General features: G+C 66.1%; 49 protein-coding genes (2 of these 49 running past the window's edge). 23 read left to right on the top strand and 26 right to left on the bottom strand.

Annotated features, from left to right (window positions below; all coding sequences use genetic code 11):
* From ACEN9H_RS00505 to ACEN9H_RS00485, 5 genes are all read left to right on the top strand, one after another.
* A protein-coding gene (locus tag ACEN9H_RS00505) for a methyl-accepting chemotaxis protein (RefSeq protein WP_413673412.1) crosses the window boundary here: on the top strand, window positions 1-716 show its end. 1201 nt of this gene lie to the left of the window's left edge; the window shows 716 of its 1917 coding nt (coding positions 1202-1917); its start codon lies off the left edge, out of view; its stop codon occupies window positions 714-716.
* A 359-nt stretch (window positions 717-1075) separates the two neighbouring features.
* Complete coding sequence (locus tag ACEN9H_RS00500) at window positions 1076-3010, top strand: CocE/NonD family hydrolase (protein ID WP_413673411.1); 1935 nt, start codon at window positions 1076-1078, stop codon at window positions 3008-3010.
* A 100-nt stretch (window positions 3011-3110) separates the two neighbouring features.
* Window positions 3111-3683 carry a PEP-CTERM sorting domain-containing protein gene (locus ACEN9H_RS00495; RefSeq protein ID WP_413673410.1) on the top strand — a complete coding sequence of 191 codons (573 nt, stop codon included), beginning with the start codon at window positions 3111-3113 and terminating at the stop codon, window positions 3681-3683.
* Window positions 3684-3711: 28 nt separating this feature from the next.
* Window positions 3712-4527, top strand: coding sequence for a DUF72 domain-containing protein (locus tag ACEN9H_RS00490; RefSeq protein WP_413673409.1), 816 nt, complete (start codon window positions 3712-3714; stop codon window positions 4525-4527).
* A 226-nt stretch (window positions 4528-4753) separates the two neighbouring features.
* Window positions 4754-5722 carry an IS110 family transposase gene (locus ACEN9H_RS00485; RefSeq protein WP_413673197.1) on the top strand — a complete coding sequence of 323 codons (969 nt, stop codon included), beginning with the start codon at window positions 4754-4756 and terminating at the stop codon, window positions 5720-5722.
* An 89-nt stretch (window positions 5723-5811) separates the two neighbouring features.
* On the opposite strand, the gene ACEN9H_RS00480 is transcribed toward ACEN9H_RS00485, so the two are convergent.
* The 3 genes from ACEN9H_RS00480 to ACEN9H_RS00470 are packed head-to-tail and all read right to left on the bottom strand — an operon-like array spanning window position 5812 to window position 8247.
* Complete coding sequence (locus tag ACEN9H_RS00480) at window positions 5812-6072, bottom strand: DUF6587 family protein (protein WP_056123887.1); 261 nt, start codon at window positions 6070-6072, stop codon at window positions 5812-5814.
* A gap of 2 nt (window positions 6073-6074) precedes the next feature.
* Complete coding sequence (gene feoB / locus ACEN9H_RS00475; RefSeq protein WP_413673408.1) at window positions 6075-7967, bottom strand: ferrous iron transporter B; 1893 nt, start codon at window positions 7965-7967, stop codon at window positions 6075-6077.
* Window positions 7968-7977: 10 nt separating this feature from the next.
* Entirely contained in the window at window positions 7978-8247 is a 270-nt protein-coding gene (locus ACEN9H_RS00470) for a FeoA family protein (RefSeq protein WP_052170598.1), read from the bottom strand.
* A gap of 243 nt (window positions 8248-8490) precedes the next feature.
* Between ACEN9H_RS00470 and ACEN9H_RS00465 the strand changes: the two genes are divergently transcribed.
* The 3 genes from ACEN9H_RS00465 to bfr all read left to right on the top strand — a co-directional run bounded on the left by ACEN9H_RS00465 (window position 8491) and on the right by bfr (window position 10070).
* Window positions 8491-8709, top strand: a complete 219-nt coding sequence (locus tag ACEN9H_RS00465; RefSeq protein ID WP_036234554.1) for a bacterioferritin-associated ferredoxin — start codon at window positions 8491-8493, stop codon at window positions 8707-8709.
* 128 nt (window positions 8710-8837) lie between these two features.
* Window positions 8838-9518, top strand: a complete 681-nt coding sequence (locus ACEN9H_RS00460) for a PepSY-associated TM helix domain-containing protein (RefSeq protein ID WP_413673407.1) — start codon at window positions 8838-8840, stop codon at window positions 9516-9518.
* An 81-nt stretch (window positions 9519-9599) separates the two neighbouring features.
* A complete protein-coding gene (gene bfr / locus ACEN9H_RS00455) occupies window positions 9600-10070 on the top strand; it encodes a bacterioferritin (RefSeq protein WP_056123876.1) in 471 nt (156 codons plus the stop codon).
* Here the strand turns inward: bfr and ACEN9H_RS00450 are convergent, their stop codons facing one another.
* The 7 genes from ACEN9H_RS00450 to ACEN9H_RS00420 form a co-directional block, all read right to left on the bottom strand.
* Window positions 10071-11015 carry a PfkB family carbohydrate kinase gene (locus tag ACEN9H_RS00450; RefSeq protein WP_413673406.1) on the bottom strand — a complete coding sequence of 315 codons (945 nt, stop codon included), beginning with the start codon at window positions 11013-11015 and terminating at the stop codon, window positions 10071-10073.
* Window positions 10966-12342 carry an MFS transporter gene (locus tag ACEN9H_RS00445; protein WP_056123869.1) on the bottom strand — a complete coding sequence of 459 codons (1377 nt, stop codon included), beginning with the start codon at window positions 12340-12342 and terminating at the stop codon, window positions 10966-10968. Before ACEN9H_RS00445 ends, ACEN9H_RS00450 begins: the two co-directional genes overlap by 50 nt.
* On the bottom strand, window positions 12339-13283 hold the full coding sequence (locus ACEN9H_RS00440) for a PfkB family carbohydrate kinase (protein WP_413673405.1): 945 nt from the start codon (window positions 13281-13283) through the stop codon (window positions 12339-12341). The genes ACEN9H_RS00445 and ACEN9H_RS00440 overlap by 4 nt, the downstream gene beginning before the upstream one ends.
* Window positions 13280-15034, bottom strand: a complete 1755-nt coding sequence (locus tag ACEN9H_RS00435) for an alpha-amylase family glycosyl hydrolase (protein ID WP_413673404.1) — start codon at window positions 15032-15034, stop codon at window positions 13280-13282. The genes ACEN9H_RS00440 and ACEN9H_RS00435 overlap by 4 nt, the downstream gene beginning before the upstream one ends.
* A 15-nt stretch (window positions 15035-15049) precedes the next feature.
* Window positions 15050-17329, bottom strand: a complete 2280-nt coding sequence (locus tag ACEN9H_RS00430; protein WP_413673403.1) for a TonB-dependent receptor — start codon at window positions 17327-17329, stop codon at window positions 15050-15052.
* Window positions 17330-17552: 223 nt separating this feature from the next.
* Window positions 17553-18539 carry a LacI family DNA-binding transcriptional regulator gene (locus ACEN9H_RS00425; RefSeq protein ID WP_413673402.1) on the bottom strand — a complete coding sequence of 329 codons (987 nt, stop codon included), beginning with the start codon at window positions 18537-18539 and terminating at the stop codon, window positions 17553-17555.
* 37 nt (window positions 18540-18576) lie between these two features.
* Window positions 18577-19191 carry a glutathione S-transferase family protein gene (locus ACEN9H_RS00420; RefSeq protein WP_413673401.1) on the bottom strand — a complete coding sequence of 205 codons (615 nt, stop codon included), beginning with the start codon at window positions 19189-19191 and terminating at the stop codon, window positions 18577-18579.
* Between the two features lie 165 nt (window positions 19192-19356).
* Between ACEN9H_RS00420 and purB the strand changes: the two genes are divergently transcribed.
* Window positions 19357-20736 (top strand): adenylosuccinate lyase, encoded by a 1380-nt coding sequence (gene purB, locus ACEN9H_RS00415; protein WP_156403889.1) that lies wholly within the window; start codon window positions 19357-19359, stop codon window positions 20734-20736.
* 123 nt (window positions 20737-20859) lie between these two features.
* Here the strand turns inward: purB and ACEN9H_RS00410 are convergent, their stop codons facing one another.
* On the bottom strand, window positions 20860-22791 hold the full coding sequence (locus ACEN9H_RS00410) for a TonB-dependent receptor plug domain-containing protein (protein ID WP_413673400.1): 1932 nt from the start codon (window positions 22789-22791) through the stop codon (window positions 20860-20862).
* 238 nt (window positions 22792-23029) lie between these two features.
* Here ACEN9H_RS00410 and ACEN9H_RS00405 point away from each other — a divergent pair, with 238 nt between their 5' ends.
* The 3 genes from ACEN9H_RS00405 to ACEN9H_RS00395 are packed head-to-tail and all read left to right on the top strand — an operon-like array spanning window position 23030 to window position 24732.
* Window positions 23030-23566: a cytochrome b gene (locus ACEN9H_RS00405; protein WP_160410669.1), complete on the top strand. Its 537-nt coding sequence runs from the start codon at window positions 23030-23032 to the stop codon at window positions 23564-23566.
* A gap of 11 nt (window positions 23567-23577) precedes the next feature.
* A complete protein-coding gene (locus tag ACEN9H_RS00400) occupies window positions 23578-24132 on the top strand; it encodes a YceI family protein (protein ID WP_160410670.1) in 555 nt (184 codons plus the stop codon).
* A gap of 30 nt (window positions 24133-24162) precedes the next feature.
* A complete protein-coding gene (locus ACEN9H_RS00395; RefSeq protein WP_056123841.1) occupies window positions 24163-24732 on the top strand; it encodes a YceI family protein in 570 nt (189 codons plus the stop codon).
* A gap of 70 nt (window positions 24733-24802) precedes the next feature.
* On the opposite strand, the gene ACEN9H_RS00390 is transcribed toward ACEN9H_RS00395, so the two are convergent.
* Window positions 24803-26308 (bottom strand): hypothetical protein, encoded by a 1506-nt coding sequence (locus ACEN9H_RS00390; RefSeq protein ID WP_413673399.1) that lies wholly within the window; start codon window positions 26306-26308, stop codon window positions 24803-24805.
* Between the two features lie 273 nt (window positions 26309-26581).
* On the opposite strand from ACEN9H_RS00390, the gene ACEN9H_RS00385 reads away from it, so the two are divergent.
* From ACEN9H_RS00385 to ACEN9H_RS00375, 3 genes are all read left to right on the top strand, one after another.
* Window positions 26582-26851 carry a GlsB/YeaQ/YmgE family stress response membrane protein gene (locus tag ACEN9H_RS00385; RefSeq protein ID WP_056123834.1) on the top strand — a complete coding sequence of 90 codons (270 nt, stop codon included), beginning with the start codon at window positions 26582-26584 and terminating at the stop codon, window positions 26849-26851.
* Window positions 26852-26922: 71 nt separating this feature from the next.
* On the top strand, window positions 26923-28200 hold the full coding sequence (gene cls, locus ACEN9H_RS00380) for a cardiolipin synthase (protein ID WP_413673398.1): 1278 nt from the start codon (window positions 26923-26925) through the stop codon (window positions 28198-28200).
* 10 nt (window positions 28201-28210) lie between these two features.
* On the top strand, window positions 28211-30370 hold the full coding sequence (locus ACEN9H_RS00375) for a S46 family peptidase (protein WP_413673397.1): 2160 nt from the start codon (window positions 28211-28213) through the stop codon (window positions 30368-30370).
* On the opposite strand, the gene ACEN9H_RS00370 is transcribed toward ACEN9H_RS00375, so the two are convergent.
* Window positions 30371-31600, bottom strand: coding sequence for a pyridoxal-phosphate-dependent aminotransferase family protein (locus ACEN9H_RS00370; protein WP_413673396.1), 1230 nt, complete (start codon window positions 31598-31600; stop codon window positions 30371-30373).
* 158 nt (window positions 31601-31758) lie between these two features.
* Here ACEN9H_RS00370 and ACEN9H_RS00365 point away from each other — a divergent pair, with 158 nt between their 5' ends.
* A complete protein-coding gene (locus ACEN9H_RS00365; protein ID WP_413673395.1) occupies window positions 31759-32859 on the top strand; it encodes an alpha/beta fold hydrolase in 1101 nt (366 codons plus the stop codon).
* Here ACEN9H_RS00365 and ACEN9H_RS00360 read toward each other — a convergent pair whose 3' ends face one another.
* Entirely contained in the window at window positions 32860-33303 is a 444-nt protein-coding gene (locus ACEN9H_RS00360; RefSeq protein WP_413673394.1) for a GNAT family N-acetyltransferase, read from the bottom strand.
* Complete coding sequence (locus ACEN9H_RS00355; RefSeq protein WP_413673393.1) at window positions 33303-34790, bottom strand: APC family permease; 1488 nt, start codon at window positions 34788-34790, stop codon at window positions 33303-33305. Before ACEN9H_RS00355 ends, ACEN9H_RS00360 begins: the two co-directional genes overlap by 1 nt.
* Window positions 34791-34976: 186 nt before the next feature.
* On the opposite strand from ACEN9H_RS00355, the gene ACEN9H_RS00350 reads away from it, so the two are divergent.
* Together ACEN9H_RS00350 and ACEN9H_RS00345 are read left to right on the top strand one after the other, a co-directional pair.
* Window positions 34977-35474, top strand: coding sequence for an RrF2 family transcriptional regulator (locus ACEN9H_RS00350; RefSeq protein WP_413337067.1), 498 nt, complete (start codon window positions 34977-34979; stop codon window positions 35472-35474).
* 85 nt (window positions 35475-35559) lie between these two features.
* On the top strand, window positions 35560-36753 hold the full coding sequence (locus tag ACEN9H_RS00345; RefSeq protein ID WP_413337068.1) for a globin domain-containing protein: 1194 nt from the start codon (window positions 35560-35562) through the stop codon (window positions 36751-36753).
* 29 nt (window positions 36754-36782) lie between these two features.
* Here ACEN9H_RS00345 and ACEN9H_RS00340 read toward each other — a convergent pair whose 3' ends face one another.
* The 11 genes from ACEN9H_RS00340 to ACEN9H_RS00290 all read right to left on the bottom strand — a co-directional run bounded on the left by ACEN9H_RS00340 (window position 36783) and on the right by ACEN9H_RS00290 (window position 53245).
* Window positions 36783-37649 (bottom strand): head GIN domain-containing protein, encoded by an 867-nt coding sequence (locus tag ACEN9H_RS00340; protein ID WP_413673392.1) that lies wholly within the window; start codon window positions 37647-37649, stop codon window positions 36783-36785.
* A gap of 119 nt (window positions 37650-37768) precedes the next feature.
* Window positions 37769-38884: an NADH:flavin oxidoreductase/NADH oxidase gene (locus ACEN9H_RS00335; RefSeq protein ID WP_413673391.1), complete on the bottom strand. Its 1116-nt coding sequence runs from the start codon at window positions 38882-38884 to the stop codon at window positions 37769-37771.
* 62 nt (window positions 38885-38946) lie between these two features.
* Window positions 38947-39933, bottom strand: a complete 987-nt coding sequence (locus ACEN9H_RS00330) for a succinylglutamate desuccinylase (protein WP_413673390.1) — start codon at window positions 39931-39933, stop codon at window positions 38947-38949.
* Between the two features lie 3 nt (window positions 39934-39936).
* Window positions 39937-44694 carry an NAD-glutamate dehydrogenase domain-containing protein gene (locus ACEN9H_RS00325; RefSeq protein WP_413673389.1) on the bottom strand — a complete coding sequence of 1586 codons (4758 nt, stop codon included), beginning with the start codon at window positions 44692-44694 and terminating at the stop codon, window positions 39937-39939.
* 191 nt (window positions 44695-44885) lie between these two features.
* The gene (gene astB / locus ACEN9H_RS00320; RefSeq protein WP_413673388.1) at window positions 44886-46229 is read right to left on the bottom strand and encodes an N-succinylarginine dihydrolase; all 1344 of its coding nucleotides are present in this window, start codon (window positions 46227-46229) and stop codon (window positions 44886-44888) included.
* 5 nt (window positions 46230-46234) lie between these two features.
* Window positions 46235-47704 carry a succinylglutamate-semialdehyde dehydrogenase gene (gene astD / locus ACEN9H_RS00315; RefSeq protein WP_413673387.1) on the bottom strand — a complete coding sequence of 490 codons (1470 nt, stop codon included), beginning with the start codon at window positions 47702-47704 and terminating at the stop codon, window positions 46235-46237.
* Window positions 47697-48728, bottom strand: a complete 1032-nt coding sequence (gene astA, locus ACEN9H_RS00310) for an arginine N-succinyltransferase (protein WP_413673386.1) — start codon at window positions 48726-48728, stop codon at window positions 47697-47699. The genes astD and astA overlap by 8 nt, the downstream gene beginning before the upstream one ends.
* A 25-nt stretch (window positions 48729-48753) precedes the next feature.
* Window positions 48754-49794, bottom strand: a complete 1041-nt coding sequence (locus tag ACEN9H_RS00305; RefSeq protein WP_413673385.1) for an arginine N-succinyltransferase — start codon at window positions 49792-49794, stop codon at window positions 48754-48756.
* Window positions 49795-49876: 82 nt separating this feature from the next.
* Complete coding sequence (locus ACEN9H_RS00300) at window positions 49877-51118, bottom strand: acetylornithine/succinyldiaminopimelate transaminase (RefSeq protein ID WP_413673384.1); 1242 nt, start codon at window positions 51116-51118, stop codon at window positions 49877-49879.
* Window positions 51119-51370: 252 nt separating this feature from the next.
* Window positions 51371-52309: a GlxA family transcriptional regulator gene (locus ACEN9H_RS00295; protein ID WP_371767379.1), complete on the bottom strand. Its 939-nt coding sequence runs from the start codon at window positions 52307-52309 to the stop codon at window positions 51371-51373.
* Window positions 52310-52327: 18 nt separating this feature from the next.
* Window positions 52328-53245: a DMT family transporter gene (locus ACEN9H_RS00290; RefSeq protein WP_413673383.1), complete on the bottom strand. Its 918-nt coding sequence runs from the start codon at window positions 53243-53245 to the stop codon at window positions 52328-52330.
* 98 nt (window positions 53246-53343) lie between these two features.
* Here ACEN9H_RS00290 and ACEN9H_RS00285 point away from each other — a divergent pair, with 98 nt between their 5' ends.
* The 5 genes from ACEN9H_RS00285 to ACEN9H_RS00265 all read left to right on the top strand — a co-directional run.
* Window positions 53344-53814, top strand: a complete 471-nt coding sequence (locus ACEN9H_RS00285) for a MarR family winged helix-turn-helix transcriptional regulator (RefSeq protein ID WP_413673382.1) — start codon at window positions 53344-53346, stop codon at window positions 53812-53814.
* A gap of 1 nt (window position 53815) precedes the next feature.
* Window positions 53816-54097, top strand: coding sequence for a hypothetical protein (locus ACEN9H_RS00280; RefSeq protein ID WP_056123771.1), 282 nt, complete (start codon window positions 53816-53818; stop codon window positions 54095-54097).
* Window positions 54098-54126: 29 nt separating this feature from the next.
* Window positions 54127-54963, top strand: coding sequence for an HDOD domain-containing protein (locus tag ACEN9H_RS00275; RefSeq protein ID WP_056123767.1), 837 nt, complete (start codon window positions 54127-54129; stop codon window positions 54961-54963).
* A gap of 195 nt (window positions 54964-55158) precedes the next feature.
* Complete coding sequence (locus tag ACEN9H_RS00270; RefSeq protein ID WP_413673381.1) at window positions 55159-55677, top strand: porin family protein; 519 nt, start codon at window positions 55159-55161, stop codon at window positions 55675-55677.
* Window positions 55678-56110: 433 nt separating this feature from the next.
* Window positions 56111-56850, top strand: the 5' portion of a protein-coding gene (locus ACEN9H_RS00265; protein ID WP_413673380.1) for a MerR family transcriptional regulator. The gene runs 181 nt beyond the window's last position; only the first 740 of its 921 coding nucleotides appear in the window; it begins with the start codon at window positions 56111-56113; its stop codon lies beyond the right edge, outside the window.

Genomic DNA, 56850 nt, shown 5'->3' with positions numbered 1-56850 from the left:
AGGCGTCCAGCATCGAAGAAACCGCGGCCGCGATGGAAGAACTGACGACCACCGTGCGTCACAACGCGGATAACGCGATGGAAGCGAACCGCCTCGTGTCCGAGACGGCGCAGTCGGCCGAGAAAGGTGGCGCCGTCGTGGCGGAAGTCGTGCGCACGATGGGCGCCATCACGGAAAGCTCGCGCAAGATTGCCGAGATCATCGGCGTCATCGACGGCATCGCCTTCCAGACCAATATCCTCGCGCTGAACGCGGCCGTGGAAGCCGCGCGCGCGGGCGAACAGGGCCGCGGCTTCGCCGTCGTCGCGGGCGAGGTGCGCACCTTGGCGCAGCGCTCGGCGGCGGCATCGAAAGAGATCCGCCAGCTGATCCTGGACTCGGTCGCCAAGGTCGACGCGGGCAGCACGCTGGCCGACGGCGCCGGCCACGCGATGGAAGCGATCGTCGCCTCGGTGCGCCGCGCGGAAGTCCTGATGCGCGACATCGCGGCGTCCAGCCAGGAACAGAGCCTGGGCATCGCGCAGGTCAACCAGGCGATCGCGCAGATGGACGACGCGACGCAGCAGAACGCGGCCCTCGTCGAAGAAGCCGCCGCCGCAGCAGCCGCGCTGCAGGAACAGGCGCGCGAACTGGATGCCGTCGTCAGCACCTTCAAGCTGGCCGCAAGCACGCCGGCCGTCGCGACACCGGCAGGCCGCAAGCTCCTCGCCGCCTGATCCCCCCGGCCGGTTCCCACCGGCCATTTCTTCAATTCGGGGTCAGAGCACATTTCGGCGCAAATTCGGGGTCAGAGCACATTTTGGGTCAATGTCCAGATGGATATTGACCCTACAGGATGCTCACATTACCCCGTGACAGGTCACCGCATGCAGATCCGAACAGGTGACGGCTAGCGCAAAAGCTTGCTCTGAAGACCGTGCCTTAAAATGTGCTCTGACCCCGAATTCTGAGCAAAACGTGCTCTGACCCCGAATTCTGGTGGCGCGTTTGCAGACTTTTCCACGGTTCGGTACCATGCTCGGTTGCAATCTTTATCCAGGATTGCTCACTCAACCGTCCCGTGGAGACCAATCCGATGCCGCGTTACCGCCTGCCGTCCCTGTCCGTCCTTTCCCTCGTGCTTGCCACCGCCTTCGCCAGCGCCGCGCACGCCCAGACGTCACCGATGGCGCCGGATATCCCGGCCGGAAAATTCGAGACGACGGTCCCGAACGCCGACTACGTCAAGCAGGACGTCATGATCCCGATGCGCGACGGCGTCAAGCTGCATACCGTGATCGTGATCCCGAAGAGCATCATGGAAGGCAAGGCGCCGATCATGCTGACGCGCACGCCGTACAACGCCTCGGGCCGCGCGGGCCGCATGAAGAGCCCGCACATCACGTCGATTCTCGGCGACGGTGACGACGCCTTCATCGAGAACGGCTACATCCGCGTATTCCAGGACGTGCGCGGCAAGTACGGCTCGGAAGGCGACTACGTGATGACGCGCCCCGTGCGCGGCCCGCTGAACAACACGCAAGTCGACCACACGACCGATGCGTACGACACGATCGACTGGCTGATCAAGAATATCCCGCAATCGAACGGCAAGGTCGGCATGGTCGGCTCGTCCTACGAAGGTTTTACCGTGCTGATGGCCCTCGTCGACCCGCACCCGGCGCTGAAGGCCGCCGTGCCGATGAGCCCCATGGTCGACGGCTGGCGCGGCGACGACTGGTTCCACAACGGCGCGTTCCGTAACCCGAACCTCGCCTACATCGCCAGCCAGAACGCGGCGCGCGGCGAAGGCGAGAAGATCGTCACCGGCATCAACGACGACTACGACGCCTGGCTGCGCGCGGGCTCCACGTCCGACTTCGCGCACCTCTACGGCGTCGACCAGCTGAACTTCACGAAGAAACTGTTCGAGCATCCGGCCTACGACAACTACTGGCAGGAGCAGGCGCTGGACAAGATCCTCGCCAGGCGTCCGCTGGCCGTGCCGACGATGACCGTCGTCGGCCGCTGGGACCAGGAAGACATCTACGGCGCCTATGCGACCTACGCCGCCGTCGAGCCGCAGGACAAGACCAATAAACTGAATTCGCTGGTGGTGGGCCCGTGGCGCCACAGTGGCGTCAACTACGAAGGCTCGACCTTGGGCGCGCTGAAATTCACGGGCGACACCGCGCGCGAATTCCGCCGTGAAGTCATGCTCCCGTTCTTCAACCAGTACCTGAAGGATGGCGCGCCCGCGTTCGACACGCCGCCCGTGTGGTCGTACCAGACCGGCGTCAATCGCTGGCGCCGTCTCGACCAGTGGCCGCTCGTGCCGGCCGCCACGCCGCTGTATCTGAAGCCGGGCTTCGGCCTCGCGTTCGAGAAGGCGCAGGGCAAGGCCGACAAGGCGGCCGCGTTCGACGAATACGTGTCCGATCCGGCGAAGCCGGTGCCGTTCGTGCCCCGTCCCGTGCACCTGAACGACGCCAACGTGTGGAAGCCGTGGCTCGTGACGGACCAGCGCAGCTATTCGGATCGCCCCGACGTGCTGACCTACACGACCGCCCCGCTCACCGCCCCGCTGCAGCTGGCCGGCCAGCCGATGGTCGACCTGTACGCGTCGACGTCGGGCACGGACAGCGACTGGGTCGTCAAGCTGATCGACGTGTACCCGGACGAAGTCGCGGCGCAGCCGGAAATGGGCGGCTACCAGCTGCCGATCGCGATGGACATCTTCCGCGGCCGCTACTACCAGGGCCTGGACAAGCCGGCCGCGATCCCCGCGAACAAGGCCGAGCGCTATCGCTTCGCGCTGCCGAACGTCGACCACGTGTTCCTGCCGGGCCACCGCATCATGGTGCAGATCCAGTCCAGCTGGTTCCCGCTGTACGACCGCAACCCGCAGACGTTCGTGCCGAACATCTTCTACGCCAAGCCGGGCGATTATCGCAAGGCGACGCAGCGCGTCTATCACGCGCCCGGACTGGAGAGCGCGATCGAGCTGCCGGTGGTGCAGGCAGGGAAGTAATTCATGCACTGTGGCTGAGCGGCGACACATATGTTAAATCCGTAGGACTTTCGTGGACGGAAAGGTAGGCTGTCCCTTGTCGCTCCACGAGGTCCTGCCAATGAAATTCATCGCCACCGCCGGCGCCCTGCTGCTGGCCAGCACAGTCGCCCACGCCCAGACGTCCCACTGGGCCTTCAGCTACACCGGTTTCTACGACCAGGAAGCCGCCGCCTTCCTGCCGGGCCTGCGCATCGACGGTTCGTTCACCGGCGTCGATGCCAACGGCGACGGGGTCCTCGAACGGGGCGAGCTGACGTCGCTGCTGGTCGATGCGAAGGACTACGTGGCCTGCGCCGCGGGCAGCAATACCTATTACCACTGCGACGCCGACAGCTTCCGCTTCTCCGCGGAGAGCGGCCTGTCGTTCGGCGTCAGCGCGTATTCCAGCGATCCCGAAGGTCTCTACGGCGGCGGCCATTTCGTCACGACGGGGCAGATGGTCTACGACTACCAGTTCAACCCGTACGGCGGTTCGGAACACCACCTGCTGTGGACGGACGGTACGACATTCACGATGTCGGCCGCCCTGCCCGGCACGGAATCGGTGCCGGCCGTGCCGGAAGCGCCCACATGGGCGATGCTGCTGGCGGGCGTGGGCGGCATCGGATTGTGGCGCCGCCGGCGCGCCTGATTTCCGCGGTTTGCCCTAGACTGGGGGCATGGGCGCAATCTACATCGGCATCTCGGGCTGGCGTTACGAACCATGGCGCGGGGTGTTTTATCCGCCCGGCCTCGCGCAGGCGCGCGAACTGGATTACGCATCGCGCTTCCTGCCCACCATCGAGATCAACGGTTCCTTTTATTCGCTGCAGCGCCCATCCAGCTACGCGGCGTGGTACGACGCAACGCCGCCCGGTTTCATCTTCGCCGTGAAGGGCAACCGCTTCCTCACCCACATGCTCAAGCTGCGCGGCATCGAGACGCCGCTCGCCAACGTGCTCGCCTCCGGCGTGTTCGCGCTGCGCGAGAAGCTCGGCCCCTTCCTGTGGCAGTTCCCGCCGCAGCTGCGCTTCGACGCGGACAAGGTCGAGCACTTCCTGTCCCTGCTGCCGCACGACACGGGCAAGGCGCTCGCCATCGCGCGCACGCACGACGACAAGCTGACAGGCCGCGCGCTGCTGGAAATCGACGCCGTGCGTCCGCTGCGCCACGCCGTCGAAGTGCGGCACGAGAGCTTCCGCGACCCGGCCTTCCTCGCGCTGCTGCGCAAGTACAACGTGGCGCTGGTGGTGGCCGACACGGCCGGCAAATGGCTGGAAATGGATGACGTGACGGCGGACTTCATGTACATCCGCCTGCACGGGGAGCACGAGCTGTATGCGAGCGGGTACGAGGACGCATCGCTGGAACGCTGGGCCGCGCGGATCCATACGTGGGCAGAGAATGGGGATGTGTACTGCTACTTCGACAACGACATCAAGGTCAGGGCGCCGTTCGATGCGAAGCGGTTGATGGGAATTCTTGGGACGGCATGAAGCGTCGTTCCCTATACGTCATGTAAGACGTTATGATTTCCGAGGACGCTTGGAAAACGGAGTACATGCAGGCTGTGTCGTTCCCGAGGCTTCGAGCCTGTTACGCAGATAAGCCGCATGTACTCCCCTTTATCTGAAGAGTGCGAACAGTATCTGAGGCCTTGAGCCTGTGTTTGTAAGGATGCACGAGATAAAGCCATGCGAAATCTAACATCAGAGGGAAGCGATGAACTTTGTAGGTATTGATATTGCAAAGCGCAAATTCGACGTAGCTTGGTTGTCAGAGGACGGGAAGGTCAAGACCAAGGCGCTCGAGAACACGGAGGCGGGACATGCCGACCTGCTCGGCTGGCTGAAGAAACAGGGCTTAACTGTCGAGAACTGCCATTTGGCGATGGAAGCAACAAGCCAATACTACGAGCCAGTAGCGCTGGCGTTGTTCGACGCGGGTTATACCGTGAGTGTCGTCAACCCATCACAAATCAAGGCGTTTGGACAGGCGATGATGAATCGGCAGAAGACCGATCGCGCCGACGCGACGTTGATCGCACGCTTTTGCCAGACGATGAAGCCACTGGCCTGGCAAGCGCCACCCCGGGAAATCCGGGAACTACAGCGTTTGCTGGCGCGATTGGAAGCCGTGCAGTCGATGCATGTGCAAGAGCAGAATCGGAGTTACGAAGCGCAAGGTATTGCTTTGGAATCCATCGAACGTGTGATTGCGACGCTCAACGATGAAATCAAGCGTTTGCAAAAGAAGATCCGTGACCATATCGACCACCATCCTGGCTTACGCGAGCAGGACGAGCTGCTGCAGAGCATTCCCGGTATCGGCAGCGGTGTAAGCAGCTACGCAATCGCGTGGCTTCGTGGCGAGCGTTTTGACGATGTACGCCAAGCTGTCGCGTTTGTCGGGCTATCGCCGCGGCATCACGAATCTGGCGACTCCGTACAAGCCAAAAGTCGCCTTAGCAAACTTGGGCACGGCAGGCTACGCAAGATCCTGTACTGGCCTGCCATGGCAGCGATCCGCTACAACGCTGCTGCTGCAGCGCTATCGGCACGCATGGTTGCGGCTGGCAAGAACAAGAAAGTGGCCATCATTGCCGTCATGCGCAAGCTGGTGCACTGGATGATTGGTGTACTCAAATCTGGCAAGTCCTTCGATGTGAATTTGGCGCTTGCCAAGGCTTGAGGAGCACAGTATCTGCGCAGGCGGGAATCCAAGTACTTTGCGTCGACGCGTACAAAATTGGGCCCCCGCCTTCGCGGGGCGACGGGGCTTTAGCGCTGGACGTGCACCTGGATGATCTTGCGACCCTTCGCATCCTTCTCGGGCAGCGGCTCGGTCTCGCACGTGCCGCACGTATCGCACCCGCTGCCGCAGCTCGAATCCGTGCCGAGCCACTTCACGAAACGCCCCTTCCCGGTGCCGCCCGACAGCTTGTAGACGAGCTTTTCGCGCCACGCCTTGGGCAGGTACTTGACCGCCGCGTACAGCGCGGCGAAGGCGACGATGACTGCGACGATCAGGTATTGCAGCATGATCAGCTCCCCAGCACGGACCGTGCGATGTGGAAGGTCAGGAACGAGGCCGTGTACGCAAGCGCGAACATGTAGCCGGCCATCAGCAGCGCGTAGCGCACGCTGCCCGTCTCGCGGCGCACGACGGACAGGGTCGACAGGCACTGCGGCGCGAACACATACCACGCGAGCAGCGACAACGCCGTCGGCAGACCCCACGATGCGGCGATGATCGGGGTCAGCGAGCTGGCCACGTCGTCGCCGCCGCCCGACAGCGCGTACACCGTGCCCAGCGCGCCGACGGCCACTTCGCGCGCGGCCATGCCCGGCACGAGCGCGATGCAGATCTGCCAGCCGAAGCCGATCGGTTCGAACACGACGGCCAATGCGCGGCCCAGCATGCCCGCGATGCTGTAGTAGATCGGCGGATGCGTCGCGCCTTCCGGTGCGCCCGGGAAGCTGGACAGGAACCAGACGAGCACCATCAGGGTGAGGATCACGGTGCCCACGCGGGTGATGAAGATGCGCGCGCGTTCCCACAAGCCCAGCGCCAGGTTGTTCAGGTGCGGCCAGTGGTAGGCGGGCAGTTCCAGCATCAGCGGCTGGTGGCCCTTGGCGCCCATCGTGCGCTTGAACACCCAGGCGACGGCCATCGCGCTGACGATGCCGGCCGCGTACAGCAGGAACAACACCATGCCCTGCAGGTTGATGCCGGCGGCCAGTTCGCGGTTCGGGATGAACGCGGCGATCACGAGCGCGTACACGGGCAGGCGCGCGGAACACGTCATCAACGGCGCGATCATGATCGTGACGAGGCGGTCGCGCGGATTCTGGATCGTGCGCGCGGCCATCACGCCGGGAATCGCGCAGGCGAACGACGACAGCAGCGGGATGAACGCGCGGCCCGAGAGGCCGACGCCGCCCATCATGCGGTCGAGCAGGAACGCGGCGCGCGGCAGGTAGCCGCAATCCTCCAGCACGAGGATGAAGAAGAACAGGATCAAAATCTGCGGCAGGAACACGAGCACGCTGCCGACGCCGCCCAGGATACCCTCGACGATCAGGCTGCGCAGCGGGCCATCGGCCATGGCGCCGCCGACCCACTGGCCGATGGCGTCGACGCCGTTCTTGATGAGGTCCATCGGCACGGCGGCCCAGCTGAACACGGCCTGGAAAATCAGGAACATCGTGGCCGCCAGGATGACGGGGCCGATCACCGGGTGCAGCACGACGTGGTCGATCTGCTCGCTCAGGTTGCCCTTGTCGTTGTCGAAGCCGACCGTCGCGTCGATGATGCGGCGCACCTCGCGCTGCGTTTCCTCGACCGGGACGGCGTCGATGGCGGACAGCGGGTTCGGCTTGATCTGCAGGTCGAACGGCATGGCTTCCAGCGCCGCCAGCAGGCCCTTCTCGCCGCCCGCCTGGATGGCCACGGTCTCGATGACGGGCATGCCCAGCTCTTTCGACAGGCGCGCCGTGTCGATTTCGATGCCGCGCTTCTTCGCCACGTCGACCATGTTCAGCGCCAGCACCATCGGCAGGCCCAGGCGCTTGATCTCGAGGACGAGGCGCAGGTTCAGGCGCAAATTCGTCGCGTTGACGACGCAGACGACGGCGTCCGGCGTCTGCTCGCCGGCGCGCAGGCCGGCGACGACGTCGCGCGTGATCGCTTCGTCGGGCGTGTGGGCGTTCAGGCTGTAGGCGCCCGGCAGGTCGAGCACGCGCAATGCGCGACCGCCCGGCAGCGCGAAGCTGCCTTCCTTGCGTTCGATGGTGACGCCGGCGTAGTTCGCGACCTTCTGGCGCGCGCCGGTCAGGCGGTTGAACAGGGCGGTCTTGCCACAGTTCGGATTACCCAGCAGGGCGATGAGCGGCGTTTTTGCGGCCGCCTGGACCTGCTGATCTACTGCTCCCATATTGGTTCCATTACTCCGGCTGGATCGAGACCAGCGCCGCCTCGAAGCGGCGCAGGGCGAATGTCGACTGGCCGACCTTGACCGCCAGCGGACCGCCGGGCAGGCCGCGCTTGAGCATGCGGATGCGCTCGCCCGGCACGAAGCCCAGTTCCATCAGGCGGCGCGACACGTCGATGCCGCCGTCGCGGCTGCCGACCGCGTTCGGCGCGAGATGGATCACGGTGCCGCTCTGGCCGGCCTTGAGGCTGTCGAGCGTGGTCAGGGTAGGAGCAAGAGTCATGGTGTCGCTTCCGGAATAAGGGGCGATGCTTTTACGGTTGGGTACATCATAAACCTAAATGCGAATTATTTCTATTTGCGGTTTGTCTACTTCCGATCTCTCAGCCTTCATTTAACGCAACAACGCAACAAAAACGCTTGCATTCGCGATCCAACTTGAGCAGAATACGAAGGGTAATGAGAATGATTCGCATTATAGACCAAGTAGCAACGGCCTGTGATGCATCCACCTTCGGAACCGTCCATGATCGTCTGTGTCTGCAATAACATCTCCGACCGCGAAATCCGCCAGGCGGTCGACCTCGGCCTCACGTCGATGGCCGACCTGTACAAGGAACTGGGCGTCGGCACCTGCTGCGGCAAATGCGTCAGCTATGCGCGCGAAGTGATGCACGAGCACCTGGAAAGCAAGACCGTCGTCACCGAACTGCGCCGTGCGCCGGCCGACGGGATCGTCGCCTGATCCACGCACCTTCCCGCGCAGGCCGCCGCGGCGCACGATATTGCCATGCAAAATCGGTACGTGCACCCGACCATGCACGACCCGGTCTTGGTAATATGTGACTTCCGACGCATCCGGATTTCACTCCCATGCCCGTAATCCCGTTCCGCCCACCCCAAGCGCCCTTTACGGTCCAGCCGCCCCCGCAGCCGTCGCGCCGCGCCGTCATGGTCAAATGGCTGCGCAAGACGCATGGCTGGATAGGTCTCTGGGGCGCCGTGCTCGGCCTGTTGTTCGGCAGCACTGGCATCCTCCTCAACCACCGTGCCGTGATGAAAATTCCCGCCGTCCAGGCGCAGGCGTCCACGGTCCAGGTTCCCTTGCCCAGTCCGTCACCCGGCAGTCCGCAGGCGCTGGCGACCTGGCTCAAGCGCTCGTTGCGGCTGGAGCCGGAGCCCGGACGCGTAACAGCCGAGGCGGCGCGCCCCGTCGCGTGGGGCGACAAGTCCCTGATCCAGCCCGCGCGCTGGAGCGCCAGTTTTACTTCACCGTCGGGCAATGTCCAGGCCGAGTATTGGGTCGGCAACAGCTATGTCACCGTCAAGCGCGCCGAGAACAATGTGTTCGGCACCCTCGTCAACCTGCACAAGGGCGTGGGCATGAGTGCCGCATGGATCCTGCTCGTGGACACGCTGGCCGGTTCCATCATCCTGCTGTCGCTGTCCGGCGTCGTGCTGTGGTCGCTCACCAACCGGCGGCGCACGGTGGGCATCGTGATCGGGACCGTGTCGTTGCTGGCGGCGGGCGGCCTGGCACTGGCGGCGATATGACCCGCCTCCATCGTATGCCCTGCCCGCCTGCCTCATGGTTTGCTATGATGCTATGACGACAACCGCACGAAAAGGCAATCCATGAAGGGCGATCCCAACATCATCCGGCTGCTCAACGCTCAGCTGACCAACGAGCTCACCGCAGTCAACCAGTATTTCCTGCATGCACGCATGTACAGGCACTGGGGCTTCGACAAGCTGGGCAAGAAAGAATACGACGAATCGATCGGCGAGATGAAGCATGCCGACCGCCTGATCGACCGCATCCTGATGCTGGACGGCTTGCCTAACCTGCAGGCGCTGCACAAGCTGCTGATCGGCGAATCGGTACAGGAGATGCTGGAATGCGACCTGAAGCTGGAACGGGCGGCCCAGGTCACGGTCAAGGAAGGCATCGCCGCCGCCGAGATCGCGCACGACTACGTGTCGCGCGACCTGCTGCTGGAGATTCTCGAAGACACCGAGGAACACATCGAGTGGCTGGAGACGCAGCTCGACCTCATCGTCAAGGTCGGCATCCAGAACTATCTTCAGTCGCAGATGGGCGAATGATCAAGAGGCGTCGCGCCAGCGTGCGACCCACTTGTCATAGAAGCCCATGTCGGCAGGCACCGCCCCGCTGACCGCACAGATCGCGCCGGCGAATTCGTTGGCGCGTGCCAGGATGAGCTCCAGCGGCCAGCCGCGCGCGCGGCCCAGCATGAAGATGGCGGCGAAGGCGTCGCCCGCGCCCGTCGTGTCGATCACGAACGGCGGCGCCGGGTTGTCGCGGGTGGCGACGTAGCTGCCGTCCGCGCCGAAGTACACGGAACCGCGGTGGCCCAGGGTCACGATCAGTGCTTCCAGCGAAAAGCGGTCCATCAGCGCGCGGCAGGCCGCGTGCACTTCTTCCGTCGACAGCGCCGCGTCGTCCGGGCCGATCTGGAAATACCACTGGAACAGCGCCTGCAATTCCTCCTCGTTGACCTTGACGATGTCGGCCGCCGTCAGCGCCTTCGTGACGATCGGTTCGGTCGCGTGGCCCGTGCGCAGGTTGAGGTCGAGGAAGCGCTTGGCCGCCGGCGTCGCGTCCAGCACGGCCGCCAGCGCGAGGCGCGAGCGTTCTTCGCGTTGGGCCAGCGTGCCGAAATACACGGTGTCGTACGCGCCGCCGGAAACGCTCGCGGCGGCCAGCGACGGGTCGATGAAATCGTAGGCCTGGCGCGGCAGCAAAGTGAGACGATGACTGGCGCCCTGGCGCTCGACGACGGCGCGGCCCGTTTCTTCCATCGTGTCGATCTGCAAGCCCGTTTCCGGGATCACAAAGCGCTCGAACTCGGCGCGGACGGCGGCGCCGTTGCGGTCGTCGCCGATGCGGGTGATCAAGAGGGGCGGTGCCATGAAGGCGGCCAGGTGGCGCGCCACGTTGAACGGGGCGCCGCCCACGACCGGGGCGCCCGCGCCTTCCTCAACGAGCACCTCGCCGAACACCACCGCCATCCCGTTCCACTTCACCATACGCCATCTCCGTCCGTTCGATCGTACCCGGGGCATTGTAGCGCACCAGCCGCATCGCGAAAGCGGCGCAAACGAGCAGCGCGCCGGCCAGGCGGATCACGTTTTCCGGGTTCCCGCCCAGCCAGCTATGGTAGTACAGCGGCAAGGTGAAGATCTGGATGATCATCGGGATCACGATGAACATGTTGAAGATCCCCATGTAGACCCCCGTGCGTTCCGGCGGCAGGCTGGACGCGAGGATCACGTACGGATTGCCCATGATGCTGGCCCACGCGAGGCCGATGCCGACCATCGGCACGAGCAGCAGCACCGGCGTGTGGATGTGCGGGATCGCGAGCATGCCGGCGCCGGCCAGCAGCAGGCACACGGCGTGCACGACGTGCGGCCCGTGACGCCGCGCGAACGGCACCAGCGCGAACGCGGCGAGGAATGCGATGAAGTTGTAGAACGCGCCGATCTGGCCGTTGAGGAGACCCGCGTCGCGAAAGCCCGGCGAGGCCGCGTCGCTCGTGCCGAACAGGGTACGCGCCAGCGACAGCGTGATGAATTGCCAGTAGCAGAACATCGCGTACCACTGGAAGAGCTTCACGAGGGCCAACTGCTTCATGGTCACCGGCATGTCGCGCACGGCGGCGGCGATCTCCGCCAGCGTGTGGCGCCAGCCGCCGGGCGTCGCGCGCAGCGCCGCCAGCGCGTGCGGCGGCAGCGGGTCTTCCGGCGTCGTCTTCACGGACCACAGCACGGACACGAGCGAGCACACGGCGCCGATCAGGAATGCCGCGACGACGACCTGCGGGATATGGCTGCCGTTGACGGCGTCCTTGTCCATGCCGATCCACACGAGCAGCGACGGCGTCAGGTAGGCCAGCGTCTGGCCCAGGCCCGTGAACGCGCTTTGCGTGAGGAAGCCGAGCGAGTGCTGGCTCGCGGGCAGCTTGTCGCTGACGAAGGCGCGGTACGGTTCCATCGTCACGTTGTTCGCGGAGTCGAGGATCCACAGCAGGCTCGCGGCCATCCACAACGTCGGGCTGTACGGCATCGCCAGCAGGCCGAGGCTGCACAGGATCGCGCCGATCAGGAAGTATGGCGTACGTCTCCCCCAGCGGCTGACGGTGCGGTCGCTCATCGCGCCGATCAGCGGCTGCACGAGCAGGCCCGTCACGGGCCCCGCGAGCCACAGATACGGCAGGCTCGCCTCGTCGGCGCCGAGGTATTTGTAGATGGGGCTCATGCTGCTCTGCTGCAGCCCGAAGCTGAACTGGATGCCGAAGAATCCGATGTTCATGTTGACGATCTGCCAGAACGTCATGCGCGGCTTGGCCATCATGGCTCCCAGCGGTCGATGAATGGACGGTAGAACGCATGATCGTCCGGGACGGCGCCGACGATGCCGCACACGGCGCCGGCGAATTCGTTGGCACGGGCAAGCGTGGCATCGAACGCCCAGCCGCGCGCGCGGCCCAGCAGGAACACGGCGGAGAAGGCGTCGCCGGCACCGACCGTGTCGGCCAGCTGCACGGGCGCGGACGGTGCCGGCGTGGCGTGATACGCACCGTCGGCACCGAAATACACGGCACCGCGCGGCCCCAGCGTCACGATCAGGCCCGTCAGGTTGAACACGCGCAGCAAGGTCGCGCACGCGTGGCGCACGTCGGCGCATGCCATGTCGTCCGTCGGGAGCCGCATGTGGGTGTACCAGCCGAACAAATCCTGCAACTCCTCTTCGTTGACCTTGACGATGTCGGCCGCGTGCAGCGATGCGAACACGCAGCGCTCCGTCACCTGCCCTTCGCGCACGTTCAGGTCCAGGTAGCGGCAGGCATCGGTCGCCGCCAGCAGCCGCGCCAGCGTATCGCGCGATGCCGGCTCGCGCTGGGCCAGCGTGCCGAAATACAGCGTCGCGGGCGCGGCGGCCGTCATGGCCGTCACCGCGGGCTCCGCCTCGATGGCATCATAAGCCTGGTGCGGCAGGATCGTGAAGCGGTGGCCGCCGTCGCTGTGGCGTTCCACACTCACCCGGCCCGTCGGCAAGGCCGCATCGACCTGCAGCCCGGCCATCGGCAGGCCGAAACGCTCGAACTCCGCGCGCATGCGGGCGCCGTTCTCGTCCAGGCCCACGCGGGTGAGCATCAGGGCGTCCTGCCCCAGCGCGGCCAAATGGCGCGCCACGTTGAACGGCGCGCCGCCGATCACCTGGCGGTCGCCGAAGTCGTCCACCAGCGCTTCGCCGAACACGGCGACGGTTCCATTTACACGTTGCGTCATCATAGCCACACCTGATCCCACGGCGCCAGCGTCACCGTGCCGGCGCGGCCGTACGCGGCCAGGTCGACGGTGAGCGTGCGGCCGGAAAAATTGAAGAGGCCCAGGAAGCGCTCGCCGCGCGCCAGCGCCAGCAGGGCCGGATCGCCAGCGGGCAGCACCGTGCACGGCGTCCCGGCCGCGAGGTCCGGCGTCTCGCGGCGCTGCCGGATCAGCCGGCGCAGGCCCGCGTACGCGCGGCCGGCCGGCGTCGTGATATCGCCACGCTCCGCGTAACGCGCTTCGTCGAACGGCGCGCGCTGGATCCAGCGGCTGTCGTGCGCCTTCGCCGGGTCGGCGAGGTAGCTGTCGTCGTTGGCCATCGCCAGCTCGTCGCCCATGTACAGCACGGGCAGCCCGCCGAAGCACAGCGCGAGGCCGTGCACGAGCAGCAGGCGCCGCAAGCCTTCCTCGGATCCGTCCGCGCCACTCAGCGCCGCGGCCGTGCCGTTGGTCGCGAGGCCACCCTGGAAGCCGATGCCTGGCCCTTCGTTGTAAGTGCGCGCGACGGCGGCCAGCCGATCGAGACTGCCCGCTTCGGCCAGCAGGTGCTTCCAGCCGATGTCGTCGTGGCAGCGCACATAGGTCAGCCAGCTCGCGCCGGATGGCAGCGGCGGCGTGGCGGCGGCGACCGCACGCACGAGGCCCGCGTCTTCCTCGGCCAGCGCGGCCCAGCCGGCCGTCATCAGCGTGCTGTGGTACGCGAGGTGGCATTCGGGCGCCTTGGTATCGCCGAAGTACGCGGGCAGTTCGCGCGTCGGCACGATCGCCTCGGCCTTCAGCAGCACACCCGGCGCGGCGATGTCGACGATGGCGCGCAGCGCCTGCAGCAGCAGATGCGCTTCCGGCTGGTTCATGCAGTCGGTGCCGAGGCGCTTCCACAGGAACGCGGTGGAGTCGAGGCGGAACACGTCGATGCCGCGGTTCGCGAGGCGCAGCAGCGCCGCCGCCACGGCTTCGAACACGGCCGGGTTGGCGTAGTTCAGGTCCCACTGGAACGGATAGAACGTGGTCCACACCCAGCCGCCCATCGCATCGACGTGCGTGAAGTTGCCGGGCGCCGCCTGCGGGAACACCTGGCCCAGCGTGCGCTCATAGGCGTACGCCTTGTCCTCGTCCAGCACGTGGAAAAAGGCGCGCATGGCGGTGTCGCCGGTCATGGCGCCCTGCGCCCACGGATGGTCGTCGGCCACATGGTTCAGGATCAGGTCCGAGCACAGGCTGATGCCCGCTTCGCGCAGCGCCGCCGTCAGGTCTTCCAGGTCGGCCATCGTGCCGAAGCGCGGGTCGACCTCGTCGAAGCTGGCCACGGCAAACCCGCCGTCGCTCTCGCCCGCACGCGGACGCAGGAACGGCAACAGGTGCAGGTACGTGACGCCCAGGTCGCGCAGGTGCGGAATACGCTTTTTCACGCCGCGCAGGTCGCGCCCGAACTGGTCGACGTACGCGCTGTAGCCCAGCATCGTCGGTGCGCAGAACCAGCGCGGCTCGTCCTCGCGGGCGGCGTCGAGCGCCTGCAGCGCGGCCGGGCGCGCGGCCATCAGGCCCCCGATCCCGGCCATCAGGTTGTCGAACCAGGCGGCGTGGCCGAGCAGATGGCCATACAGGCGGTGCAGGCGGTCGGCCAGCACGGCCTCGTGGCGCGCGAAACGGCGCTGCGCATCGGCGTGGCGCGCCGGCGGCAGCCCGTCGAGCAGGCGGCGCAGGGAATGGGACATCGTGCTCATGGATCCTTAAAACGCGTACTTGACGCTGGCCTTCACGGCGCGCCCCGTGATCGAACGGGCGGCGTGGCCGTCGCCTTCGATCTCGGTATAGCCGATGCGGTTGAACAGGTTGTTGGCGTTCAGGGACAGCTGAACCTTCGGCGTCAGCTGGTAATTCAGGAACGCATGCACGACGGTGTAGCCGGGCAGGACGAGCGTATTGGCATCGTCGCCCCAGCTTTTACCTGTGCCGACGACGGCCAGGCCGAAGTTGGCCGCACCCAGGTCGTAGCTCGGCGTGAGCTGGTAGACGGCGTGCGCCTGGCGGCGCGGCGTGTGGCCGATCGTGGCTTCGCCGCCCGTTGCCGTCGCGGTGATCTTCGCATTGGTCAAGGTGAGGCCGCCCGTGACACGGAAGTCGCCCACGCGATAGGCCGCTTCCAGTTCGGCGCCTTTCGCGTCGTAGCTGTTCGCGGTCGACAGCTGCGTCGTCGCTTCGTAGTTGCTCTCGCGGGTCTTCGCATGGAACAGCGTCAGGAACGTGGACAGGCCGCCGCTGCGCCATTTCACGCCGCCTTCCAGCTGTTTCACCGTGTTGATGCTGATCGGCGCGCTGCCGTCCAGCGGGGTGCCGAACAGGATGCGGTCGGCGTTGAACGCCACGCCTTCGCTCGTGCGGGCGAACAGTGCCAGCGACGGCGTGATCCTCCAGTTGCCGCCCACCGAATACGACGTGTGGCCGATGTCGTAGTCGACGCGCTGCACGGTGCCCGGCAGGTACGCCGCCGCATTGGTGGCGATGTTGGCGCTGCCGCCGGCGTGCTGGCGGTCGCGGCGCACGCTGGCGTCCACGTTGACGGTGCCCTGCTCCCAGCCGATGTTCGCGTACGGCGAGTTGGTGCGGTATTCGACGTCCACCGCGCGCGAGCAGCAGGCGCCGAATGCCGGGCCGACGTAGCCCGGCGTGCTGCTTGCCGTCTTCAGCAGCGCCGGATTGTCGCCGGTCGCCTGCATCAGGTACTGGTTGAAGTTCCACGTCAGGCCCAGCTTCTGCAGCGACGAGTACCAGCCGGCCGTCACGTTCAGCTTCGCGCCGTCGATCTTGAACGTCTTGGTCAGGCGCGCATCGTTCAGCGTGTTGCCCGCGTCGTCGATCGACGTGTTGAAGACGACGGCGTTGAACGCGCGGCCGTTGTAGGCCTGGCCGGCGTTCGGTCCCGTGGCGAAGGTGTAGCTGCCCACCGTGCCGCTGTCGGCCGGGAACACGCCCACGAAGCGGCCGCTGTTGGACGCCTTGCGGAACTTGTCCGTCACGGTCCAGCCGTTGCCCAGGTCGAACGAGCCTTCCAGGCCGATCGCATTGCTCTTCACGGACAGGCCGTCGTTGACGTCGCTCGCAACGTGGCCATTGCCCTTGGTGAGCGAGACGTCCTGCACCCAGTACGGCGAATAGAACGACGCGTAGCGCGGGTCGATGCCGGCGATTTCGGAGATGTGGCCGTTGCCCACGAGGACCGGCACGGGCAGCGCCGTCGGGCTCTGGTCGTCGAGGTGCTTGAGCGAGACGCGCACGTAGCCGCCGTCGAAGTCGTGCGTGAAGTTCGCGCGCAGCTGGCCGCCCCGCTCGTCCTTGCCGGCCGCGTTGCGGATGCCTTCGCCGCGGCGGTAGAAGCCGCCGACGAAGAAGCGGTCGCGCTCCGAGATCGGCGCGCCGTAGTCGAAGTCGACGCGCGTGCTGTCGTAATCGAGACCGCGCGTGAGACCGATGCTGCCGCCCTGCTGCGCACCGTCCTTGGAGATGAAGTTGATGATGCCGCCGGGCGAGTTGGTGGCGAGCGTCGAAGCCGAGCCGCCGCGCACGGCTTCGACGTGGTCGAGGGTGCCGTCGATCTTGATGTAGCTGTCGGGGGTGATGAAGTTGAAGTCGCCGAACTGCAGCACCGGCAAGCCGTCTTCCTGCATCTGCACGTAGCGCGCGCCGCCCGCGGAGATGGGCACGCCGCGCACGGTGATGTTGGCATTGCCTTCGCCGCCCGACGACTCCGAGCGCACGCCCGGGATCGAACGCAGCACTTCGGCGGCGCTGGTCGGCGCGAGGTTCTGGATGGCGTCCGCTTCCAGCGTGCTGACCGAGACGCTCGACTTCATCTTGCTCGAACCGATCGGCGTGCCGGTGACGACGATGCGTTCCATCTTCAGACCATCGGTCGACGACGCCGGCGCGGCGGCTTCCTGTGCGGACGCGGCACCCAGGTGCAGCAAAGCCAGCGCCACGGCACGCGCCGTGTGCTTCATGCGAACTTCCATGTCTCCTCCGTTTGTATTCGATTTGTTGGCACCTTGTCAGGCACGCGGCCATTATTTCCCTATTTTCGGAAAATTGCAAACGATTGCAATAACGTTGCAAAAACGCTGCATTCAGCCTGCCATGCGGGATTATCGTCCGTAAAGGGTAGTTAGAGAGGTATTTTGCAAACGTTTGCAAGTCAGCTCGCAGCAAGCGTGCTGCAGCATGCCGGGCGCCGCCGGGTCAGGCGCTGGCGCGGACGATCAGTTCGGTGGGAAGCTGGACGGAGGGTGCGCCGCGGCCGTCGACGAGGACGAGCAGCGCATCGACGAGCGCGCGCGCGGCCACGTCGCGCGGCTGGGCGACGGTGGTGAGCGACGGGTGGAAGTAGCTCGATAATTCGATGTCGTCGTAGCCGACGACGGCCACGTCGGCCGGGATGTCTTTCCCCTGCGCGCGCATGGCGTGGATGGATTTCATCGCCAGCAGGTCGCTGCTGGCGAACAGGGCATCGTACGCGACGCCGCGCCGGGCCAGCTCCGCGACGGCCTGGCCGCCGCTCTCGGGCAGGAACGACGATGCCACGTGCAGTTGCGGATCGGGAGACAGGCCGTGCGCGGCCAGCGCTTCGACGTACCCGCGGTAGCGCTGCTCGACTTCGGGCAGGCTCGTGTCGCCGAAGAAGGCGATGCGGCGCCGGCCCTGCGCCAGCAGGCGTTCCGTCGCGAGGCGGCCGCCCGTGACGTTGTCGCCGCCGACCGTCGTGTACAACTGCTGCGGCAGCTGCGCGCCCCAGACGACGAACGGCACGCCGCGCGCGGCCATCTTGTTGAGTTCAGCGTGGTGGCGGCCCTGGCCGATCAGGATCACGCCGATGGCGCGGCCGCCGTCGAACGGCGCGGCGGCGGCGTCGACCTGGTCGGCATCGACGCGCGAGACGAGGATGTCGAAGCCCTGGTCGCTGAGCGCGTCCGCGAGGCTGCCGAGCATCGACAGGAAAAACGGGTCGGACAGCTGCTGGCGCGTGGCCTGCTCGATCGGAATCACGACGGCCACCGTGCGGTTCTGCTGCAGCCGCAGGTTTTGCGCGCCGATGTTGATCGTGTAGTTCAGCGAGCGCGCGAGATCGAGGATGCGGTCGCGCGTTTCCTGGTTGACGAGGGGGCTGTGGCTGAGCGCACGCGAGACGGTCGACGTCGACACGCCCGCGAGGCGTGCGATGTCGGCCATTTGCAACCGCCGGGATGACGTCGTCATTGGGCGACGGTCAGTGGATGCGCGGGACGGTGTCCTTGAACGACGGCCGTTCCGACAGCTTGTCGAACAGGCGCGCCAGGTTCGGATACGCGCTGCGCCAGTCGATGTCCGGGAAGCGGAACGACAGCCAGCCGAGCGTGCAGCCGACGGCGACGTCGGCCAGCGTGTAATGGATCCCCATGCAGAACGGCTGCTCGCCGAGGTTCTCGGACATCACGGCAAGACCGCCGTGCACCTTGCCCATCTGGCGGTCGAACCAGGCCTGGCTCTGCTGCTCGCCCGGGCGCCACGTGCGCTCCAGGTAGGCCAGCACGGCCGCGTCCAGCACGCCGTCCGCGAGCGCTTCCCACACCTTGACGTTGGCGCGGTCGCGGCTGTTCGCGGGCAGCAGCTTGCACACGGGCGTCAGCGTGTCGAGGTATTCCGCGATCACGCGCGAGTCGTACATCGTGCTGCCGTCTTCCATCACGAGGCACGGCACCTTGCCCAGCGGGTTCGACGCAACGATCTTCGTTTCCGGCGCCCAGACGTTTTCCAGCTCGAACTGATAGTCGAGCTTTTTCTCTGCCAGGACGACACGCGCCTTGCGCACGTAGGCACTGGTGAAGGAACCGATGAGTTTCATAAATGCTCAGTCATGTGGATTGGCAGACAGTATAACATCGGCCTATCGCCCGCCAAACGCCGGCGAAACGCCCGCAACGGTGGCCAAATGAGACTTGACAAAGCGGCCAACCCCAGCCTGCCGATGGTAGAATCTCATTTTTGCACTCACCGCCTCCCTCCTCCCATGACCTCTACCGCATCCTCCTCGACCCTGTCGGCCCTGTCCCCGCTGGACGGCCGCTACGCCGCCAAGACCGACAAGCTGCGTCCGATCCTGTCGGAAGCCGGCTTCATGCACCACCGCGTGAAAGTGGAGATCGCCTGGCTGCAGGCGCTGTCGCAGGCCGGCTTCGCCGAACTGAAACCGTTCTCCGCCGACGCATCCGCCCTGCTGGACAAACTGGCCGCCGACTTCTCGGACGCGGACGCCGCCCGCATCAAGGACATCGAGGCCGTCACGAACCACGACGTGAAAGCCGTCGAGTACTGGCTGAAGGAACAAGTGAAGGACGTGCCGGAACTGGTCGCCGCTTCCGAATTCATCCACTTCGCATGCACGTCGGAAGACATCAACAACACGTCGCACGGCATGATGCTGAAGGCTGCCCGTGACGGCGTGCTGCTGCCGTCGCTGCAGGCCGTCATCGCCAGGCTGACCGAGATCGCCCACACGAACGCCGACCTGCCGATGCTGTCGCGCACGCACGGCCAGACCGCGAGCCCGACCACGCTCGGCAAGGAATTCGCGAACGTCGTCGCCCGCCTGCAGCGCGCCGTGAAACGCATCGCGGACGTGGAAATCCTCGGCAAGATGAACGGCGCCGTCGGCAACTACAACGCGCACCTGTCCGCGTATCCAGGCTTCGACTGGCCGGCGTTCTCGAAGAACGTCATCGAACAGCGCCTGGGCCTGACGTTCAATCCGTACACCATCCAGATCGAACCGCACGACTACATGGCCGAGCTGTTCGACGCGATCTCGCGCACGAACACGATCCTGCTCGACCTGAACCGCGACATCTGGACGTACGTGTCGCTCGGCTACTTCAAGCAGAAGCTGAAGGCCGGCGAGATCGGCTCGTCGACCATGCCGCACAAAGTGAACCCGATCGACTTCGAGAACTCGGAAGGCAACCTGGGCCTGGCCAACGCCGTGCTGCGCCACATGGCCGACAAGCTGCCGGTCTCGCGCATGCAGCGCGACCTGACCGACTCCACCGTGCTGCGCAATATCGGCGTCGGCTTCGGCTACGCGCTGCTCGCATACGACAGCTGCCTGCGCGGCCTGAACAAGCTGGAAGTGAACCCGGCGCGCCTGGAGCAGGACCTGGACGCGAACTGGGAAGTGCTGGCCGAGCCGGTGCAGACCGTGATGCGCCGCTACGGCATCGAGAACCCGTACGAGCAACTGAAGGAACTCACGCGCGGCAAGGGCATCACGCGCGACGCGCTGCAGGAATTCATCGGCAAGCTGGCGATTCCGCAGGATGCCAAGGATCTGCTGCTGGCCATGACGCCGGCGAATTACACTGGTCTGGCGGCGCAGCTGGCGAAGGCTATCTAAGCATCACGCGGATAGCGCCGCGAAAACTGATACGTCGCCCCCGCGCAGGCGGGGGCCCAAGTTCTGTATGCGTCTCGACAGCTCGTACAAAATTGGGTTCCCGCCTGCGCGGGAACGACGGGCTTATCTCTCCCACGTGAATTTCACGCCCACCGTCCTTGGCACCTCGGTCCGCACGGACGCCACGCCATATTCCGCGTGGCCGCCGTTCAAATTGGTCCCGATCACCGACAACGCCATTCCCGGCGCAAAACGCCAGTCGAAGCGGGCATCGACGGCCCAGTAAGCCGGCACGTTCGGCAATCCCAGCGCGCCGTTGCGGCGCACGGCCAGTTCCAGTTCGCGCGCCGCGTCGATCGCGTGGCTGGAACGCAGCTGGGCCGTGCAGGCCGGATCGCGGCCCGTCGTCATGAGGCTGCCCTGGTCGCGGCTGCCCGGCTTCAACGCGAATTCCTCGTGCAGCAGCGTCGCACCGGCCGACAGGCGCCACGCCTGCGTCATCTGCACATTGCCCCACGCCTCCAGGCCGCGCGCCCGGCCTTCCATCAGGTTGCCGAACACGATCTGCCCGGCAGGCGTGACGTCCTGCGTGCGCAAATGGTCGTACAGGTTGCGGAAAGCCGTCACGGAATACGACGCGATCTGCCCCGCCTGGCCGCGGTAGCCCAGTTCGAGCACGCGCGCGGTCTCCGTCCGCACGCCCCGGCCACCCGCCAGCAGGTAGGGCGGCGCACCGGGCACGTACGCGTCCACGTCCAGCCGCGACGGCGCGCGCACGGTGCGCGACACGGCCGCCCAGAACGCGTGCATCGGCGTGGCGCGCCAGGACAGGCGCACGTTCGGCAGGAATTCCGTGCCCGTGTACGGATTGCGCTCCCAGCGCACGCCGGCCGTGGCCCTCAGGTCGTCGCGCAGGGCCACCTCGTCCTGGGCGAACAGGCTGGCCCAGGTCTGCGTGTCGCGCGCGGGCAGGAAGGCGACGAAGCGGCTGTTGTCGACGCGGTCGCGGCTGGTGCGGTATTCGCCGCCCCACACGATGCTGTGCCGGCCGTGCGCGGGCAGCGCGTGCTGCAGCTGCAGGTCGAGGATGCCGACGGCGTCCGTGAACGTGGGCGGCACCTTGCGGTAGCGGTAATCGTAATACGCCTGCGCGGTCACGCTGCCGCCGCCGTCGAGCACATGTTCCCACCGTCCCGTGACGTTCGCGCCGTGCAGCTGGATGTCGTCCAGGCCCGTGCCGGCGCCCCGCGCCGCGATGACGCCGGGCGCCGGCTGGCCCTCGCGTCCGCGCCAGGCATTGGCGTTGACGCTGAACCGCTCCGCGCCCCGTTCCCAGTCGCCGCGCCAGCCGACCTGGCCCTGCGTCCAGTCGTCGTCGATCGCGCGGCCGGAGGCGAGTTCGCTGTGCCCCAGTCCGAACGCCTTGCCGTAGGCGCGCCAGTGGCCGCTGTCCATCGCGCCGCCGTGGCGGAACGCGGCCTGGGCGCCGTCGACGTCGGCGCGCAGCACGAGCAAATCTCCCTGGGTGTCGCGCGCGTGACGGGTCGTGATGTTGATGACGCCGTTGACCGCATTCACGCCCCATAACGTGCCGCCGGGGCCGCTGATCACTTCGATGCGCTCGACGTCTTCCAGCATCACGTCCGGCTCGTCCCAGAACATGCCGGAGAACAGCGGCGAATAGACCGAGCGGCCGTCGATCATCACGAGCAGCTTGTTGGCCGGGCTGTTGCTCGTGCCGTTCATGCCGCGCGCGGAGATGAAATAATTCGCGTTGCTGCCGCGCGCGACCTGCAAATTGGGCGCGAGGTTCAGCGCCTCGACGAGGTTGCGGGCGCCCGAACGGCGGATGTCATCCGCCGTGATCACGTACACGGAGGCCGGCGCGTCCTGCAGGCGTTCGGGCCGGCGCGAGACGGACGTGACGTCGATGTTGGCCAGTTCTTCGATCGACAGGTCGGCGAACTCGGCCCGACGCGCCGCTTCCTCGGCATGCGCCGGCAAGGTCAGCATCAGCGCCGCCACGAACAGGGGCAGACCGGGCGTGTGGGTCATTATGTTTTATAAATCCGTTTTCTTGACATTTTACCTTCACGCATGCAGACATGGCATATGCGCTACGGATTATCCCACTGGCTGAACAAAGTTATCCGTATGGATAGCTTCCGCGCAATATTTGGAACCGTTAAAGTATCCCTATTGCAAATCCACAGCTACCCGCAACTCATGCTAGTGTGCGGGGTAGTTTGGTAATATTTAGTTCTAATTCGTACTAATTCATCGGAGACCCGTCATGCAGCGCTACACCACGACCGCCATCGTGCTTCACTGGCTGATCGCCGTGCTGATCATCGGTGCGTTCACGCTGGGTCTCGTGATGACGGACATTCCCGGCATCTCGCCCACCAAGCTGAAGTATTTTTCGTGGCATAAATGGGCCGGCGTGACCGTGCTGCTGCTCGCCACGATCCGCCTGCTGTGGCGCCTGAAGAACCGCCCGCCGGCGCTGCCCGACTCGATGCCCGCGTGGCAGCGCGGCGCCGCCCACGGCCTTCATCATCTGCTGTACGTGCTGATCTTCGCCGTGCCGCTGTCCGGCTATTTCTACACGCTGGCGGCAGGCTTCCCGGTCGTCTGGTTCGGCCTGTTCCAGCTGCCGGTGTTCATCGCCAAGAACCCGGCGCTGGCCGACACGCTGAAGCCGATCCACTACTGGCTGAACATGGTCATGGCCGGCCTCGTCGGCCTGCACGTGGTCGCCGCCCTGAAGCACCAATTCGTCGACCGCGACGGCACGCTCGGACGCATGCTGCCCGGCCGTTCCCACTGAAGGAGAAAATCATGAAATTCACCCGTGGCGGCCTCGCTGCCGTATTGGCCGGCGTGACGCTGATCGCCAGCGCCGTCCCCCTGAAAACGGATGTCGCACACAGCAGCGTCTCGGCCGTGTTCAAGCAGATGAACGTGCCGGTCGAATCGAAATTCAAGAGCTTCAACGCGCAGATCGACTACGACGCGGCGCACCCGGAAAAAGCGACGGCGCGCGTGGACATCGACACGGCCAGCTTCGACATCGGCGAGGCCGAGTACAACAAGGAAGTGGCCGGCAAGGACTGGTTCAACTCGGCCAAGTTTCCGAAGGCAACCTTTGTCTCGTCCGCCATCAAGCCGGCCGGCGCGGGCAAGCTCGCCGTCTCGGGCAAGCTGACCATCAAGGGCCGGGTCCAGGACGTGACCTTCCCGGTCACCATCAAGCCGGAAGGCGGCAAACAGGTTTTCGAAGGGCAACTGCCGATCAAGCGGCTGGCCTTCAACATCGGCGAAGGCGAGTGGAAGGACACGAGCATGGTCGCCGACGAAGTCGTCATCAAATTCCGCGTCGCAGCGGGACAATAAATATCATCAATCGTTAAAGGATCGTCTTACATGAAATTCAAGCACCTCGCCCTCCTGGCCGTCGCCTTCGCTTCCAGCGCCGCCTTCGCCGCCGACACCTACAAGATCGATTCGAACCACACCTACCCGAGCTTCGAGGCCGACCACTTCGGCGGCCTGTCGAACTGGCGCGGCAAGTTCGACAAGACGGAAGGCAGCATCGTCGTCGACCGTGCGGCCAAGACGGGCACCGTCGACATCACCATCGACGCGAACAGCCTGGACTTCGGCCACGCCAAGATGAACGAGCACGCCAAGGGTCCGGACATGTTCGACGTGGCCAAGTACCCGAACGCCACCTACAAGGGCAAGATCGTGTTCAAGGGCGACGCACCGTCCACCGTCGACGGCGAACTGACCCTGCACGGCGTGACCAAGCCGGTCACCCTGCACATCAATTCGTTCAAGTGCATCCAGCACCCGATGCTGAAGCGCGAAGTGTGCGGCGCCGATGCGTCGGCCACGTTCAACCGTGCCGATTTCGGCGTGGACTACGGCGTCAAGATGGGCTTCAAGCCGGAAGTCAAGCTGGCGATCCAGGTCGAAGCCGTCAAGCAGTAATCTGGCCGTACCCAAACGAAAAAGCCCCGCGGCCGAGCTGGCCGCGGGGCTTTTTCATTGACGCGATCGATTAACGGCCGTCGCGGTCCGAGTCACCCGGGATGGCGCGTTCCACGCGATCCCACGCGGCGCGGCTGGCCGACTTGGCCTGCTCCCACGACAGGCGCGAATGGCCCTTCACGCGATCCCACTCGTCGGCCATGTGCGGCTCGGCCAGGTCGTAGGACGGGAAGCGGCGGGCATTGTTGTAGCCCAGCGCATACGCCGGCGAATAATCGTCGTACGTGTAGCCCGTGGTGTAGTACGGCTGCGTTTGGTAGTTCGAGCGCCAGTACGCATCCTCTACCGTCGGATTCACGAGGTGGCCGGCGCCCTTGCCGACCATGCCGCCGGCGATGCCGCCGATGGCTGCGCCTGCCGCCATGCCGACCGGGCCGCCCACGGCGCCGATTGCCGCACCGGCTGCAGCACCGCCGCCCGCGCCGACGCCGCCGGCCAGGTTGTGCTCATGCAGGTCGTCGCCCGGTTTCGGGTTCACGACTTCGCCCGCGCCCTTGCCGGCCATGCCGCCCGCGATACCGCCGATGGCTGCGCCCGCGACAGTGCCGATCGGACCGGCCGCGCTGCCCACGGCGGCACCGGTCAGTGCGCCCGCACCCGCGCCCGTGCCCTGGGCCAGGTTGTGCTCATGCAGACGGTCTTCCGAATGCGGATTCACCACTTCGCCCGCACCGCGGCCCGCTGCGCCGCCGGCCAGGCCGCCGATCGCGGCACCGGCCAGGGCACCGACCGGACCTGCCACGGAGCCCGCAGCCGCGCCCATTGCGGCGCCGGCGCCGGCGCCCGTGCCCTTGGCCAGATAGTGTTCGCCCAGGTCGTCGCCCGATTTGGGGTTGACGACTTCGCCCACGCCCTTGCCGGCCATGCCGCCGGCGATGCCGCCGATCGCGGCACCCGCCGCCATGCCGATCGGACCGCCGGCCGCGCCCAGTGCGGCGCCGGTGGCGGCGCCCGCGGCGGCGCCGATGCCGGTGCCGATCACGTGCGAGCCGCCGTTATCGGTGAAGGTCTGGTTCAGGTAGGCAACGTCCTCGTCCGAACGCGGCGTCACGCCCATCACGATGCCGCCGTTGTTGATGCCTTCCTCGTAGTGCTTGACGCGTTCTTCCGGGATGCCGGCGCCGATCAGCGCGCCGATCAGGCCGCCGGTGATGCCGCCCGCGCCCGCGCCGGCCAGTGCCGCTGCCAGCGGACCGGCGACGACGAGGCCTGCACCCGGGATCACGAGCGAAGTGCCGATGGCGGCCACGCCGGCCAGCACGGCGCCGATGGTGCCGCCGATACCTGCGCCGGCAGCGGCGCCTTCCGCGGCCTTGCTGCCCAGCTCAGTTTCGGTATCGGAGAAATGGGTCTTGCGGGTCGTGTCCGACATCATCAGGTTGACGTCGTCCTTCGTATAGCCGCGGGTGGAGATGGCGCTGTAGGCGCGCTCCGCGCTGGCGCGGTCGGGGAACAGCCCGGTCACCATGCGGTTCTGCTTGTTCTGCTCGTTCGTGCTGTTGTCGAAAATAGCCATGATGAAATCCTTTCAGTAATCGAAGCGGTCCGGGGTGTAGTGTTCACTTGGTGCAAAGTGGCTTAAACGATATGCCTGCCGAGCAAGGCGCTTCTGTTCGGTGACGCACCGTGTTGGGGACATTCCGCACAACAAGAGAACGTCGCCGCAGTTTGCGCGTCTAACGTTCGGCAACGCACCGACCCGGTACCGTGTGCATCAATAGACTTTGCACATGGCCTCGGCATTCAATTGGCCTGGAGTATGTTTTTTCCAACTTGAGGAGGACTCAACATGTTATTCATTATCTGGATCGTTGTTGGTGGTGTGCTCGGCTGGCTCGCCAGCATGATCATGAAGACGGATGCTGAGCAAGGCATGATTCTCAATGTCGTGGTCGGTATCGTGGGAGCCTTCCTGGGTGGCTGGCTGCTGTCCCCGCTGTTCGGTAGTGGCACCATCAACTCCGATGACTTCAGTGTGTCGTCGCTGCTGGTCTCGTTCCTGGGCGCTGTGATCCTGCTCGCAATCGTGAATCTGCTGCGTCGCGGCCGCGTCCGCTAAGCAGGTGCAAGCCCCGCTTTGAAAACCAACGTCGGCTGGCGTTGGTTTTTTTACGTCTTAAAGTCGAACTCATGCGTATCAAACGTCCCATGGTCGTCCTCATCACCTGCATCGCCACGCTCGTGGCAGGCTTGCTCGTGCTGAACTTTGCACCCGGCGAAAAAAAGATCGACACGCAGCTCACGCGCCTGTACGACACGGACGATCCGCAATTCCGGCGCTCGCTGGGCGTGCTGCTGGGCCCGCCCATCATCGAGGGCAACAAGGCCGAAGTGCTGCTCAACGGCGACAAGATTTTTCCCGCCATGCTGGACGCGATCCGCTCGGCGCAAAAGTCCATCAGCTTCGAAACCTATATCTACTGGGAAGGCACGATCGGCCGCGAATTCACGGACGCGCTGTCGGAACGGGCGCGCGCCGGCGTCAAGGTGCACGTGCTGCTCGACTGGATCGGCAGCATGAAGATCGACGACAAGTCGCTCGACGAGATGCGCCGCGCCGGCGTCGAAGTGCACCGCTACCACAAGCCCGTCTGGTGGAAGCTCGCGCGCCTGAACAACCGCACGCACCGCAAACTCCTGATCGTCGACGGCAAGGTCGGCTTCACGGGCGGCGTCGGCATCGCGGACAAATGGCGCGGCCACGCCCAGGATCCCGAGCATTGGCGCGATTCGCATTTCCGCGTGGAAGGCCCGGTCGTCGGCCAGATGCAGGCCGTGTTCAACGACAACTGGACCAAGGCGACCGGCGCCGTCCTCGACGGGCCCGCCTACTTCCCGGCCCTCGTCGCGCAGGGCGACATGCCCGCGCAGATGTTCTCCAGCTCGCCCACGGGCGGCAGCGAGAGCATGCACCTGATGTATTTGCTGGCCATCACGGCGGCGCGCCGCACAATCCACTTGTCGAACTCGTACTTCGTGCCGGACGAACTGGCCGTGAAGGCGCTCGTTGCGGCGGCGAAACGGGGCGTGGACGTGCGCATCATCACGCCGGGTCCCATCATCGATTCCGACATCGTGCGCGCCGCCTCGCGCGAGCGCTGGGGCGAATTGCTGGAAGCCGGCATCAAGATGGCCGAGTACCAGCCGACGATGTACCACGTGAAGGCACTGGTCGTCGATTCGCTGCTCGTCTCGGTCGGCTCCACCAATTTCGACAACCGCTCGTTCATCCTCAACGACGAGGCCAACCTGAACGTGCTCGATCCTGACTTTGCCAAGCAACAAGAAGCTGTCTTCGAAGACGACTGGAAACACGCGCGCCCCATCACCTTGCAGGCGTGGCAAAACCGTCCATTCATGGAGAAAATCGGCGGCAAGCTGGCCGACCTGATCGGGGCGCAGCTATAAAGGACTAGCCATGAAACAAACCCTCATTGCGCTCGCGATTGTCGCCTCGTTTTCCGCACAGGCCGACGAGGGCATGTGGATGCCGCAGCAGCTGCCGCAAATCGCGCAGCAACTCAAGGCCGCCGGCCTCAAGCTCGACCCAAGCACCCTGACCCGGCTGACCGCGTTCCCGATGGGCGCCGTCGTGAGCCTGGGCGGCTGCTCGGCGTCGTTCGTGTCGCCGCAAGGCCTCGTGATCACGAACCACCACTGCGTGTACAACAGCGTGGCCGTGAACTCCACGCCGCAGCGCGACCTGCTCGCCGACGGCTTCCTCGCGAAGACGATGGCGGAGGAACTGCCCGCCGCGCCGGGCAGCCGCGTGTTCGTCACGGAGGAAGTCGCGAACGTCAGCACGCGCGTGATCACGCCCGACGTCGCGGCACTGACGGGCAAGGCGCGCCTGGATGCGATGGAGAAGAACCAGAAAATACTCGTCGCCGAATGCGAGAAGGATGCCGGCTACCGCTGCACCGTCGCGAGCTTCTACGGCGGCCTCGAGTTCTACCGCATCAAGCAGCTCGAGATCCGCGACGTGCGCCTCGTGCACGCGCCGCCTGGCGGCATCGGCAAGTTCGGCGGCGACACGGACAACTGGATGTGGCCGCGCCACACGGGCGACTACGGCTTTTATCGCGCCTACGTCAGCCGCGACGGCAAGGCCGCGGACTACGCGAAGGACAACGTCCCGTACCGCCCGAAGCTGTGGCTCAGGATCGCGCAGGACGGCGTGAAGGAAGGCGATTTCGTCATGGCCCTCGGCTACCCGGGCCGCACGAACCGGCACCGCCTGCCGTCGGAAGTGGCGTTCACGTTCGACTGGAATTATCCGGCCTTCGTGAAGGCGTCGGCCGAGACGCTGGCCGTCATCGAACGCGAGACGAAGAACGACCCCGCCGCGCACCTGAAGTACGCGGGCCAGATCGCGAGCGTCAACAACTACTACAAGAACCGCAAGGGCATGATCGCCAGCTACGAAGGCAGCGACATCCTCGCGCGCAAGACGGCCGAGCACAATGCGCTGAAGGCCTGGGTCGCCGCGGACCCGCAGCGCAAGGCCGAATTCGGTGCGGACATCGAGGCGGTCGAAAAACTGATCGCCCGGCGCGACGCCGACTCGCGGCGCGAGTTCTTCCTCGGGTATTCGGTGCCGCGCTTCCTGAACTCGGCGCGCACCCTGTACCGCCTGGCCAACGAGCGCACGAAGCCGGACATCGAACGCAAGTCCGGCTACCAGGAACGCGACCTGCCGCGCCTGGCGTCCGTCATCGGCGGCCAGGACCGCACGTATGACGAAAAAGTCGACAAGGCCCTCGTGTTGAACTTCCTGAAGCAGTACAACGCGCAGCCGGTCGACCAGCACGACGCCGCATTCGACGGCGCGCTGGGCATCGGGCCGGGCATGAGCGAGGCCGAGCTGACAGCGGCGCTGGACCGCATCTACGCGGGCTCGCACCTGCAGGACAAGGAGGTGCGCACGGCGTGGCTGACGAAGACCCCGCAGGAATTCAGGGCCAGCAGCGACAGCTTCATCAAGGCCGCCGTCGCGATGTACGACGCCGACATGAAACGCGAGGCGGACGAGGACGAACTGGCTGGGCGCATCCAGAAGACCTACGCCAGCACCATGAAGGCGAAGATCGCGTACATGAACAGCAAGGGCCGCGCCGTCTACCCGGATGCGAACAGCACCCTGCGGGTCACGTACGGCAACGTCAAGGGCCGCGACTACGGCGCCGACGGCACCGGCTCATGGACCGCGTTCACGACCGTGAAGGGCGTCGTCGCCAAGCACACGGGCGAAGGCGAGTTCAATGCGCCGGCGCGCCAGCTGGCCGCCATCCGCGCGAAGGACTTCGGCCGCTGGGCCGATCCGAAGCTGAAGACGGTGCCCGTCGACTTCCTCGCCACGCTGGACATCACGGGCGGCAACTCGGGATCGGCGGCATTGAACGCGCGCGGCGAACTGGTGGGCCTCGCGTTCGACGGCACGCTCGATTCGATCATCTCCGACTGGGATTTCGATCCGCGCGCCACGCGCGACATCCAGGTCGACGTCCGCTACATCCTGTGGAACATGGAGAAGGTCGACCATGCGGACAACCTTCTCAAGGAGATGGGCGTGCTGTAATTAGTCGGCCTTGGAGCGCTGCAGCGAGTTCTCGAGTTCCGCCATGCCGGACGGCAGATCCACGGTCGCGCCCAGGTCGCGCATCGTGCTGCCCAGCGCGTGCACCGTGCGGAACAGGTGATGCGCGCGGCACTGCTCGCCCATCTGCCCGATCCTGACGATCGGCAGGCCGAAGGAGCCCGAGATCTCGACCTGGTAGCGGCTCGAGATCGTGGAGCAGACGGCCTGGTTGGTGATGCCCTCCGGCAGATTGATCCCGACCACCGAATTGAGCCGCGATTCCGCGGGCGCGAACAGGGACAGGCCCATCGCCTCGATGCTGTCCTGCAGCGCGGTCGAGCAGCGCAGGTGGCGGGCGAACCTGACGGGCAGCGTTTCTTCGCACACGAGGCGCAAGGCTTCGTGCAGCGCCAGCACGCCCGACACCGGCGCCGTGTAGTGGTACGACGCCTTGTGCCAGAAATTCTCGGCCAGCAGGGCGTCCAGGCACCAGTGCGTATTCGGCGTCGGCCGTTCGCGGATCCGGCTCCACGCGGCGTCGGAGAACGCGAGCAGCGAGACGCCCGGAATCGACGACAGCCCTTTCTGCCCGCCCGTGATCACGGCATCGACCTGCCAGTCGTCCATCTCGAACGGCGTCGTGCTGAGCGTGCACACGGCATCGACGATGACGAGGCAGCCCCGCGCCTTCGCCAGCCGCGCGATGTTCTTCACGTCGTTGTTGAATGTGGTGTTGGACGTTTCGCCCTGGACGAGCGTCAGGCAGTGCGGCCGGTGTTCGTCCAACAGCGCTTCCAGCCGGTCCAGCGACATCGAGTGCGGGAAGATCTCGTTCATCGTGACGACGTCGGCCCCCGCGCGGCGGCTCATTTCCGCCATGCGGCCGCTGAAGAAACCATTGCAGATCGAGAGCACGCGCGTGCCGGGCCAGACCAGATTGCAGATCGCCATTTCCATCGCCGCCGATCCGGGACCGGCCACGCCCAGCACCCAGTTGGAGCGGGTCTGGAAGACGTAGCGCGCCATGTCCTTGACCTGGGTGATGATCTTCGCCATGGTCTCGCCCAGGTGGTTGATGACCAGCGAATTCGCGCGGGCCACCGCGCTGGGGATCGGCACCGGGCCGGCGCCCATCATCAATAGCGGATCGTCCGGCAGGATGGCGCTGAGATGGTCGACGCGGGGCGGGAGGATGTCGTTGCGGGATGGCTGGAGGTTGGAATGGTTCATGGTGGGCTCGATCGGTTGACAGTCGAACAAGTGTATCAAGTATTCCATCCGCGCCGTCTGCATCTCATACCGCGCAATGCGCAATCCATGCCATCGGGCCTGCCGGCCCGGAGCCGATTCCTTACACTGCCTGCACATCACGCATAAGGAGAATCGGTATGAAGCGGATCTGGATCTGGGCACTGCTCGCCGTCGCATGCGCGAACGTGCGCGCGCAAGACGACAACATTCAGGAAGTGCGGACGCAGGCATGGACGCAAGCCCGCGCCATCGTGGCGGACCTCGATAAAATCGTCGCGCCGCACGGCGTGCAGGAATCGTACAAGACGCGCATCGGCGGCATCGACCAGTGGTTCACCGTGCGCGGCCAGGAGCGCGACAACCCGATGATCCTGTTCGTGCACGGCGGCCCCGCGTCGCCCGTCACGCCGACCCTGTGGCAGTTCGAACGCCCGCTCGAGGAATACTTCACGATCGCGAACTGGGACCAGCGCGGCGCCGGCAAGACGTACGGCGAGACCGATCCCGCGCAGGTCGCGGACACGATCCACATCGACCGCTACGTCGACGACGCCATCGAAGTGGCCGAGCACCTGCGCCGGCGCTACGGCAAGAAGAAGCTGATCCTGATGGGCCACAGCTGGGGCACCATCGTGAGCATGAAGGCGGCGCTGAAACGTCCGGACCTGTTTTATGCCTACGTCGGCATCGGCCAGGTGATCAGCGTGCGCGAGAACGAGCGGATCAGCTTCGACTACGCGCTGGCACAGGCGAAGGCGCACAAGAACGAGGAAGCGCTGCGCGACCTGCAGTCGATCGCGCCCTACCCCGGCAACCAGCCGATCACGCGCGAACGCATCATCGTCGCGCGCAAATGGCCGCAGTACTACGGCGGATTGAGCGCCTACCGCAGCGAGTCGGCCTATTATTTCGACGGCCCGCGCCTGTCGCCCGAATACGATGCGCAGCAGGTGAAGGACATCGACCAGGGCAGCCTGCTCACGCTGGGCCGCATCCTGCCGGAGTTCGTGCAGGTGGACTTCTCGAACGTGAAAAGCTTCCCGATCCCGGTGGTGATGTTCCTGGGCCGGCACGATTACACGACGCCGACGGCACCGACGGAGGCGTGGCTCAGGCAGGTCAAGGCGCCGAAGAAGCAGGCCGTGTGGTTCGAGCGGTCGGCGCACATGGTGCCGTGGGAGGAGCCGGGGAAGACGCTCGTCAGTCTGCTGACGTACGTCCGTCCGCTGGCCCGGTAGTCAGGCTTCGCGCAGGTGCAGGATGGGGAATGGCCGTCCCGCCGCGTCGAGCGCCGAACGCCCCACCTGGACGAAGCCGCATTGCAGGTAGAAGGCCAGCGCCTGCGGGTTCTGTTCGTTCACGTCGACGCTGAGCGCGCCCTTGAGGCGGCGCGCATGGGCGAGCAGCATCGTGCCCACGCCCTTGCGGAAGTGTTCCGGCGCGACGAACAGCGCTTCGACCGCGGCGCCGTCCAGTCCCATGAAGCCGGCCGGTGCGCCGGGCGCGAATTCGAGGACCCAGATTTCCAGTCCCGGCAGCACGACGTCGCGCACGATGGGCACCAGGGCCTGCACGTCGTCCTCGCCGAGGAAAGCGTGCGTCGCCCGCACGGACGCGAGCCAGAGCGCGAGCAGGTGCGGATGGTCCGCCGCGCAGGCGGGGCGGAGCGCGGGTGCCGTCATCAGTGCGTCAACTCGGCCTGCGCCGCATTCGCCTTGTTCAACCGGCTGTTCCGCATCCCATACCCGAAATACGTGAGAACGGCCACCGCCATCCAGATGGTGAACACCGTATAAGTCGTGCTGGACAACCCGCCGACGAGATACAGGCACGCGAGGATCGACAGCCCCGGCACGAGGTAAGGCCCGAATGGCACGCGAAAGCCCTTGCGGCCCGTCTCGCCCTGCTTGCGGCGGATGACCGGCACCGCGATCGACACGACCATGAACGCGACCAGCGTCCCCATGCTCACCATGTCCCACAGGAAGGTGGAGTCGACGAGGCCCGCCACGGCGCCCACGACGATGCTGACGATCAGCGTGTTCGTCACCGGCGACTGCGTGCGCGGATTGACCTTGCGGAAGGCGTTCGGCACGAGGCCGTCCTTGGCGATGGCGTACAGGATGCGCGTCTGGCCGTAGATCGTCACCAGCGTCACCGAGAACACGGAGATGACGGCGCCGGCCGACAGCACGAGCGCCGGCCATGCCTTGCCGGTCACGTTCTGCAGGATCACGGCGAGGCCCGCTTCCTGGCCCGCGAACATCGACGCCGGCTGGGCGCCAAGGGCCGCGATCGCGACCAGCATGTAGAACACGGTGACGATGCCGAGGGCGGCCAGGATGCCGATCGGGACGTCGCGCGTCGGGTCCTTGACCTCCTCGCCGGCCGTGGCGATGGTGTCCAGGCCGATGAACGAAAAGAACACGGTGCCCGCGGCCGCCGTCACGCCGGCCAGGCCGCCGACGCCTTTGCCGTCCGCCGGCCAGACGAACGGGTGGAAGTTGTTGATGTCGAAGCCGGACAGCGCGATCGCGGAAAAGAACACGAGGATCGCCAGCTTGATCAGCACCATGATGGCGTTCGTCGTCGCCGATTCCTTGGTGCCGCGGATCAGCAGGACGCAGCACAGCACGACGAGCAGGATCGGCGGCAGGTTGATGTGCCCCGTGTGGAATTCGACGCCGCCGTTCTTGCCCGCGACGACCAGGGGCGAGCGCAGCGCGTCGGGGATCTGCCAGCCGAGCGCGTTCTGCAGGAAGTTGTTCAGGTAATCCGACCAGCCGATCGCGGTCGCGCTGGCGGCCAGGCCATATTCCAATAGCAGGCAGGCCGCGACGATGAACGCGGCGAACTCGCCCACGGTGGCGTAGGCGAACGAATACGAGGAGCCGGCGGCCGGCACGCGGTTGGCCAGTTCGGCATAGCACAGCGCGGTGAGGCCCGCGGTGACGGCGGCCATCAGGAACGACAGCACGACGGCCGGACCGGCCTTCGGCACCGCTTCCACCATCGTGAAGAAGATACCGGTGCCGATCGTGGCACCGACGCCGATCATCGTCAGGGGAAACAAGCCCAGCGAGCGGCCCAGGGCGTGGGCATGGCCGTCATCGAGCTTGTGCTCGGACGTCTTGGTACGAAAGAGCTTTTGGCCCAGTGTCTGGTTCACGTCGTCGTCCTCTTGGCGCGGGTAGCGCTGTTGTCTTATCCAAAGTCCGCGATTATAGGGCCAGTTCCCGGCACTGCTTTCACTGCGGGAAAAAAAATACTTCCGCTAAACATGCATTTTTAATGCAGATTTAGGTAGAATACGCACATGGAGTTAGAATACGCTCGTAACCACTGAGCTGATCCGATGCGACTCACCCGATTCTCCGATATTGGCCTGCGTGTCCTGATCTATCTGGAACGCGCGGGAGAACGTCCGCATCCGGTAACGGTGGCCGAGATCGGCAAGCAATTCGACATCCCGCTGAACCACCTGGTCAAAGTGGTCGGGCAACTGGCCAAGCTGGGCTGGGTGCAGGCGACCCGCGGACGCAACGGCGGCCTGCGCCTCGCCGCCGATCCCGCCACCCTGACGATCGGCCAGGTACTGCGCAAGCTGGAAGGCGAAGACGACGAGCTGGTCGACTGCGACGGCACGGACTGCGCGCTGAAGATGGATTGCCAGCTGCGCGGCATGCTGCGCGCCGGCATGCGGGCGTTCTACGACGCGATGGACCGCTACACGCTGGCCCACGCGACCGCCGGCGGCACGGGCGAACAGGTGGTGCGCATGCATCGCATGTTCTGGGATAGCGCAGCGGCGAAAACCGCCGTGGCCCTGCCCGAGCCGGTGAGTGAGGATTAACTTCAATATTGATGGCAAGCCCGCTGTGCGGGCCTTTTTTTGAATCTTAAATCTGCATCTTAAATGCATAATTAAAGGAACCACCATGATTTCGGAAGCTTCCCGCCCCTACATCGATGCCAGCGTCCCCGTCCTGCGCCAGCACGGCCTGACGATCACCAAGCTGTTCTACACGAACATGCTGGGCGCGCATCCTGAACTGACCCGCATTTTCAACATGGGGAACCAGGCCAGTGGGGCGCAGCAGCAGTCGCTGGCATCGGCGGTGTTCGCGTACGCGGCCAACATCGGCAACCCGGGCGCGCTGGGTCCCGTCGTCGAGCGCATCGTGCACAAGCACGTGTCGGTCGGCATCCGCGCCGAGCACTACCCGATCGTCGGCAAGCACCTGCTGGAATCCATCGCGGCCACGCTGGGCGACGCCGCCACGGAACCGCTGCTGAACGCGTGGAAGGAAGCCTACAACTCGCTCGCCAAACTGCTGATCGAAGCGGAAGCGAACCTGTACAGCACGGCCGGCATCCAGCCGGGCGACACCCGTCCGATGCGCGTCGTGGAAGTCAAGACGGAATCCGTCAACGTGCTGTCGATCCGCTTCGTCCCCGCCGACGGCAAACCGGTCCCCGCGTTCAAGCCGGGCCAGTACGTCAGCGTCGCGGTCGACCTGCCGGGCGGCCGTCACCAGCTGCGCCAGTACAGCCTGTCGGATGCGCCGAATGGTGAAGACCTGCGCATCTCGGTGAAGCGCGAAGACGGCGTGGACGATACGCCGGCCGGTGAAGTGTCGAACTGGCTGCACGCCAACGTGAAGGTCGGCGCCACGCTGCAGGTGTCGCACCCGTTCGGCGAGTTCCTGCCGGAGACGGAAGGCGACGCGCCGCTCGTGCTGCTGTCGGCTGGCGTCGGCATTACGCCGATGGTGTCCGCCCTGAAGCGCGTGACGCAGGTGAATCCGCAGCGCCGCGTGATCTTCGCGCACGCCGCACGCGACGCCGGCCACCACGCGCTGCGCGCGGAAGTCGAAGGCCTGGTGTCCGTGATGCCGAACCTGTCCGTCGTGACCTTCCACGAGGACGCACAAGGTGCGGCCGGCGTGATCGAAGGCCGCATGGACGTGGCGAAGCTGCCGGCATGGCCGCACGACGAGGCGTCGGTCTACCTGTGCGGCCCGCACAAGTTCATGCAGGCCCAGTGGCTCGGTCTCCTGAATGCGGGCGTGCCGGCCGGCCGCCTGTACCGCGAGGTGTTCGGTCCGGAGCTGCTCGACCACCTGCTGTAATCGAAACGCCGGCCTTCGCGCCGGCGTTTTTAATTCACGACCTGGACGAGCTTCCCGCTCACGGTCCGCTGCGACGGATTGCCATACACACGGATGCCGCCGGAACCGCCGTTCTGCGCGACGAGCGACTGGCGCACGTTCGCGGTCATGCCACCGGATCCCGTCGACGACAGGTCCGCCTGCTCGCTGACGAGGTCCGCCAGGTCCAGGTGGCCGGAACCGTTCGAGCGCGCCGCCAGGTGGCGCACCGCACCCGTCACGCGCAGCTGGCCGGAGCCGTTCAGGCTCGCCGTCAGGCGCTCGCCCTGCATGCGCCCCGCGACGACGCGGCCGGAACCGTTCAGGGTCAGGTTGCCGCCGCTGCTTTGCAACGTCGTCGCGTCGATGCTGCCCGAGCCGTTCAGTACCGCGTCCAGGCCGGCGACGCGGCCCGTCAGCAGCACGGAACCCGATCCCCGCTCTTCCACCACCAGAGGTCCGCCGTTCAGGTCTTGCACGGACATGCGGCCGGACCCATTGTGGCGCACGTCCGTCAAGCGCGGCACCGTATAGGTCACGCGCACGGGATTGTTGGTGCGGAACGAGCGCTCCTTCTCGATGACGAGGCGGTCGCCGCGCAGCTCCGTGCGGATGAACGGCAGCAGGTTGCTGTCCGCCTCCACGACCAGCGACGTCGCCGGGCCCACGCGCACGTCGACGGTGATCGTGCCGTTCACTTCCAGCGCCGGCACGGTGGCGATCGTGCGCTCGTCGCGCCCGGGCACGCCGTTGCCTTCGATGGAATCGCTGGAGAATGGCGTGCGGACCTGGTAGTCGCCATCGCCGCCCGGGGCGACGATGATGGCGCAGCCGCCGAGGATGGCGCAGGTGAGAGCGATGGCGAACGGAGTACGCATGGTGGATGGCCTTGTTGTTATTGACCGTGCCACTCTAGCAAGGGTACCCGGGGTCGTCCGCCTGCATGCGACGGACGGTGTAAAACGCGGAACGAACGGAGGAAAACCTGCGACGACCGTCAGCGCTGGCCCAGGCGCGTATCGCCGAACAGATGCTTGTACTCGTGCGGCTGCGAGCGCCAGTACTGCGGCGGCGCGCTGACCGTCGCCCCCAGTTCCGCCGCCGCATGCCACGGCCAGCGCGGGTCGTACAGCATCGCGCGCGCCAGCGCCACCATGTCCGCCTGGCCGGTCTGCACGATGGTCTCGGCCTGCTTCGCTTCCGTGATCAGGCCCACGCCGATGGTCGGCATTGGCGTGTTCGCCTTGATGCGCGCGGCGAACTCGATCTGGTAGCCCGGACCGACAGGGATCTTCTGGTGCGGCGACAGCCCGCCGCTCGACACGTGGATGAACTGGCAGCCCAGTTTTTCGAGCGCTTTGGTCAGCACGAGGCTCTGTTCCAGGTCCCAGCCGCCCTCGACCCAGTCGCTGGCCGAGATACGCATGCCGACCACCATCTCGGGCGACACGGCCGCGCGCACGGCCTCGAACACCTCGAGCGGAAAGCGCATGCGGTTTTCCAGCGAACCGCCATATGCATCGTCGCGCCGGTTCGACAGCGGCGACAGGAACTGGTGCAGCAGATAGCCATGAGCGGCGTGCAGTTCGATGGCGTCCAGGCCCAGCGCATCGGCGCGGCGCGCGGCGGCGACAAAACCGTCCTTCACGCGCTGCAGGCCGGCGGCATCGAGCGCCAGCGGCACGGTCTCGCCCTCCGCGTGCGGGATCGCGGACGGCGCCACGGTCTGCCAGCCATTCTCATGGTCGGCAGGGATGTTCGCGCCGCCCTTCCAGGGCACCTCGCTCGATGCCTTGCGGCCCGCGTGCGCGAGCTGGATGGCGATCTTGATCGGTGCGTGCTTGCGCATCGCATTGACGACGGGCTCCAGCGCCGCCGCATGCTCGTCGGACCAGAGGCCCAGGTCGGCATAGGTGATGCGCCCCTCTTCCGTCACGGCGGTCGCTTCGATGATGAGGAGACCGGCACCGGACAGTGCGAGGTGGCCGAGGTGGATCATGTGCCAGTCGGTGGCGAAACCGCGGTCGGCGGAGTACTGGCACATCGGCGCGATGGCGATCCGGTTCGCCAGCTCGAGCGGGCCGAGCTGGATCGAAGAAAACAGCTTGCTCATGGGTGAAGACTCCCCTTTGTGTTTCAAAGAGCCAGTCTAGCGCGCATGGCGCAAACGCGCTTTCAACCGGCGCGCACCACCATGATCCCTGCCCGCAACCCCACGCGCACGTCGGGATTCGGAAACACGACGCACTCCTCGTCGTGCTGAACGGTATAAACGGTATCGCCGTCGCGCGCGATCACGTCACCCTTTTTCAGCGGCGTGAAGTTCTCCGTGTCGCGCCCGAAGCTCATCGTGAACGCATCGGACAGCTTGGTGATCGACTGGGCCGTGTTGAACACGATGGGTTCGTTGCCGCCCGCCTGCGCCTGCCCGCGCAGCAATCCATGCAAGGCCGACGCCATCGCCGCGAACTGCGACAGGTCGTTCTGCCCCAGCGTGCCGATGCGTCCCAGTTCGACGGTGGTGCCCGCGGCGCCGTGCCGCTCGGCCGTCCAGTAACTGTACGTGCCTGCGGACGCCGGGTTCATGATGACGGCTTCGATGCCGCCGAGGCCCAGCCACGCGATCAGCGCGCGGCGAGGCTCGTCCGCGATCAGCTCCGGCACGATCGCGAAGCGCGGATAACGCGAGCCGCGGATCGCCGTGTGCAGATCGAGGTGCCAGCGGCGCGGGCCGCTGCCGTCGAAGAATGCAGCCGTGGCTGCGATCAGCGTGTCCGCGCGGCCGGCTTCGAAGGTGCCGGCCAGGTCGCCGCGCTGGTCGCGGAACATGCGGTTCAGGTCCGCGTCGATGAAGCGCTTGCCGGCCGCGATGGCGTCGATGTTCCCGACGCACAGCATCAGGTCCACCGCGAACTCGCCCGGCGTGCGCGACAGGGCCTCGATGGCGTAGGCCACCATCTCGATCGGCCCCGTCTCGTCGCCATGCACGCCCACCGACAGCAGCACGGCGGGCCGCTCTGCCGGCGGCGTCGCGGCCTTCACGGTCAGCACGCCCTTCGCGGGCAGGCCGACCGTGAAGCCGGCTTGCGCGAAGCGGGCGGCGACCTCGCCGAAGTCGCCTTCGGCCAGTGCCCGGATTTCCTTCGGTAAGGTGGCCGCCATCGCTTACGCCAGGTTCGCGACGGTGGTGGCGACGGTCGACGCCGCGGTGCCGGATGCGATGCGGTCCGGGCTCGACCCTTCCGACAGCGACCACACGGCCAGCATCGCCTGCTCCAGGTCCGTCGGCTGGACGTAGCCGGCCGACAGGCCCATCGCCGCGGTCAGCTCGCGCACGGCCGACTGCATGTCGCCGCTGGTGCGGCTCGCCGCCAGCACTTCCGTCAGCAGGCGTTGCTGCGTGCGGCGCAGGGCTTGCAGCGCGTAGTTGCGCAGCTGTTCCTGCGACTTGCTGGTGGCCGGCAGCTTGAGGCCGCGTTCCAAGGTGTCGATGCCGGCCTGCTCGCGCAGCAGCATGCCGACGCGCAGGAACTCGGCCAGCGACATGCCTTGCGGACGCTGGACGGAGACGGCCGCGAACAGGAACGCCGCCAGCGATTCGACCGTGTCGACGGCCTTCCACGCCTGCACGAACGACGACGACAGGCCCGCGTGGCTGTCCGCGTCAAGCTTCGCCGGCATCAGCTGGCGCAGTTGTTCCGGCTGGGCGAACAGGTTCGACAACTCTTCCATGCCGCCGGCACCGGCCTGCTCGGCCGGCAGCGACAGCACGCCTTCGATCACGGTGCGCAGCATCACGCGGGTGCGCGCATCGACGGTCTGCGACACGTCGCGCGGCACGACCAGCGCGTCATGGTCCAGTGCCTCGAACACGGGCGCCAGGTGCAGCGCGGCCCACGCCTGGCCCCACGCTTTCACGACTTCGGCGTCGTCGATGCGGTGTTCCAGCGCCAGGTCGCGCAGCATCAGCGGGCCGCAGCGGTTGACGGATTCGTTGGCCAGCACGGTCGCGAGGATCGCGTTGGCCAGCGGGTGCGCCAGCGGATCGCGCGTGGCCACCAGCTGTGCCGGGAAGTACGGGCGCAGGATGGTCTCGGCCCACGGCTGTTCCGTCAGCGGCAGCGCGGCGAGGATGCGCTTGAAGCGGTTCTTGACGTTGGCGACGACGACGGCCAGTTCCGGCGTCGTCAAGCCCAGGCCCAGGGCCTTGCGGCGCTGCAGTTCCGTCTCGCTCGGCAGCTGCTCCAGCTCGCGCGACACGGCGCCTTCCGCCTCCAGGCTCGCGATCAGGACAGCGTAGCCGTCGACGACGGCGCTGTCCGATTGCGCCTGCGCCTCGCGCACCAGCAGGTGCGTCTGCAGCGTGTTGTCGCGCAGGACCAGCTTCTCGATATCGCCCGTCATCTCGGTCAGCAGGCGATTGCGCTCGCCCTCGTCCAGCTGGCCCGCGTTGACTTCGGTGTCGAGCCAGATCTTGACGTTGACTTCGTGGTCGGAGCAGTCCACGCCGGCCGAGTTGTCGATCGCATCCGTGAAGATGCGGCCGCCGGCCAGCGCGAATTCGATACGGCCGGCCTGCGTGGCGCCCAGGTTGCCGCCTTCCGCGACAACCTTCACGCGCAGCTCGTTGCCGTTGACGCGGATGTTGTCGTTGGCGCGGTCCTTCACCTGCGCGTGGGTCTCGGTGGACGCCTTGATATAAGTGCCGATGCCGCCGTTGTAGAACAGGTCGACCGGCGCCAGCAGGATACGGTGCATCAGTTCTTCCGGCGTGAGCGACGTCTCTTCGATGGCCAGCGCTTCGCGCACTTGCGGCGACAGCTCGATGTGGCGCGCGGTGCGCGGGAACACGCCGCCACCTTCCGAGATCAGTTCCTTGTCGTAGTCGTCCCACGACGAACGCGGCAGCGCGAACATGCGCTTGCGCTCATTGAACGACACGACGACGTCCGGGTTCGGGTCGAGGAAGATGTGGCGGTGGTCGAACGCGGCCAGCACTTTCAGCTGGCGCGACAGCAGCACGCCGTTGCCGAACACGTCGCCCGACATGTCGCCCACGCCGACCATCGTCACCGGGGTCGTGTTCATGTCATGGCCCATTTCGTAGAAGTGGCGTTTCACGGCTTCGAACGCGCCCTTCGCCGTGATGCCCATCTTCTTGTGGTCGTAGCCGTTCGAACCGCCCGATGCGAACGCGTCGCCCAGCCAGAAGCCGCGCGAGACGGCGATGCTGTTGGCGATGTCGGAGAACGTCGCGGTGCCCTTGTCGGCGGCGACCACGAGGTAAGGGTCGTCCTGGTCGTAGCGCACGGTGTCCGTCGGCGGCACGATCTCGCCGCGCACGCGGTTGTCCGTCACTTCCAGCAGGCTCGCGATGAACAGGCGGTAGACGGCTTCGCCTTCGGCCGCCACGACGTCACGCGCCGCATCCTTCGGCATCTGCTTGCAGACGAAACCGCCCTTCGAGCCGGCCGGCACGATGACGGCGTTCTTGACCATCTGCGCCTTCACGAGGCCCAGCACTTCGGTGCGGTAGTCTTCCATGCGATCGGACCAGCGCAGGCCGCCGCGGGCGACCGGGCCGCCGCGCAGGTGCAAGCCTTCGAAGCGGCGCGAGAACACGTAGATCTCGCGGAACGGGCGAGGTTCCGGCACGAGCGCCAGGTGGCTCGTGTCGAGCTTGAAGATGATCTTCTCGCCATCGTTTTGATAGTAATTGGTGCGCACTGTCGCCATCACGAGATCGACCAGCGCGGCCATGATTTCCTCGGTGTCGGCGTGGTTGACCTTGGCCAGGTCCGCCTTCAGCGCGGCCAGTTTCGCATCGCCCTCGGCGCGCTCTTCGGCGCTGCGTTTCGGATCGAAGCGCAGTTCGAAGCCTTCGACCAGTTCCTTGACGAGGTTCGCGCGCGGGCGCAGCGTCTCGGCCATGTAGCGGGTCGAGAACTTGCTGCCCGCCTGGCGCCAGTAGCTGATGTAGGCGCGCACGAGCTGCACTTCGCGCATCGCCAGGCCGCCTTCGATGGTGAGGCCGTTCAGGCGGCCGTCTTCCGCTTCGTCGTTGAACAGCGCGGCGAACAGTTCGCCCGCGACTTCCGCGACGCCCGGCTTGGCCAGCTTGGCGGCCGAATCCGCGTCGACGATCAGGCCCGTGATGTAGCGGCGCGTGCCGTCGGCCGTGTCGATCCAGAAGCTTTGTTCGCGGTCGATGGCGACGCCGGCGTTCTGCAGCGCCGGCAGGATGCGCGACAGCGACGGCATCGTGTTCGTCGAGTACAGGCGCAGCGACGTGACGCCCGCTTCATCCGTCTCGATGCGGACCGAGACGTGGCCCTGCTGGCCGTTCGCGATGATCGCGCTCACGTCGCGGAAAGCGATTTCGGGCGCCGTCGCGGCCACGTAGTTGACCGGCAGCGTCGGCAGGATCTTGCGCAGCGCGTTGCGGGTCGGGACGTCTTCGACCGTGTCGGTCAGCGCCGTGTAGCGGTCATGCCAGCCGTCCAGCACGGACAGCAGCGGTTTCTGGATGTCCGATTCCAGGTCGAGCGGATAGCGCGCGGCCTGGGCGATCAGGTAGACGCGGGCCAGCGGGCCATCGGCGACGAGCGTCTGCGTGCGCACGTCGACGGCGCCCGAGCTTTCCTTCAGTGCCTGCGCCAGCGCGGCGACGACGGCGGCGCTGTAGCGCTCGCGCGGCAAATAGACCAGGACGTTCAGGTGGCGCTGGTACACGTCGCGGCGGGCGAAGACTTTCGCGCGCGGCTGCTTGTACAGCGAGACGACGGAGCTGCACACCTGGGCAAGCCAGTCCGGATCCGCTTCCAGTGCTTCCGTGCGCGGCAGCGACTCCAGGATCTCGAGGAATTTCTCGGCGCGGAAGCCTTCCTGACGCACGCCGGCAATCGACAGCACTTTCGCGACGCGGCCGCGCGCGAACGGCAGGCGCGCCAGCGGGGTCGACGTGGCGGCGCGGGTGAACAGGCCGACGAAGCAGTGTTCGCCGATCGTGTTGCCCTGCGTGTCGGTGTCACGCACGCCGATGAAATCCAGCGGCTGGTCGCGGTGCAAGGTGCCGGCCACGTCGGCCTTCACGATCGACAGCGTCTCGTCGCGCTTGGACAGGATCTCGAAGTCGCCCGGGATGTTCTGCAGGCAGGTGCCGTAGACGGGGTGCGACGTATCCTGCAGCACGCCGATGCGGCTCGGGATGTCGCGTTCGAGTTCGCGCACGCCCGGCTTGACGAAGTAATACGCGTAGCCGAACGGTTCGAAGCCTTCGTTCTTGGCCCAGTCGAGGAAGGCCGCCACTTCCTGGCCGGACGGCGTGCCCGCATCATGCCCTTTCTCGGCGGCTGCTGCGGCGACGAAAGTCATGCGGTCGGCCATGGCGACGGCGTCGCGGTGCACGATGGCGGCGTCGCGCGCGACCATCTGGATGCGGGCGACGAGTTCGGAGAGCTCGTCCTGCGGCAGGTCTTCCGCCAGCAGGCACAGGACATACGATTCCAGCGGCGCGCCCGCTTCGCCGACGGCGACCACGCGCCCGGCTTCATCGCGGCGCACGGGCAGCACCGTATTCAGCACGCCCGACGCGACGACGCGCTGGCGGCGCAGCGCCATCACGAACGAGTCGACGAGGTAGGGCATGTCCTCGTTCAGGATCAGCAAGGCGGTCGACATGCCGCAGCGCCCGTCCGTATAGCGATTCTCCGCGATCTGGCAGCCGTCGGTCGTGCGCTGCGCCACCTGGGCGAAGGCATCCCACAGGATGGCGGCGAGGTTGCGGGGATCGATGCCGGCGAGGTCGTCCTCGTCCAGGGCGCCGATCCAGGCGCCGATCAGCGCGCCCACTTGTTCCGAGGCGTCGGCCGGCTTGTTCTCGTTGACCAGCGCGAGGGTTTGCGTGCGCAGATCGTGAGGCATGTCTTTGTTCATTTTTAGCTTCTCCAAAAGCTGGTTTGTTGCGCCGGGTTCGGCGCGGCTTGTGGCCACATGTTCCCGGCTGGTACGGACAGGGTTGTCCCGTCCAGATTTCTTGTGCTTCTTCGGGTGTACGTCGAAAAACCTGGACGGTTTTTCGAGGTACACCCTCCCGGAAACGATGCGCTATTAAATCATGAAAGGTCGTAAAGACCGGGCAAGCCCAGGATGCGCTCCAGGTCTTCCAGTGCCGCGGCGCACTCGATGGCCAGTTGCGGGTCGGCCAGGTCCTTCGGCTCCACGCGGTCGCGGTAATGACGCTCGACCCACGGCACGAGGCGCGCGTACAGGTCTTCCGTCATCAGCACGCCCTGGTGCATCGCGGCCGCTTCCTCGTCCGTGAGCACCACGCGCAGGCGCAGGCACGCGGGGCCGCCGCCGTTGCGCATGCTCTGGCGCAGGTCGAATTCGATCAACTCGTCGATTGGGCCACCGCTCGCCACCAGCTGCTCCAGGTAGCGGGCCACGGTCGCCGTCTCGCGGCATTCGTGCGGGACGACGAGCGCCATGCCGCCGTCCGGCTTCGACAGCAGCTGGCTGTTGAACAGATAGCTGGCGACGGCGTCGGCGACGGGGACGACGCCCGTGTCCACGCGCACGGCGCGCAGGTCGGTGCCGGTGACGCCCAGCGCGCGGCGCAGCGCTTCCAGTGTGGCCGCTTCGTCGGCGAACGCCTGGTCGTGGTAGAACAGCACGTTGCCGTTGCCGACCGCGATCACGTCGTTATGAAACACGCCCTGGTCGATCACGGCCGGATTCTGCGACGCGAATACGGTACGTGCCGCGTCCAGGCCATGCAGGCGGGCGACGGCCTGCGATGCTTCCAGCGTCTGGCGTGCCGGATACTTGGTCGGCGCGGGCGCGGACGGGTCGAACTCGACGCGGCCATAGACAAAAAACTCGACGCCGGCCGCGCCGTGTGCGCTGGCGAAGCGCGTGTGGTTGGCGGCGCCCTCGTCGCCGAACGCAGGCGTCGACGGCAGCGGGTCGTGCACGACGAAGCGGTCCGGGTTCGCGAACAGGGCGCGCAGCGTGCGCGTCGCCTGCACATGTTCTTCCGCGCGGTGCAGCTTGTTGTTCAGGTTCGCGGCGGTGAAGTGCACGCGGCCGTCCGCCGTGTCGGCCGACGGGCTGACGGTGGCGGCGTTCGCGGTCCACATCGGCGATGCGGAGTACGCGCACGCGAGGATCACCGGAGATTCGCGGTACGCCCGTGCCAGCACGTCGGCATCCGTGCCCGTGAAGCCGAGGCGGCGCAGCAGGCGGAAGTTCGGACGCGCCTGCGGCGGCAGCAAGCCTTGCGCGAAGCCGCGCGCGGCCAGTGCGCGCATCTTGGCGAGGCCCTGCAGCGCGGCCTGGCGCGGGTTCGACGCGCTCCGCACATTGTTGAACGAGGCAACGTTGCCGAACGAGAGACCGGCGTAGTTGTGCGACGGGCCCACGAGGCCGTCGAAATTGAATTCGCGTGCGTTGCGCATATCGTTCAGAAGGTGAGACCGGGCGACAGCTTGGCCGGCATGTCCAGTTCAGAGGTTTCGATGGAGGCGACCGGGTACGCGCAGTAGTCGGCCGCGTAATAGGCGCTCGGACGGTGATTGCCCGATTTGCCCACGCCGCCGAACGGCGCGGAGCTGGCGGCGCCCGTCGTCGGACGGTTCCAGTTGACGACGCCGGCTCTAGCCTTGACCGCGAAGCGCTTCCACAAGTCTTCCGACGGCGAGAGGAGTGCCGCGGCGAGGCCGTATTCCGTCGCGTTGGCGGCCTCGATGGCGCGGTCGAAATCCGCCACGCGCACGATCTGCAGCAGCGGTCCGAACCACTCTTCGTCCGGGATGCCCTGCGCATCCGTCACGTCGACGATACCGGCGGTGACGAAGCCCGCGTTCGGGTCGAGCTGGCGCATGCGCAGCAAAACTTTACCGCCCTGCGCTTCCATCATCTCCTGCGCCTGCACCAGGCGTTTCGCCACGGCGGCCGAGACGACGGGGCCCATGAACGGCTGCGGCTCCGCGTTCGACGGGCCGACGGCCAGCTTGCCCGCCACTTCCACGAGACGGTCGACGATGGCTTGTCCCTGCGGGCCGTCCTGCACGATGAGGCGGCGCGCGCACGTGCAGCGCTGGCCGGCCGAGATGAACGCGGACATCACGACGTGGTGCACGGCCGCGTCGACGTTCTGCACGTCCCAGACGACGAGCGGGTTGTTGCCGCCCATTTCCAGCGCCAGCATCTTGCCCGGCTGGCCGCCGAACTGTTTATGCAGCGCGACGCCCGTCTGGCTGCTGCCGGTGAACAGGATGCCGTCCACGTCCGGATGCTGCGACAGCGCCACGCCGGTCGCGCGGCCGCCGTTTACGAGGTTCAGCACGCCCTGCGGCAGGCCGGCCTGCTCCCACAGCTGCACGGTACGCACGGCGGTGCGCGGCGCGTATTCGCTCGGCTTGAACACGAGCGTGTTCCCCGCGATCAGCGCCGGCACGATGTGGCCGTTCGGCAGGTGGCCGGGGAAGTTGTACGGACCGAATACACCGAACACGCCATGCGGACGGTGGCGCAGCACGGCGTTGCCATCGGCGACCCTGGCGGCGGTTTCGCCCGTGCGCGCGGCATGCGACTGCACCGAGATGTCGACCTTGTTGGCCATCGTCGTCACTTCCGTGCGGGCTTCCCACAGCGGCTTGCCCACTTCCTCGGCGATGATCGCGGCGAGTTCCTCGTTGTGCTCCTTGAGCAGGTCGCGGAAGCGCTGGCAGATGGCGATGCGTTGTTCGAGCGGCGTGAGCGCCCAGTCTTCGAACGCGGCGCGCGCGGCTTTTACGGCGCGGTCCACATCTTCTGCCGTGGATTCGTTGCTGGTCCAGGTCTGGCGGCCGGTGGACGGGTCGATCGTGTCGAGCTGCGGACCGGAACCGGCCAGCCATTCGCCGCCGATGTAATTAGAGACGTTAGCCATTGTTCTTCCTTACGTTGAGGGCCAGTGAGCGGATCGGATCGCCCGGATGGCAATGCAGCAGTTGGAGTTCGCGCACGGATAGCGCGACCTTGCGGCCGCCGTCGCAGGCCTGGGTAAGGACCATGCGAAAATCGTCGAGCTTCGTGTTGGAGACGAGCGTGACTTCGCACTCACCTTCCGGTTGGCCTTCCTCGGCCGTGGTCAGCACGCTGTCGCGCACGGCGCGCAGCTCGGCCACGCGGCCCTGCAGCACGGGGCCCGCGTCGAAGATGTCGACGTAGCCCTCGTAGTGCATGCCTTCCTGCTCCAGCAGTTTGCGCGCCGGGAGCGTGGAGCGGTGCACCTGGCCGATCACGGCCTGCGCGTCTTCCGGCAGGTACGCGACGTACAGCGGCTGGCGCGGCATGAGCTCCGCGATGAACGACTTCTTGCCGAGCGCCGTCAGGCCGTCGACGTGGTTGAAATCCATCTTGAAGAAGTGGCGGCCGAGTCCCTCGTAGAACGGCGACGTGCCGTCCTCCGCCTGGTAGCCGCGCATCTCCGCGATGATCTTTTCCGTGAACAGGTGCTGGAACTGGGCCATGAACAGGAAGCGGCTCTTCGACAGCCACTTGCCGTTGTAGCCCGTGCGGTATTCCGGCATCAGGAACAGCGAACACAGTTCCGTGGAGCCGGTCAGGTCGTTCGACAGGTACAGCGTGTCCATGCGCGTGAACACGCCCAGTTCGCGGCTGGAGTGCACCAGCGTGCCGATGCGGTAGTTATAAAACGGCTCCGTGAGGCCGACGGCGGCCTTGATGGCGCACACGCCGGCCAGGCGGCCGTTGGACGTGTCTTCCATCACGAACATGTAGTCGCGTTCCTCGGGCGGGATCGTCTGCGCGAACGATGCCACCGCAGTCTCGACGCGCTCGCCCAGCATGGCGCGGTCCGGCTTCAGCGTGGTCATGCCGCTGCCGACCTGGCGCGCCATCTCGATCAACGGATCGATGTCGTTCAGGGTGATTGCGCGGATTACGAGCATGGGTTCCTCATGGTTTTCCAAAGCGTCAGATGCGTACGCAGATGACGCTGTCGCCGGTCGCGACGCCTAACGCCTCGCGTGCCGCGGGCGGCAGGCAGATGGCGTCGGAACTCTCGGCCGGGTCGCACGGCAGCACGATCGCGCGGAACTTGCGTTCGCTGCTGGCCACCGCGTAATTCACCATCGCGGCCTTGCCGCCGCGCGTGGGCGGCTGCAGTTCGGCGTTCGCGACCTTCTTCACCATCGAGCCGGAGAACGACCGCAGCGCGTGCTTGTGCGCCTGCAGGATCGGACCGCCGTCGAAGATGTCGATGTATTCGTCGGCCTCGAAGCCCTCTTCCGTCAGCAGGTCGAACGCGAGTTCGCCGCTCGGGTGGATCTGGCCCATCACGGCCTGCGCGGGGCCGGGCAGCAGCGGCACGTACACGGGGTAGTGCGGCATCAGCTCGACGATCAAGGTGCGGTTACGGGCGCCGCCGATCGTGCGCTCCGCATCGAGGAAATCCATCTTGAAGAACTTGCGGCCCAGCGCATCCCAGAACGGCGACTGGCCACCCTCGTCCGTGACGCCGGCCAGCGGCACGAAGAAGCGGTCGCCGAAGCGGTGCGGGGCCAGCACGGCGTACAGCAGACGGGCGCGCGACAGCAGCGCGGACTCGCGGCCGGCAGTATCCTGATTGCGAATGTAGAAGCCGGACAGCTGCGAATACGCCGTCAGCTCCGAGCACAGGGTCAGCGCGTGCACGCTGTGGCTGATGTTCAGGTCGCGCGAGACCTGCTGGATCACATCGTTGCGGAACGCGAAATAAGTGCCGTTCGAACCGGCCGACGCGTGGATCGCGGCGGTGCCGACCAGATCGCCGCTGTCGACGTCTTCGAGCACGAACAGGTAGGACTCTTCGCTGGGGATGTCGACGTGGGCGGCGAACGACGCCACCGAACGCTCCACGAACGCGGCGATTTTTTCGCGCGTGCGCGGCAGGGTGTGCACTCCCGGCGTGGACGCGGCAAGCAGCGTCTCGAGGGCGCCGACATCCGCTGGTTCTACCGGACGAACTACGTACATGGATTCTCCCGACAAAGGCATCGAACTCACGGAGCCGGCCGGACTGGGGTGCCCCCCTTCCGGCCGGGTGGTGCTGGCAGTATCAGCCGGCGAGGAACGCGTCGGCAGCCTGGCGCATGATGCGGTCGGCTTCGGCGATCTGCTCGTCGGAGACCACCAGCGCCGGTGCCAGGCGGACGACGTCCGGGCCGGCGATCAGCAGCATCAGGCCGAGCTTTTCCGCGACCTTCGTGTAGTCCTTCGACTTGCCCTTGTAGCCGTCGGCCATCGGCAGGCCGAGCAGCAGGCCCTTGCCGCGCGGCTTGGTGAACAGCTGCGGGTAGTCGGCGGCCAGCTTCTCCAGGTTCGCGACGATCTTGCCGCTCGCCTCGCGCACGCGCGCCAGGAAGCCCGGCTGGTTGATCTGCTCGATCACGGCCAGCGCCACCGACGTCGCCAGCGGGTTGCCGCCGTACGTGGTGCCGTGGCTGCCGACGGCCAGGTATTGGGCGATCTCGTTGGTGGTCAGCATGGCGCCGATCGGGTAGCCGTTGCCCAGGGCCTTGGCCGACGTCAGCACGTCCGGGGTCACGCCCACGTTCATGTAGTCGTAGAAGGTGCCGGTACGGCCCACGCCCGACTGCACTTCATCGAAGATCAGCAGGGCGCCGGTCTTGTCGCACAGCTCGCGCAGCGCCTTGAGGAATTCGATGTCGCCCGGGATCACGCCGCCTTCGCCCTGGATCGGCTCGACGATCACGGCCGCGACGTCATCGCCGATGGCGGCGCGTGCCGACTCGATGTCGTTGTAGTTGATGTGGTTGATTTCCGGGGGCAGCGGCTCGAAGCCTTCGGTGTACTTCGACTGGCCGCCGACCGACACGGTGAACAGCGTGCGGCCGTGGAACGAGGAATAGCACGACACGATGCGCGACTTGTGCGGGCCGAACTTGCCGTGCGCGTACTTGCGCGCCAGCTTCAGGGCGGCTTCGTTGGCTTCCGCGCCCGAGTTGGCGAAGAAGCAGCGGTCGGCGAACGTGGCCTCGATCAGGGCCGACGCCAGGCGCAGGACCGGCTCGTTCGTGTAACCATTGCCGACGTGCCAGAGCGTATTGGCCTGGCGGGTCAGCGCCTCGACGACGACCGGGTTGCAATGACCCAGGCTGCTGACGGCGATGCCGGAGGTGAAGTCGAGATAATGCTTGCCGTCCTGGTCCCAGACGTCCAGGCCCGACGCGCGCACGGGCACCATCGCGGCGGGTGCGTAGGTCGGGACGAGCACCTCGTCGAAAGTCTGGCGTGTGACAGGCCGCGTGGCGACACCCGAGTCGAGCTTAGCATTCATGACGTTTTCCTCATCCAAATAAAAGGTTGCGCGGACTCCAGCAGCCGCGCCGAGCGACTCATTATAGAGAAGCCAATCCTTGCCGTTCTTTCCAAACTGCGACAGGCATTTTCATTTTTGGACGAGCAACAGTTGCTCAAATTCGGGGTCAGGTCCCATTTATTTTCAAACTTCGGCCAAGCTGCGGCGATGCTCGGCCTATGTCGGCCAACATCGGCGACCTCGCAAAAATAATGTGCTCTGACCCCGAATTTATTGGCTGAGCTTGCGCTGGCGTTCTTCGCGCGGGGTGTTGCCGAACAGGGCGCCGAAGGCGGTGGAGAAGTGGGAACCGGACGAGAACCCGCACATTAGTCCCACCTGCACGATGGAGTAGTTGGTGTCGCGCAGCAGTTGGCGCGCCCGTTGCAGGCGCAGTTCGAGGTAGTAGCGCGACGGCAGGCTGCCCAGGTATTGCTTGAATAGCCGCTCCAGCTGGCGGCGGGACACGCCCGCCAGCTGGGCGATGTCGTCGGTCGACAGCGGTTCCTCGATGTTCGCTTCCATCAGGGTGACGGCTTCCGTCAACTTGGGCTGCAGCACGCCGAAGCGCGCCTGCAGCGCGACGCGCTGGCGTTCGTCCGGGCCGCGCACGCGGTCCACGCACAGGATTTCCTTCACCTGCGCCTGGACCGTCGCGCCGAACAGCAGGTCCACGAGGGTCAGAGCGAAGTCGATGCTGGCCGCACCGCCGCAGGACGTCAGGCGCGCGCCGTCGATCTCGTACAGGTGCGGGCTCAGCAGGGCCTGGTCGGCGCGCATGTCGACGTCGGGATACAGCGACCACGGCAACGCGGCGCGCGCACCGTTCAGCGCGCCCGCCTCCGCCAGCCACAGCACGCCCGCGCCGACGCCGCCCCAGCACGGCGCCGCCCGGCAGCGGGAGATCACGGTGCGCAGGTTGGCGGGACGCAAGCCGGCCTCGGCCTCGTCGGCGACGAGGAGCACGAGGTGCCAATGGCGCTGGTCGGCCGCGAATTTGTCGGGGGTGCGTACGTCCACGTGCAGGCGTTCCGGCCCCAGCACCTTGGCCGCGAGGCGCAGCGGCTGCACGAGGCCGGACCACGTCAGCGAATCCGGCTCGCCCGCATGCACGAGCAGCACGCGCAGCGGCGCCTCCTGCGCGAGGCGGGATAATTCAAGCTGCTGCATTGGGACGAACAGGGATCATCACTCGGGGGCGAGCGCGGCGGCCGGCCGGCTTTCGGCATTCCATTGACTGACTATCATACCGGAGATCAACAAAGCCGCGCCGAGCCAGCCCCGGCCGCCCATCGCCTCGCCCAGCCAGAAATACGCGAAAAACGCGGCGCCGCCGGGCTCGAACGCATAGATGACGGCCGCCTCGTTGGCACTCGTGCGCGCCTGGCCCCAGGCCTGCATCGAGATGATGGCGGCCGTGCACAGCACGCCCAGGTAGGCGAAGTTCGGCGCATAGTGAAGCAGCCCGTGGCCGATGTAGACCCAGTAGTTGGCGGCATCGGACGCGACGTCGATGCTGCCCCGCGGTACCTCGCGCGCGAACAGCCACAGCGCCGCGCACAAGGCGACGGTGCCGATCTGCGCGGCCGTCACCGTCATCAGACGGACGGCGCGCCGCGTATACACCTCCATGACCTTGATGTAGGCGCCGAACGTGAGCGCGGCCAGCAGCGCGAGCGTGTCGCCGCGGCCCCAGCCGCCCCCGCCATCCCAGCACAGTGCCACGAGCCCCGCGATCGCGAGCAGCAGCGCGATGACGATGCGGCGCTCCGGCAGGCGTCCGCCGAGCAGGCCCAGTAGCGGCACGACGAGCACGTTCAGGCCGCAGATGAAGGCGTTGCGGTTCGAGGTCGTCAGCGCGAGACCTTCCACCTGGAACAGGTAGCAGAAGAACAGCAGCAAGCCGAGTATGCCGCCGAGCATCAGGTCCGTGCGGCGTGCGCGCCACAGGAACGGTGACAAGAGCGCCGTCGCGATGGCGAAACGGGTCAAAATAATCCAGACGGGAGAAAAGTATGCCGTCAGTTCCTTCATCGCAGGAAATGTCGTGCCCCACACGAGGACGACGACGACGAGAGCGAGGATGCCGCGCAGATGCTGGGTCATGAAACGTGAAATAAATTCTGGCAAGATTGCTATGGTACCGGACCCGGCCGCAACGACGAAGACTGGGGCCGGCCCGCGCTGGCGGCTATAATCGTTTCATGGGTGAACGATATCTGAAGAGTGTGCGCCTGCTGGCCGAATGCCTGCAAGGGTTCGAGCGTTTCGTCGCCGAACCGGTGCGCCGGCATGGGCTGACGCATCCGCAATTCGACATCATCGCCACCCTCGGCAACACGCCCGGCATGACCTACAAGGAACTGGGCGAGCGGACCCTGATCACGAAGGGGACGCTGACCGGCGTCATCGACCGCCTCGAACAGAAGGGACTCGTGGAACGCGCGCGCAATTGCGACGACAAGCGCTCGTTCCTCGTGCGCCTGACGGCGGACGGGGAGTCCCTGTTCCGCAACGTGTTTCCGGCCGTGGTCGCACACGGCAAGCAGCTGTTCGCCGATTATGGCGACGGCGATTTCGAACAACTTGACCACGCGCTGCGCCGGCTGCGCACCCGGCTCGATGCGCCAGACCTGGTCACACCGGGCGGGCATGTTCCCGCCGACGAAGGATGATATGAATACAGCACTACTGGAAGGCAAAAAGCCGCCTCATTTCGACAAGCACATCATCGGCAACCTGCTGCTGGACGTGGCATCGCCCGCCGAAGTACGCGAGGAACCGATGGTGATCGGCGTGCGCAACGATGACGGCGAGATCTACCGCCTGATCGGCGCCGCCACCCTGAACAGCTTCATGAACGCGGTCGAGGAATTGTTCGACCTCGGCCTCGTCGACGAGCTGCAGGACACCGAGGAACCGAAAGACGGCTGCGACGCCATTTTCAGCGAGCCTTGACGAAGTTCCTGGGGGTATAATTTTTTCCCATGGACAGAATCGACGCCCTCAAGAGCATTGCCGCGCAGGCCGGGCGCGGCGACCTCCACTTCCCTACCCACGTCGACGCGACGCTCAAGCTGCAGCGCACGCTGACCGACCCGGAATGCCACATCGACGAAGCGGCGCGCCTCGTGCAGACCGAGCCGTTGCTGGCCGCCCGCACCGTCGCCATCGCCAACTCGGCCGCCTATAACCGCTTCGGCAACGACGTCACCAACGTCAAGGCGGCCGTGCAGCGCGTCGGCTTCCGCACGCTGGGCGCGCTCGCCGCCGCCGTCATCGTGCGCCAGTTGGCGAGCGAAATCCACGACCCCGAGTTGCGCGCCAAGGCCGATCAACTGTGGCTGCACTCGACCCACGTGGCCGCGCTGTCGCAGGTCATCGCGCGGCGCGTGTCGTTCGTCGATCCGGAAACGGCGATGTTCGCCGGCATCGTGCACGAAGTCGGCGGCTTTTACCTGCTGTCGCGCGCGGCCGAGTTTCCGGGTCTCCTGGACGGCGGCGCCGACGAATGGATCGAGCATGGCGAGACGGCCATCGGCCGCGGCGTCCTGCTCAAGCTGGGCGTGCCTGCCCCCGTGATGGGCGCCATCGAGGCGCTGTGGAACGGCATGCGCGCGCTGCCGCCGGAAACGCTGGGCGACACGCTGCTGCTGGCGAACGACCTGTCTCCCGTCGCATCGCCGCTACTGGAACGCGATATTGGCGTGTCCGGCATCCAGGTGGGCGCCACCATCGACTTCGCCGTCGGCGAAGGCACGCTGAAAACCATCCTCCAGGAATCGGAGGATGAAGTGCACAGCCTGACGGCCGCGCTGGCCTGATTCCCGATCCTCACCTCGACACCGGCCGCTGCATGCGGCCGGTGTCGTTCGTACATATGTGACTTTCGAGTCACTTACTTTCATCTTGTTACATTCCTTACCGTTTAAGAACTTCTCTTAGGGAAACATGGTGCTATCTTGGCCATATTGCGATTCACGACGAATCGCGAGCCCGAGAACACCAAGGAGTGAACCATGAAGAAACTGCTGCTCGCACTGATCGCCACCTCCGCCGTCGCCGGCGTCGCACAAGCCCAGACCACCTTGCCGCACGCCTACGTCGGCATCGGCGCCGCCACCGCGGACAACAAGTCGACCGACGACTACCACACGAGCGCCAAGATCTACGGCGGCTATGAATTCGACCAGAACTGGGGCGTCGAAGCCGGCTACACGAACTTCGACAAGCAGGACACGTCCCTCGGCAACGTGAAAGGTTCCGGCACCTATGTCGCCGGCAAGTACAGCATGCCGCTGGGCGAGCGCTTCACCGGCTACGGCAAGCTGGGCGTGTCGTACAACGAGCGCAAGTACAGCAGCAGCACCCTGGGTCAGGTCAACAGCTACGACACCGGCCTGTACGGCGGCGTCGGCGTCGAGTACAAGCTGAACCAGAACCTGGCCCTGAACGCCGAGTACGAACGCTACGGCAAGGACAAGGCATTCGGCGCCAAGGCCGATGTCTACACCGTCGGCCTGAAATACGGCTTCTGATTCCCCTCCCCGGACCCGGCAACGGGTCTGCTGCACCGACGTCGTCCCTGCGCAAGCATGGACGACGTTTTTTTTATGGCATCCAGATAAAAAAATGCCCACTCCGGGGAGTGGGCAAAGTCCAAAACTAGGGATGTCCTGAAAGAGACGAGTCCATCTTAGTTCCCACGGCGCGTGCACTCTGTGCGTGAACTCACATTTGTTAAATATTTTGACTAATTCGTGCCCAAGCGCAAAAAGGACGCCACCCGCAGGTGGCGCCAAGGGCAATCCCGCCAAAGGACGCCCAACCAGCTTGGTTGCTACACACTGACAATGTAGATGTAAATTCAGGTCGCGTCCAACCATTGACCCGATATAATCGAGACTTTCCGGTTCAACTTCGGTTCACATGAATGCAATAGACGAACAACCCCAGGACAATGCCAGTGACTTGACCTACCGCAGCGGCGTAGCGGCCCGCCTGGCGGGCCTGTCGGTGGAAACCCTGCGCGTGTGGGAACGGCGCTACGACCTGTCGGGCACGCGCCGCTCGGCCAGCGGCCAGCGCCTGTACACGGCGGACCAGGTGCAACGCCTGGGTCTGCTGAAACAACTGGTCGACCGCGGCCATCCCATCGGCCAGCTGGCCCATTTGTCCACGGACGAATTGCGCAGGCTGGGCGGCGGCGCACCGCGCGACGGCGTGCTTGTGCGGCCCATCGACGTCGTCGTCATCGGCCTGGGCCTCGCGCGCCGGATCGCCGCGAGCCCGCACGACACCCTGCTGCTGAACGTGCAGGCCAGTTGCTCGCGTTTCGAACCCGCCGACTGCCTCGGGCCAGACCTGCGCACCGAGGTGCTGCTGGTGGAATTGTCCGAGCTCGACGAACAGGCGATCCCGATGATCGAAGCGGCGAGCAGCGCCCTGCACGCGGCGGCCGTCGTCGTGCTGTACCGCTTCAGCCCGAGCGCGGCCATCCGCGCGCTGAGGGCGCAGGGCTGGCTCGTGGCGCGCGTGCCATCCGAGATGGGTGAACTGGTGCCGTTGTGCCGGCAGGCGCTGGAAGGACAGCATCTGCCGCCCCGCGCCGCGCACGGCCCGTCCGCGGGGCCGCGCTTCGACGAAGAGACGCTGGCCGGCATCACGGGCGCGAGCAGCGCGCTGGCCTGCGAATGCCCGCGCCACATGGC

The sequence above is a fragment of the Massilia cellulosiltytica genome (genome assembly GCF_047325105.1).
Taxonomy (GTDB): Bacteria; Pseudomonadota; Gammaproteobacteria; order Burkholderiales; family Burkholderiaceae_D; genus Telluria; species Telluria orientalis.
Note: the sequence above shows the minus strand (reverse complement) of the source record. Positions and strands in the feature narration are given on the sequence as shown.

Coding starts and splice junctions, on each gene's coding strand:
- feoB (WP_413673408.1), bottom strand. CDS start 7,967: ATGGGAGCAGTAGATCAGCAGGTCCAGGCGGCCGCAAAAACGCCGCTC.
- ACEN9H_RS00285 (WP_413673382.1), top strand. CDS start 53,344: ATGGGTGAACGATATCTGAAGAGTGTGCGCCTGCTGGCCGAATGCCTG.
- ACEN9H_RS00345 (WP_413337068.1), top strand. CDS start 35,560: ATGATTTCGGAAGCTTCCCGCCCCTACATCGATGCCAGCGTCCCCGTC.
- ACEN9H_RS00490 (WP_413673409.1), top strand. CDS start 3,712: ATGGGCGCAATCTACATCGGCATCTCGGGCTGGCGTTACGAACCATGG.
- ACEN9H_RS00480 (WP_056123887.1), bottom strand. CDS start 6,072: ATGCTGCAATACCTGATCGTCGCAGTCATCGTCGCCTTCGCCGCGCTG.
- ACEN9H_RS00270 (WP_413673381.1), top strand. CDS start 55,159: ATGAAGAAACTGCTGCTCGCACTGATCGCCACCTCCGCCGTCGCCGGC.
- ACEN9H_RS00365 (WP_413673395.1), top strand. CDS start 31,759: ATGAAGCGGATCTGGATCTGGGCACTGCTCGCCGTCGCATGCGCGAAC.
- ACEN9H_RS00335 (WP_413673391.1), bottom strand. CDS start 38,884: ATGAGCAAGCTGTTTTCTTCGATCCAGCTCGGCCCGCTCGAGCTGGCG.
- bfr (WP_056123876.1), top strand. CDS start 9,600: ATGAAGGGCGATCCCAACATCATCCGGCTGCTCAACGCTCAGCTGACC.
- ACEN9H_RS00465 (WP_036234554.1), top strand. CDS start 8,491: ATGATCGTCTGTGTCTGCAATAACATCTCCGACCGCGAAATCCGCCAG.
- ACEN9H_RS00395 (WP_056123841.1), top strand. CDS start 24,163: ATGAAATTCAAGCACCTCGCCCTCCTGGCCGTCGCCTTCGCTTCCAGC.
- ACEN9H_RS00470 (WP_052170598.1), bottom strand. CDS start 8,247: ATGACTCTTGCTCCTACCCTGACCACGCTCGACAGCCTCAAGGCCGGC.
- ACEN9H_RS00295 (WP_371767379.1), bottom strand. CDS start 52,309: ATGCAGCAGCTTGAATTATCCCGCCTCGCGCAGGAGGCGCCGCTGCGC.
- ACEN9H_RS00445 (WP_056123869.1), bottom strand. CDS start 12,342: ATGATGGCCAAGCCGCGCATGACGTTCTGGCAGATCGTCAACATGAAC.
- cls (WP_413673398.1), top strand. CDS start 26,923: ATGCGTATCAAACGTCCCATGGTCGTCCTCATCACCTGCATCGCCACG.
- ACEN9H_RS00350 (WP_413337067.1), top strand. CDS start 34,977: ATGCGACTCACCCGATTCTCCGATATTGGCCTGCGTGTCCTGATCTAT.
- ACEN9H_RS00385 (WP_056123834.1), top strand. CDS start 26,582: ATGTTATTCATTATCTGGATCGTTGTTGGTGGTGTGCTCGGCTGGCTC.
- ACEN9H_RS00450 (WP_413673406.1), bottom strand. CDS start 11,015: ATGGTGAAGTGGAACGGGATGGCGGTGGTGTTCGGCGAGGTGCTCGTT.
- astD (WP_413673387.1), bottom strand. CDS start 47,704: ATGGCTAACGTCTCTAATTACATCGGCGGCGAATGGCTGGCCGGTTCC.
- ACEN9H_RS00390 (WP_413673399.1), bottom strand. CDS start 26,308: ATGGCTATTTTCGACAACAGCACGAACGAGCAGAACAAGCAGAACCGC.
- purB (WP_156403889.1), top strand. CDS start 19,357: ATGACCTCTACCGCATCCTCCTCGACCCTGTCGGCCCTGTCCCCGCTG.
- ACEN9H_RS00440 (WP_413673405.1), bottom strand. CDS start 13,283: ATGATGACGCAACGTGTAAATGGAACCGTCGCCGTGTTCGGCGAAGCG.
- ACEN9H_RS00500 (WP_413673411.1), top strand. CDS start 1,076: ATGCCGCGTTACCGCCTGCCGTCCCTGTCCGTCCTTTCCCTCGTGCTT.
- ACEN9H_RS00330 (WP_413673390.1), bottom strand. CDS start 39,933: ATGGCGGCCACCTTACCGAAGGAAATCCGGGCACTGGCCGAAGGCGAC.
- ACEN9H_RS00280 (WP_056123771.1), top strand. CDS start 53,816: ATGAATACAGCACTACTGGAAGGCAAAAAGCCGCCTCATTTCGACAAG.
- ACEN9H_RS00425 (WP_413673402.1), bottom strand. CDS start 18,539: ATGGCCGACATCGCACGCCTCGCGGGCGTGTCGACGTCGACCGTCTCG.
- ACEN9H_RS00360 (WP_413673394.1), bottom strand. CDS start 33,303: ATGACGGCACCCGCGCTCCGCCCCGCCTGCGCGGCGGACCATCCGCAC.
- ACEN9H_RS00405 (WP_160410669.1), top strand. CDS start 23,030: ATGCAGCGCTACACCACGACCGCCATCGTGCTTCACTGGCTGATCGCC.
- ACEN9H_RS00430 (WP_413673403.1), bottom strand. CDS start 17,329: ATGGAAGTTCGCATGAAGCACACGGCGCGTGCCGTGGCGCTGGCTTTG.
- ACEN9H_RS00400 (WP_160410670.1), top strand. CDS start 23,578: ATGAAATTCACCCGTGGCGGCCTCGCTGCCGTATTGGCCGGCGTGACG.
- ACEN9H_RS00290 (WP_413673383.1), bottom strand. CDS start 53,245: ATGACCCAGCATCTGCGCGGCATCCTCGCTCTCGTCGTCGTCGTCCTC.
- ACEN9H_RS00305 (WP_413673385.1), bottom strand. CDS start 49,794: ATGTACGTAGTTCGTCCGGTAGAACCAGCGGATGTCGGCGCCCTCGAG.
- ACEN9H_RS00275 (WP_056123767.1), top strand. CDS start 54,127: ATGGACAGAATCGACGCCCTCAAGAGCATTGCCGCGCAGGCCGGGCGC.
- ACEN9H_RS00340 (WP_413673392.1), bottom strand. CDS start 37,649: ATGCGTACTCCGTTCGCCATCGCTCTCACCTGCGCCATCCTCGGCGGC.
- ACEN9H_RS00495 (WP_413673410.1), top strand. CDS start 3,111: ATGAAATTCATCGCCACCGCCGGCGCCCTGCTGCTGGCCAGCACAGTC.
- ACEN9H_RS00300 (WP_413673384.1), bottom strand. CDS start 51,118: ATGAATGCTAAGCTCGACTCGGGTGTCGCCACGCGGCCTGTCACACGC.
- ACEN9H_RS00325 (WP_413673389.1), bottom strand. CDS start 44,694: ATGCCTCACGATCTGCGCACGCAAACCCTCGCGCTGGTCAACGAGAAC.
- ACEN9H_RS00435 (WP_413673404.1), bottom strand. CDS start 15,034: ATGTCCCATTCCCTGCGCCGCCTGCTCGACGGGCTGCCGCCGGCGCGC.
- ACEN9H_RS00410 (WP_413673400.1), bottom strand. CDS start 22,791: ATGACCCACACGCCCGGTCTGCCCCTGTTCGTGGCGGCGCTGATGCTG.
- ACEN9H_RS00460 (WP_413673407.1), top strand. CDS start 8,838: ATGCCCGTAATCCCGTTCCGCCCACCCCAAGCGCCCTTTACGGTCCAG.
- ACEN9H_RS00370 (WP_413673396.1), bottom strand. CDS start 31,600: ATGAACCATTCCAACCTCCAGCCATCCCGCAACGACATCCTCCCGCCC.
- ACEN9H_RS00485 (WP_413673197.1), top strand. CDS start 4,754: ATGAACTTTGTAGGTATTGATATTGCAAAGCGCAAATTCGACGTAGCT.
- astB (WP_413673388.1), bottom strand. CDS start 46,229: ATGCGCAACGCACGCGAATTCAATTTCGACGGCCTCGTGGGCCCGTCG.
- ACEN9H_RS00420 (WP_413673401.1), bottom strand. CDS start 19,191: ATGAAACTCATCGGTTCCTTCACCAGTGCCTACGTGCGCAAGGCGCGT.
- astA (WP_413673386.1), bottom strand. CDS start 48,728: ATGCTCGTAATCCGCGCAATCACCCTGAACGACATCGATCCGTTGATC.
- ACEN9H_RS00375 (WP_413673397.1), top strand. CDS start 28,211: ATGAAACAAACCCTCATTGCGCTCGCGATTGTCGCCTCGTTTTCCGCA.